This is a genomic window from Polaromonas sp. P4_F9, from assembly GCF_056401235.1.
Genome location: NZ_JBFUJT010000011.1, coordinates 112,801 through 168,912, shown reverse-complemented (window position 1 = coordinate 168,912; position 56,112 = coordinate 112,801). Strand labels below are relative to the sequence as shown.

Here is a 56,112-nt window from a genome sequence, read left to right as displayed (position 1 = left end):
CCCGGCGGCGGGCGTCTGCCGCATCAGGGTGGACTTGCCGAACAGGCTCTCGATCAGGTCCACCGCCAGTTCGGCGGTCTGGTTCCTCACGTCGAGCGCCGGGTTCAACTCGACCAGATCGACTGAGCCGAGGTAGCCGGTGTCGGCAATCATTTCCATGCACAGCTGGGTCTCGCGGTAGGTGGGCCCGCCGCGCACGGCGGTGCCGACGCCGGGCGCAATCTCCGGATCCATGCAGTCCATGTCAAAGCTGACGTGCAGGTGGGTGTTGCTGTCCACGCCCTCGAGCGCCCGCTCCATCGTGGCGCGCATGCCAAATTCGTCGATGTAGCGCATGTCAAAAACTTCAAACCCCAGTTCGGTGACAAAGGCGCGCTCTTCGGCATCGACGCTGCGCACGCCGATCTGGCGCAGGTCGCGGGCCTGCAGGGCGACCTCGCCGCCCAGGTGGGTGAGCGCTTCGGGCCCGTGGCCCAGCAGGCAGGCCACAGGCATGCCGTGGATGTTGCCGCTGGGCGTGATGTGGGCGGTGTTGGTGTCTGCGTGGGCGTCAAACCACAGCACGCGCAGCTGCTTGCCGGTGGCCTTGCAGTGGCGTGCCACGGCGCTGATGGAGCCGATGGCCAGGCAGTGGTCGCCGCCCAGCAGCACCGGCAGCTGGCCGGCCGTCAGCGTGTCGTTCACGGCGGTGTAGATGGACTGGTTCCAGGCAATCACTTCAGGCAGGTGGCGAAAGCCGTCGCGTGGTGGCTCCCAGGGGTTGGCGGGGCCGGCCAGGTTGCCGCTGTCAATGACGTGCAACTGGCGATCGCGCAGCGCCTGCGGCAGGCCGGCGACCCGCAGGGCGTCGGGCCCCAGGCCCGCGCCGCGCACACTGGCGCCAATATCGGTGGGTGCACCGATCAGGTGGATGGTTTTCACAATGGGTTTCTGCGATTCGATCAGCAGGCCGCCGCAGTGCTGCGGTTCGGGGTGCCTGCGGTAACGGGGGTCGGTGCGGGCGCGGTGGTACGGGCCATGCCCATGCCATAGAGGTCTTTCGGGTCCATCAGTTCGGGGATCAGGTCGAGCACCCGTGAGGTGTCTTTCAGCACATGTTTTTCCAGGTAACGCATGGCGGAGAAGTCTTCGAGCGCAAAGCCCACCGAGTCAAAGACCGTGACCTGGGCGGCATCGGTGCGCACGGTCGCCTGCCCGTTCAGCACCTGCCACAGCTCGGTCACCGCAAAGTCCGGCGGCATTTGCTGCAACTCGCCTTCGATGCGTGACTGGGGTTCGTACTCCACCACCACTTTCGCGGCGTAAAGAATGTCGGCGTGCAACTCGGTCTTGCCCGGGCAGTCGCCTCCCACGGCATTGATATGCATGCCGGGCTCTATCATCCCGGGCGTCAGGATCAGGGCGTTGGTTTTGTCGGCCGTCACGGTGGTCACGATGTCCGCGCCGCGGACCGCGTCGGCGGTCGAGCTGGCGCGGTAGATGCGCAGCCTGGGGTAGGCGAGCAGGTTGCGGACCAGCTTGTCGGTGGCTTGCGGATCCACGTCATAGACCCTCAGTTCTTCGATGCCCATGAGGCAGTGAAAGCCGATGGCCTGGAACTCGCTTTGCGCGCCGTTGCCGATCAGGGCCATGCAGCGGCTGTCGGGCCGGGCCAGGTGCTGGGCGGCCAGCACCGAGGTGGCGGCCGTGCGCAGCGCCGTGGTCAGCGTCAGTTCAGACAGGATGCGCGGGTAGCCGGTGTCCACATCCGACAGCACGCCAAACGCCGTGACGGTCAGCAGGCCGTCGCGGGTGTTTTGCGGGTGGCCGTTGACGTATTTGAAGGCGTACTGGCGGCCATCGGAAATCGGCATCAGCTCGATCACGCCGATCGGCGAGTGGCTGGCCACGCGGGCCGTCTTGTCGAACTGCGGCCAGCGCTGGAAATCCTCGCCAATCATGCGCACCAATTCGCCGATGGCACCTTCGGGGCGGGTTGTCGCCAGGTGCTCCTGCAAATCATTCGTACCAATAAAAGCAACCATCATTTTCTTTCTTTGTTAGGCAAACCACCCGGCTGCGGAACCTTTTGCACAGGGCCCGCCTGGCGGGTGGCGATACACAATCTTAGGTCGGATGGCTGGAAATTTGATTTCCTATTGATGCGTGTTTATGATCATTTAAGAAATAAAATTTCATAAAAATCAAAATTACCATTCCGGAGTGATTGATGGATGCCTACGATAGAAATATTCTGAAATGGCTGCAGGACGACGGCCGGATGAGCAATGTGGAGCTGGCCGAGCGCATTCACCTGTCGGCACCGCAAACCCTGCGGCGCGTGCGTACGCTGGAAGAGAAAGGCGTGATCCGCCGCTATGCCGCCCTGGTGTCGCCTGCGGCCCTCGGGCTGGAGGTCACGGCCTTTGTGAGCCTGTCGCTGGACCGCGAGCAGTTTCGCAATGTGCGCGAGGTCGAGCGCAATGTGATGGCTTTTTCAGAAATCGTCGAATGCCACACCATCTCCGGCGACTTTGACTACTTGCTCAAGGTGGTGGCGGCGGACCTGAAAAGCCTGTCCCTGTTCCTGACGGACCGCCTGATGCAGGTGCCAGGTGTTTCCGGGGTGCGATCGATGATTTGCATGGAAGAAATCAAGTCGCAAAGCAGCCTGCCGACCTGACGCCGGGACATCTTGGCGCCAACGGTGCATGCTTCACCTGCTTGGGCTTCGGGGGTTTGATTTATTCATCATATCGTTAAAAATACAGTGAAAAATTAATCAAAAAACGATTCAACATTGAGTATCTAGCAAATATTTCGAGGTTTCCATGCGTTTACCCTTTCCCTATCGGCCCGAGGCCGACATCGTCTCCCATCGTCTGGACGCCTTGAGCGGGGTGCTGGACTGGCCCGCCGCGGCACAAGCCGCCCGCCCCTGGGTGCAGGCCGTGCGCGAGAACCCGCCGCCGTTCTGGGCCATGGAGAGTTTGCTCAAGGAATACCCGATCTCCAGCGCCGAAGGGCTGGCTCTGATGCGCCTGGCCGAGGCGCTGCTGCGCGTGCCCGATGCCGAGACCGCGATCGCCCTCACGGCCGACCAGCTGGGCCGCGCCGACTTTGAAGGGGCGGGCGACTCGACGCTGGCACGCCTGTCGTCCACCGCGATTGCCTTGTCCAAGAAGTTTTTGCCGCATTCGCAGGCAGGCGCAGGGCGCGGGGATGCGGAGCCCGGCCTCATGGGCAAGCTCGGTGCGCGCACGGTCGTGGCCGCCACCTTGCGGGCGGTGCAGCTGCTGGGCCGCCAGTTTGTGCTGGGGCAGACCATTGGCGATGCCATGGCCGAGGCCGATGGCGCCCGCAAGAAAATTGCCAACCTGCGCTTCAGCTATGACATGCTGGGCGAGGGCGCGCGCACCGACGCCGACGCGCTGCGCTACCTCGACAGCTACACGCAAGCCATCAAATCAATCGCTGCCAACGCTCGTAAATCGGGCGCCTGTGAGAAAAACGACGGGATTTCCATCAAGCTCAGCGCGCTGCACCCGCGCTACGAAGACGCCCAGCGCGAGCGCGTGCTGGCGGAACTGGTGCCGCGTGTCTGGGGCCTGTGCGAGTTGTCGGCCCAGGCCAACATCAACCTCACGATCGACGCCGAAGAAGTCGACCGGCTGGAGCTGTCGCTCGCCGTGTTCGAAGCGCTCGCCGCGCGGGTGGCGCATCATCATCCGCAGTGGCAGGGCTTTGGCCTGGCCATGCAGGCCTACCAGACGCGCGCGCTGGAGCTGATTGAACACATTGCCGCCATTGGCCGCAAATACAAATTGCGCCTGATGTGCCGCCTGGTCAAGGGCGCCTACTGGGATTCGGAAATCAAGCGAGCCCAGGAGCAGGGCCTGCCGCACTACCCGGTGTTCACTCACAAGCACCACACCGATGTCAGCTACCTGGCCTGCGCCCGCGCGCTGCTGGACGCGCCCGACGCGATCTACCCGCAGTTCGCCACCCACAATGCCGCCACGATTGCCGCGATTTTGCAAATGGCGGCTCGAACCCAAAATTCGGCGAACGCGAAGGCCGGGCAATTTTCCGCCGGGCCGCCCCAAGGAAAATTAGCCCCCTCGGGGGGCAGCGCAGCACACGCAGTGACAAGCGTGGGGGCGCAATTCGAGCTGCAGCGCCTGCACGGCATGGGCGAGGGTGTGTACCGCGAAGTGCTGAAGAACCCGCTGATCAGCTGCCGCGTCTACGCGCCCGTCGGTGCGCACCGCGACCTGCTGGCCTACCTGGTGCGCCGCCTGCTGGAAAACGGCGCCAATTCCTCCTTTGTGCACCAGCTGGCTGACGAGTCGGTGGGCATGGGCGAGTTGCTGATCTCGCCGCTGCGGCTGGAGCCGGAGCCTTCCTTGCCGATGCCTCTCGCCCTGTATGGCCCGAGCCGGAAAAACAGCGCGGGGCTGGACTTGACGGTGGAGAGCATGCGCGCGCCGTTGTTCGCCGCCTTTGAAGCTGTGCAGGTTCCCAAAGTGCCGGAATTCGATGCCAGGCTGGCTGCCAGTGCAGTCGCTACGGGAGTAAGCAGCTATCAAAAATGGAGCAAGATGGAGGTGGCCGAACGCGCCGCCATCCTGCGCCACGCCGCCGATGCGCTGCAGCAGCAGATGCCGAAGTTCTGCGCGCTGCTGGTAAAGGAAGCGTTCAAAACCTGGGGCGACGCCGTGTCCGAGGTGCGCGAGGCGGTGGATTTCCTGCGTTACTACGCCAATGAAGCCGAGCGCATCATGGCGCCCGTTGCCCTGCCGGGGCCGACCGGCGAGACCAATGAACTGCGGCTGACGGCGCGCGGCGCCTGGGTCTGCATCAGCCCCTGGAATTTCCCGCTGGCGATTTTTGCCGGCCAGGTCGCTGCCGCGCTGGCCACCGGCAACGCCGTGCTGGCCAAGCCCGCCGAGCAAACGCCGGGCGTGGCCTGGGAGGCGGTGAAACTGCTGCATGCGGCTGGTGTTCCCGAAGGCGCGTTGCAGCTGCTGCACGGCCCAGGCGAAACCGTGGGCGCCGCGCTGGTGGCCGCACCGCAGGTGGCGGGCGTGGTGTTCACCGGCTCCACCCAGGTCGCCAAAATCATCAACCGGGCACTGGCCGCCAAAGATGGTCCCATCGTGCCGCTGATCGCCGAGACCGGCGGCATCAACGCCATGCTGGTCGACAGCACCGCGTTGCCCGAGCAGGTGGCCGATGCGGTGGTGCAAAGCGCGTTTCGCTCGGCTGGCCAGCGCTGCTCGGCGCTGCGCCTGCTGTGCGTGCACGAAGGCATTGCCGACGGCGTGATTGAAATGATCGAGGGCGCGGCGCAGGAACTGGTGGTGGGCAACCCGGCCGAGCTGGCCACCGACGTCGGCCCGGTGATTGACCGTGAAGCCTTCGACAACATCCAGCGGCACCTGACGCGCCTGGGTTCCAGCTCAAAAGTGCTGGTGGCGCGCAAGGACAATGGAGGGGACACTCCCGATTTGATGGCGAACAGCATCACGCCTGCGGCGTTTGAGGTCAACAGCCTGGCCGAGGTCAAGGACGAAATCTTCGGCCCGGTGCTGCAGATCGTGCGCTGGGGCAGCGGCGAACTGAAAAGCCCGGAAGCCGTGATCGAACAGATCAACGCCCTCGGCTACGGCCTCACGCTGGGCCTCCAGACCCGCATCGACTCGCGCGCGCAGGCCCTGGCCGCTGGCGCGCATGTGGGCAACATCTATGTCAACCGCAACATGATTGGCGCGGTGGTGGGTGTGCAGCCCTTTGGCGGCGAAGGCCTCAGCGGCACCGGCCCGAAAGCCGGCGGACCGCACTACCTGTACCGTTTTTGCGCGGAGCAGACCGTGACTGTCAACACCACGGCGGCAGGTGGAAATGCAGCTTTGCTGGCGGGGTGAGCGAGCCATCAACGGGTGAGGTGAAGAGTGGCTAAGACTTGCTAAGAGTGGCTAAAAGTTCGCCTTGGGATGAAGCTGCTCCGGTCGCGGGCAGATTGCGCCAATCTCAATGACCCCAGAGCCTGAACCCCCGTTCGGGCTGCGGGTCTCGCGCAAACCAGGTTTCGAACACGGGAATCGGCGCTTGCCGGATGGGCCGACGGCCACGATACTTGCACTCAGGTGGCTGAATTTCCTGTGCGTTAGAGATATCGGCAGTTAAGCATGTTGTGCCACCTCACCGCCCGGGCAGGTCAAGCCGGGAAGGAGGCGTTCGATATGCAACTCATCACTGTGAAAATCGACAAGCCGGAAGCGACCAACTTCATTCTGGGGCAGACCCACTTCATCAAGTCCGTCGAGGACCTCCACGAAGCGCTGGTGGGCGCCGTGCCGGGCATCAAGTTTGGCCTGGCCTTTTGCGAAGCCTCCGGCAAATGCCTGGTGCGATGGTCGGGCACCGACCCCGCCATGGTCGAACTTGCCCGGAACAATGCGAAGACCCTTGCTGCGGGCCATTGCTTCATCATTTTCCTGGGGGAAGGCTTCTACCCGCTGAACGTGTTGAACACCGTCAAAATGGTTCCGGAGGTATGCCGCATTTTCTGCGCAACAGCCAATCCAACTGAAGTGATTCTTGCGGAGACGGAGCAGGGACGCGGTGTCCTGGGCGTGGTGGACGGTTTTCCGACCAAAGGGGTCGAGGACGAGGACGACATCAGCTGGCGCAAGAATCTGTTGCGGCAAATCGGCTACAAGCTTTGATTGAAGAGCCGTCGGGGCTGGACGGGAGCCGATAAATCATTGCCGGACTACCGGCTTCGGCGGCGTCGTTCGAACAATGGGAATGGGGTTGATTTGTCAGCCCGCTTGCATTCGGCGGCGCCGGCGACTAACGTAAGAGGGCAACATGACTGGTTGCCCGTTTACTTCAAAGGAGCATGCATATGCCCAACACCACCTGGATCTTGGTCGCCAACGCAAGCACCGCCAAAATCTATGCCAACCACGGCATCAAGAAAGGACTCAAGATTCTGAAGGAGACCGAACACCCGGAGAGCCGGCAAAAAAACGCCGATCTGGTCACCGACCGCCCCGGACACATGCCGGGCATTGGCAACGGCCACGGTGCCTGCCAGCCCCAGACCGACCCCAAGCGCAACGCCGCGCAGCATTTCGCTCAGGAGCTGGCGCGCGAGCTCAACCATGGGCGCAGCACCAACCAGTTCGAGCGCGCCATCCTTATCGCCCCGCCCTCTTTCATGGGCCTGCTCAACGACAAGCTGGACGGCCACACCGCCAACCTGGTCAGCGACCGCTTCGAAAAGGATTACACCAAGGCCAGCGAAAAAGAACTCGCCGGACATCTGGAGTCCTGCATCTATCTTTGACCGGCGGATGATCCCGCCGCACCTCTAACCCCAATACACGTCGGTTAACGTCCATTCTGGGGTATCCAGTCACTTTCCATGACAGGAGAGCCGATGGCGCGTGGCCAGCCTGGACGGCAGCACCATGGATGTGGCCGACGAGCAGGCCAACGATGAAGTCTTCGGCCGCTCCGGCGCAAGGTCACTCAGCTGTGGGCGGGATGGTGCGCTCTCCACTCCTTGAATTTGCCGTAGACAACGCGTTCCAGCGCCCACAGCGACATCGCGGTGACCAGCAAGCCGATGGCCAGCGCGTTGATCACGGCGTTTTGATGATTCGCATAACCCCAGACCCACGGCGAAATCATCAGCCCGATGCCCAGCAGGGCATTGCCCCAGTCATCAATCTGGGTTGTTAGAAAAAGGTCTTCAGAGGCCAGAAGGATGATGCCAATGCCGACCACCACAGCGCACCAGGCCGCCGCCACCGGCAAGCCCAGCGCCCAGGGCGAAATGCACAGCCAGAGACCGGCGGCGATTTCCAGTCTGTCCTGCCAACGGTTGAGGGTATCCATGACAACCTCCACATCAAAGCTTGGGAATCTTCAGTTTAGAACTACTGTAAAAATAAGCAACAAAAGGCGGCCGAGTCCGCGGCTGACGTTGCGTTGCAGTCCGTTCCCCGAGAACGTAGTGAGACGGTGAGCGTAGGGACCGGTATCAGCCCTGCCGTGCGGCGGCATGGCGCATAGGGTCAGGTTGCCGCGCTCCGCATGAAGGCCTCGAACTCGGCAATGGGGAGCGGCGGGCAGAACAGGTAGCCCTGGTAGTAGCCGCAACCCTGCTCGGCCAGAAAGCTGCGCTGCGCCTCGGTCTCGACGCCTTCGGCAATCACATCGAGCCCCAGGCTCTGCGCCAGTGAAATGATGGCGCTGCAGATGGCGGCGTCGTTCGGGTCGCTGAAGACGTCCGCAATGAAGCTCTTGTCGATTTTCAGTTGGTCCAGCGGCAGCCGCTTGAGGTAGGACAGCGAGGAGTAGCCCATGCCGAAGTCGTCCAGCGCCAGGGTCACGCCCAGCGCCTTGAGCGTGCCCATCTTGGCGATGGCGATTTCCATGCGGTCGGCCAGCAGGCTCTCCGTCAGTTCGAGCTTGAGGTTGTGGGGCCGGATGCCGGTCTGTTTGATCGCGGCCATCACCATGTCCACGAAGTCGGGGTGGCGGAACTGCCGCACGCTGACGTTGACGGCAATGCTCAGGCCTGCCGTTTCAGGCCGTTTCTGCCAGGCCGCCAGCTGCAGGCAGGCTTGCTCCAGCACCCATTGACCCAGCGGCAGTATCAGGCCCGTTTCTTCGGCCACCGGAATGAAGTCCGCGGGGCTCACCATGCCGCGTTGCGGATGCCTCCAGCGCAGCAAGGCTTCCACGCCGGTGATGCGCTGCTCGCGGTCGACCTGCGGCTGGTAGTGGACCAGGAACTGGTGCTCTCGCAGGCCCGCGCGCAGGTCGGTGCTCAGGGCGGCGTTGGCGCTGACGGAAGCCTGCATGTCCGGATCGAAAAAGCAGACCGTGTTGCGGCCCATGGTCTTGGCCTGGTACATCGCCAGATCGGCCTGCTTGAGCAGTTCGCTGACGCTGCCCTGCAGCATGTTGAAGGGGGTCACGCCGATGCTGGAGGTGCTGTAATGCTGATAGCCGGCGAGGTCGTACGGTTCTCGCAGGGTGGCCAGCACTTTTTCGGCGACGATCTGGGCTTTGCGGGTCGCAGTTTCGGGGTGCGTGCCCAGGTCCTGCAGCATCACCACGAACTCGTCGCCACCCAGGCGCGCCACGGTGTCGAGCTTGCGCACGCAGCCCTTCAGGCGTACGGCCACCTTCTGCAGCAGCAGGTCGCCCTTGGAGTGACCCAGGGTGTCGTTGAGGATCTTGAAGTTGTCCAGGTCGATGAACATCAGCACGCCTTCCTGCCGGGTAAGGGCGCAGTCTTCCAGCGCCTGTTCAAGCCGGTCCAACAGCAACTGGCGGTTGGGCAACTCCGTCAGGGGGTCGTAGAAGGCGAGATGATGGATCTTCTCGTCGGCCGCCTTGCGCTGGGTGATGTCGCGGCCTACGGCAACCCAGTGGGTCAGCTCGCCGGTTTTGGCCGCCACCGACACGATCTCCAGGTCCACCCAGAACGACCCGCCATCCTTGCGGTAGATCATCAGTTCGCCGCGCGCCTGTTTCCATTGCCGCAGCGCGCCGAAGATGCGGGCAAGCTCGTCCTCCCGCGTCTCGGGCCCCTGCAGCATGCCCGGCATCCGGCTCAGCACCTCCTCGCGCGTATAGCCGGTGTGCCGCTCGAAGGCGTCATTGACAAAGACGATCTGCGGCCCCGACCCATGGCGCGGCGACGCCTCGACGATGACCACAATGTCGTTCAGCCGCGCGATGCCGGTTTCCAGCAGCATCAACTGCTCCTGGGAATTGCGCCGCTCGCTGACATCGCGAAAGTAGACTGCCAGGCCTTCGGCAAACGGATAGGCGCGCACTTCCAGCCATTTGCCGAGCGGCGGGTAGAAATCCTCGAACTCCACCTGGCGATTCCTGGCCAGCGCCTGCTGGATGTGCTGGCGCAGGCGGCCGCTCACCTCCTCGCCGAAATCCTGCCAGATTTCCTGGCCCAGCAATTCGGCGGTCGAGCGCTGTAGCAACCGCTCGCTCTCCTGGTTGAGGTAGGTGAAGCGGCCCTCGCGGTCCAGTGTGACAAAAGCCTCGGTGATGCTGGCCAGCGTCGTAGTCAGGCGCATGGCCAGGCGCAGGGTTTCCTCCTGCGCCTGTTTACGGGCGTTGATGTCCTGCAAGGCGCCCTGGATTCGGGCGACCGTTCCGTTGGCGCGGCGGACTACTTCGCCAATCATCCGCACCCACCGGCGCCCGTCCTGCGCGGTCAGCAACTGGGCTTCCTCGTCGAAGGGCGTCGCATTACGCGCGCATTCCGTGATGACCTGGCGGAGCCTGGCGCGCGATTCTGGGGCGCAGTGGCGCAGCAGCTCCTCGAGCGTGCCTGGCACGGCCGCGCCGTTGCCGAGCATGGCGGCGAACTCGGGGGACAAGGTCAGGCGGCCGTCTGCGAGGTCCATCGACCAGCTGCTCATCTGGGCGGTGCGCATGGCGATGTGCAGGCGCCTCTGGCTTTGCTGTTGCTGCTCGGCGCTATGGTCCGCCAGGAGCCGGTGCTGGCGCCTCAGCTCCAGTTGCGCCACCACCTGCCGACTCAGGATGTCGAGGGCGCTCAGGTCCGCATCCCGGCCCGTGCGGACAGCCGGGTCCATGACGGCCAGCACCCCCAATGGCGTGCCATCGGCTGCAACGAGGGGGATGGCCGCGAAAAAGCGCAGGCCTGGCGGGCCGGCCACCATCGGGTGGCGGGACAGCTCTGGGTCCGCTGCGGCGTCGGGAATCGTCAGGGGCTTCCCGCCAGGCCGCAGAACCCGGGCGTAAAAATTGGTCAGGCCGGCCGCCACCTCTACCTCTGGAAGGCCCACCGACCATGAGGACGGGGGCGTCTCTTCGTTCACCAGTTGCAGGGCGGCCGCACGGGTTTCGCACAATTTCGCGGCCAGCTGCACCAGCCCGTCAAAGTCAGGTTCGGAGAGAGGCGTAACGCTGACGCCAGACGCTCCGGCCTCTGCTGCGCTATGGGGGATGGCGGGCGGGTTGGATGTCACAAGGCGTTCGCTCCAGTCAGTGGGTGCATAAGCGGTGCATGATGGGCCTTGAAAAAACCATTGCCGACATGACCTGACTCAGTGCACTATTAGGTTCCAGCGACGTTGTACGTTCCATAGGGGAGCTGCCTCAGGAATATGTTGGATTCTTGTGTTAAGTGTCACATGGCGTTAGCATTGTGCCGAGTATATTTAAAGCCAGGCTTTTTTGTAGACCCGGGCTGCCGGTAGAAAGTACAGGGAGAGATGCATCATGAATTCCATGCAGGATTTGCAGCAATGCCCTGATGTTGCCACACTGAAACCTGCTCTCCACGCCTTGTGCTCAAGATTTGGGCGTGTCGAAAGGCTGGACATCCTGACGGCCATGCATGAAGGCAAGCAGCAGGCCATCTGCTTTCTGCGCCTCGATTCCCCCGAAAAAGAACAGGCCCTGATGAAGACGCTGGGCGTGGGAAAGTTCGGCGGCGAAGTGGTCTTCGTGGTTGATCTGGTCTCGCCGGACTCGCAGGAAGACTTCGGTCCCTCATCCCAGTGGGCTGACTCCGGCAACTTCTAGTTGAAGAGCCGGCGCGCGCGCGCCTCGAATGCCATAGCGGGTGCGCTACAGCAGCATCCTGCAAAAATTAATTTGGTTACCTCTCTTGCACAAGGGCGGATCTTTTTATTTTCTGCAGACGTACCATGCGTACTTTTTCAAGGAAGACACATGGCAACACCGTTTTTTGGCAAACGAGAAAATGAGACGTCTACCACGTCCCCCAATTTGCGTCATGGTGCACCCGGTTATGGAGCCGCAGGAAGCTCCAGCACATTGCAGTCCGCTTCTGCGGCTGCCAATCAGCAAAGCAATGCCAAACCTGTGAATGATCCTGCCGCCTCCACCAGCAAGGAAGGCGGCAGCAAGCTGACGGTCGGCCCCAATATCAAGCTCAAGGGCGTGGAAATCACCGACTGCGACACCTTGGTAGTGGAAGGCCTGGTCGAAGCGACCATGGATTCGCGCGTGATCCAGATTGCAGAGCAGGGCGCCTTCAAGGGCTCGGCCGAAATTGATGTCGCTGAAATTCGCGGCGAATTCAATGGCAACCTGACGGTGCGCCAGAAGCTGGTGATCTATTCGACCGGCAAGGTTACCGGCACCATTCGCTATGGCAAGCTGGTGGTCGAAGAAGGCGGACAGCTCTCGGGTGAGATCCAGTTCGGTGCCTCGGGCAGCAAGCCGGTGGCCGCGGCCAAGCCAGGTTTGCAGGCGGTATAAGACGAGAAAAGAAGCGCGGAAATTCAGCCTGAACCCTCGGGGCGTCCCGGAGGGGGCGGCTGGACAGCCGCGCCGGCAGCTTGCCCGCGAAGCCTAAAACCAGCGGAACGCCAGCGGTATCAGCAGGGAGGCAAGCACCACTTGCAGGCCCAGCGCCAGGCCGGCGTAGGCGCCGGCATCGGCGTTGACTTGCAGGGCGCGCGCCGCGCCAATGCCATGGGACGCCGTGCCCAGGGCAAAGCCGCGTGCGGCCCATCCCGCCTGGTTCGTCGGTATGCGCAAGGCATCGAACAGGTACTTGCCGGCGAGCGCCCCTACCAGGCCGGTGATGACGGCAAACACGGCAGCGAGCGCCGGAATGCCGCCTATTTTTTCAGCGATACCCATGGCGACGGGTGCCGTCACGGACTTTGGCACCAGCGATAGCGCGACGTCCGCCGGCAGGTTCAAGGCCCACGCCAGCAGCAGCGCCGAGCCACTCGCGGCCATGCCGCCTGCCAGGGCGGCGAGCAGCAAGCGCCACCAGCGTCGACGCAGTTCCTCGCGCCGCTGCCAAAGCGGCCAGGCCAGCGCCACCACGGCCGGACCCAGCAGGAAATGGATGAATTGCGCGCCCGCGAAATAGCTGGGGTAGGGCACGCCAGTGAGCAGCAGGCCACTGGCTATGCACACCACCGTCCACAGCACCGGGTTAGCCCAGGGCGCATGTCCCAGGCGTGCGTACGCTGCCTGGGACAGCACATACACCACCAGTGTTGCGGTCAGCCCGAACAGCGGCGTGGCCGAGAGATAGACCCACAACTCCACGAACTTAGGCATCCGGGTCCTCCTTGCCGAGGGGGTCGGTGCGGCCCTGCAGGAAATGCAGGCTCAAAACAGTCACCACCAGCCCGGCCAGTGTGGACAGCACAACGACTGCCAGCATGCGCACGCCATACTGGCTGACCAGCGAAAGATGCGTCATCACACCCACGCCGACGGGTACAAAGAGTAACGAAAGGTGTGTCAGCAAAAAATCGGCGCATGCGGCAACGGGCTCGCGCACCACGCTCCACCGCAGCGCCAGGAGCAGCAGCATCATGCCAATGACAGGCCCCGGAAAGGGCAGGGACCATCCGCGCGTCATCAGCTCACCCACGGACTGAAGTGCGAGCAGCCAGGCCAGTCCGCGCAGGGCTTGCATGGTCAGTGCGCTTCCTCTTCCTTCTTCCTGGTTGCCTGGTTGTCAGAAACGCGGCAGGTCCGGATGCGCGATCTGGCCGCCCCGTACCAGCATTTTTCCGTATTCGGCGCAGCGGTTCAGGGTGGGGATCACCTTGCCGGGATTGAGCAGGCCCCTGGCGTCGAAGGCGCGCTTGACGCCAAACATCTGCTCGTTCTCTTCCGCGGAAAACTGCACGCACATGGAGTTGAGTTTCTCCACGCCAACGCCATGCTCACCGGTGACGGTGCCGCCCATGGCGACGCTGGTTTCCAGGATGTCGGCGCCAAACAACTCGCAGCGGTGCAGCTGGTCCGGGTCGTTGGCGTCAAACAGGATCAGCGGATGCAGGTTGCCGTCGCCCGCATGAAAGACGTTGGCGCAGCGCAGTTGGTATTTCTTTTCCATGTCCTGGATCGCCAGCAGGATGTCGGCCAGGCGCTTGCGCGGAATGGTGGAGTCCATGCACATGTAGTCGGGGCTGATGCGGCCCGAGGCGGGGAAGGCATTCTTGCGGCCGCTCCAGAAGCGCAGGCGCTCGGCTTCATTCTGGCTCACGGCAATGGCGGTGGCGCCGCAGCGGCGCAGCACCTCGCTCATGCGGCCGATTTCTTCCTCGACCTCCTCGGGTGTGCCATCGCTTTCGCACAGCAAGATCGCCTCGGCCGTCAGGTCATAGCCGGCGTGCACAAAGTCTTCGACGGCAGCGGTCATGGGTTTGTCCATCATCTCCAGCCCGGCTGGAATGATGCCGGCTGCAATGACCGCCGCCACTGCGTCACCGGCCTTGCGCAGGTCGTCAAAGCTGGCCATGATGCAGCGCGCCAGCTGCGGCTTGGGAACGAGCTTGACGGTGACTTCGGTCGTCACGGCCAGCATGCCTTCGCTGCCGATGATGAGGCTCAGCAGGTCGTAGCCCGATGCATCCGGGGCATCACTGCCAAATTCGACTTCTTCCCCCGAGATGGTGAAGCCCCTGACCTTGAGCACGTTGTGCACGGTGAGCCCGTATTTGAGGCAGTGCACACCGCCGGAATTCTCGGCGACGTTGCCGCCGATGGTGCAGGCAATCTGGCTCGATGGGTCGGGCGCGTAGTAGAGGCCGTAAGGCGCCGCGGCCTCGGAAATCGCCAGGTTGCGCACGCCGCCCTGCACGACGGCGGTGCGGCCGGCCGGGTCAAGCTTCAGGATTTTGTTGAATTTGGCCAGCGACAGCGTGACGCCCAGCCGGTGCGGCATGGCACCGCCGCTCAGGCCCGTGCCGGCGCCGCGCGCCACCACGGGAACATCAAGACTGTGGCAGGCTTTCAGCACGGCCTGCACCTGGGCATAGGTCTCGGGCAGGGCCACCACCAGCGGGCGCTGCCGGTAGGCCGTCAGGCCGTCGCACTCATAAGGCGTTGTGTCCTCGGTGTTCCACAGCAGCGCATGGGCGGGCAGCACCGCCTGCAACGCGCCAACGACCTGTGACTGCCGTTCTGAACGTTCAGACAAGTCTTGCTGCGGGCTGGATGCGTGTGCGTTCATGGGTGGCCTTCGGGGATGAAACCGGTTCTCGCCGGTGATGAAGGCACTTTAATGCAAAGCCGGGGCTGGCGGCGTGAAGAAAATGAGGGTGTTTTGTGAAAACGAATTTGCTATTAATTAGATAGCTGTTCGCGCAAGAAAACAAAGGGCTGGGGGTATAAAAGACTTGTTGCCCAGGGTGAAAACGCTTGCTGGACAACTTTTTCAGCCACTCGGCTAAGGTTTTTCCTTTTCAGCGGCCCATCATGCCAATGTGCCGCACTTCGCCTCTCGGTCACTCCTTGCGGATGTCGAATAGTTCCAGAGCCTCGTCGACAAGAAAGAAACCGGTGCTGCTTCCGCCGCGCGTTTTTGCATCAAATCGCACTACGCGGCCAAGTTCAGGCGCGTACCACGCATTGGCGGTGTATGCCGCGTGAGTCCAAGTCCTGGCGAAACTTCCCCGTTCTGTAAACCCGGTGAACTCGACCCGCATGATGCGAAACTCTCGGTCGCCAATGCGCATTGTCGACTCATCAGTTGCGCGGGCCGTGACGTTCATTCCGATTCGCTGGTTTTGTATCCGGGTTTCGTACTGAAGCTGCCATGTCTGCCCGCGCTCCGGTGTCTTGGTTATCCAGCCGCCCGGCGGCATTGCCAACTCATATTCCCCGGCAATGGCGCTGACGAGTGTGACAACCTCGCCACCGGCCCGCTCCACCCGGCCTCCCTGGTTGAAGATCAGTTGGTCTCCATCAATGCGGTCCAGCCGGTACCTGATGTTCTGCGTCAATCCGGTGGTTCGATCGCGCAGCCGATACTCGAAGACTTGCGCATCTCTTGCCTGGGTGGTCGCGGCGGATTTGCGTTCACTGCGCGCGGCCAGCGCTGCCGCTGCGCGCGCAGGGACTTCGGCAATCCAGGTGGCCGGCAAGGCGAAATTCAGGTTTTGTGAATCGCGCAAGGCAAAGGTGGTGATGCCAATCAGACGGCCTTGCGCGTCGAAAAGGCCGCCGCCGCTGGAACCAGGCGAAATGGGTACTGTGATTTGCAGCGCGACGAACTCATCGTTGTCTGTACGACGGATGCCAGACAGAAGACCATCGCTGATCGTCATTTCCAGCCCGCGCGGATTTCCAATGGCATAGACCCGGGAGCCGATTTTCGGCGTTTCCGCAGGAGCTATGGTGACCGGCGGCGCGTTGAAATTTGCCACCTTGAGCTGGCACAGGTCGCGCGCGGCGTCTGCGTGTTCCAGGGTGGCACCGTAAGCGACGTTATCGCGTGTCACCGAAACCTTGCGTGCCTTGGCCAGCACATGGCAATTTGTTATGAGCGAGCCGGCTCGAATGACAACCGCGCTGCCTGAAGCAATTGGCTTTCCCGCGTCATCAAAGGTCTTGACGACCCAAATACTGGGTGACAGGCGCTCGAAGAGCTGTTCCGCGCCCGGTGTTGCATTTTGCGCAAGGACATTGCAGCCAACAAGAAACAGGCCTATGCCGCGAAGCATGAATTGAAATATCACAGTGCGCCTCATGGAGCGTTCGGTTTATCGTGCGGGAGGCAGCAGGCCGCTCAGGTCGTCGAGCGTCGCAGGGCCGGATGCGCGGGTTCGTTCATTGGTGCTGCGCCCTGCGGTGTTGTTCACAGCACTGGCGCGCGGTGCGCTTGGCAGCAGGCCGCTCAGGTCGTCGAGCGTCACGGGGCCGGATGCGCGGGTTCGTTCATCGGTGCTGCGCCCTGCGGTGTTGTTCACGGCAATGGCGCGCGGCGCGCCTGGCACGAGTGGAATTGCGCCGGTATAAGCCAGGTGAGGTAGTTGTTGTATTGCCGTGCTTTCGCTTTGAAGGGTCAGCCTGGGGTGGCCCACAAAGAGGCCCATCGTGATGCTGGTCTGCACGTAGGTCGTGTTGCCTTCCACCAGTTCGGCGTCCAGAGTCGTTTCGATTTCAGTGCGAGCACTGACTGTGTATCTGCCTGCCGTGCGGTCAACAAAGAAAAAACCTTGGGGTTGCGACTTGCCGATAACTTCTCCATTGAGTTTGATGTCCGGCTGGACTGCCCCCCCGAGACCGCCCGGGCGGTAGACCACCAGGCGTCCATAACCCGAGCGCAGGGTAGGGAAGCTGGCCTCGACTTCGGCATATCGGGGGCCAGTGGCCGCACAACCGGTAAGAAACATCGCTACAGCAATGACAAGTAGTCGAAAAATCTGCATCAATGCTCCCCGGTTTGTTGTTGGAATCGCGCGAGTCTAGCATTCAGTCGGCCTGATGAATGGCCTGGAAGAAGCATGCCCTGGGGTGGGCTTTGCGCAAGGCAAAAACACAGGCGGGGCCGAACCCGCCAAGGCGTTTGCAAGGCCAAGCGGCTCCCTCCTCATCACCCATTCGCATTTGAAAAAATAGCGAAATAGCGTTAACAAGCCCTAGCCCAGGCTTTTGCGCAGCCAGTCGGCAAATGCCGTGCATTCCCAGCGGTCCATGGTGCCGGTGCGCCAGCACAGGTAGTGGGCGTGCGGGCTCGCAATGTTGCTGCCGAAGACGGCGTTATTGCCCAGGCGCACCAGCGAGCCGTTGTCCAGCCAGGGCGCACCCAGCTTGAGGCGGACGAGCGCGATGCCCATGCCCGCCGCGGCCGCATCGCACATGAGGCCGATGTCATTGAACTGGGAACCGTCTTGCGGCTCGGGCCAGTCCAGGTTGTTGGCGGCAAACCAGGTGCGCCAGGGCTCCAGCGGGGAGCGCAGCAGGCTTTCGCCTTCCAGGTCTTCGGCTGTTTCAAAGGGCCCGTGCTCGCGTACAAAGGCCGGCGAGGCCAGCGGGGTGATGTCGTCACTGGCCAGGCACACATGTTCCAGGTCGGCATAGCGCCCGGTGCCGAAGCGCACGATCAGGTCGGCGTCCTCGGCCACCACGTCCAGCAGGGGAATGGATACCTGCAAGGTCAGGTCAATCTCGGGATAGGCCTCGGTAAATTGCCGCAACCGCGGAATCAGAATGGAACGTGCAAACGTGGGCGTGACCGCCAGCCGCAGCTTGCGTTTGCCGGGCGTGCCGTTTTGGCCCGCAGTGCCCGGGAACTTCTGCAGTGTGGCGAGGCCCTCGCGCACATGCGCCAGGTATTCACTGCCTTCGGTGGTCAAGGAGAAATCGGCGCGGCCAAACAGCTTGGTGCCGATGATTTGCTCGAGCTGCTTGACCCGGTGACTCACGGCGCTGGGCGTGACGCAGAGTTCCTCCGCCGCCTGGGTCACGCTGCGCAGCCGCGCCAGCGCTTCAAATGTCAGCAGGCATTGAATGGGTGGAATTCTCGCCGGCGCGGCCATGGTGGTTACTTGAATATGACGGTCTTGTGGCCATTGAGCAGCACGCGGTGCTCGCTGTGCCACTTGACGGCGCGCGCCAGCACCTGGCTTTCGGTGTCGCGGCCCATGGCTGTCAGGTGTTCGACGGTCTTGCTATGGTCCACGCGCGCCACGTCCTGCTCGATGATCGGGCCTTCGTCCAGGTCGCCCGTCACATAGTGGGCGGTCGCGCCTATCAGTTTCACCCCGCGGTCATGCGCCTGGTAATAGGGCTTGGCGCCCTTGAAACTCGGCAAGAAGGAGTGATGGATATTGATCGCGCGGCCGGCCAGTTTGCGGCACAGGTCGTTGGAAAGGATCTGCATGTAGCGCGCCAGCACCACCAGCTCGGCGCCCTCCGATTCGATGATTTCCAGCTGCTTGTCTTCGACCTGGGTCTTGGTCGCGACGGTCACCGGGAAATGGTGGAAAGGGATGTTGTAGCTGGCGGCCAGCTGGTAGAACTCCCGGTGGTTGGACACGATGGCGCGGACGTCCAGCGGCAGCAGGCCCGACTTGCAGCGAAACAGCAGGTCATTCAGGCAATGGCCCTCCTTGCTGACCATGATGACCGTGCGCATGGGCTGCGTGGTTGCGTGCAGCTTCCAGTTCATCTGGAACGGCTCGGCAAAGCCCTTGAGCTGCTGCGACAACTCCTCGTGCGTCAGCTGGTCACAGGCAAATTGCACCCGCATGAAAAACAGGCCCGTGTCATGGTCGTTGTACTGGGCGGCTTCTTCAATGTTGCCGCCGTTCTGCAGCAAAAAACCGGAAACGGCGTGAACAATGCCCCTACGGTCCGGGCAGGACAGGGTCAGGATATATGCGTGGTTCATAGGGGATGAATTGTCGCAGGCTCCGCCACCGCTCGCCTGATCCGCCCGGAATCCCGGGTGCCGGGGAGGCGCAAAAGTGCCGGATGCAAGATTACACCTTTACCCATCCCTTATTCCCCTCTCTCATTCTCCATCCCGACGCAGGAGCGCATGGCTTGTCAGTATGGAGCCCGCGGTTCAGAAGCGCTTGAGCAGCTTCGGACAAACGACAGAGGCGAAGCGTCCCGCGAGCCGCAGCCTGCAGGGCCACGGAAGCTACACGCAGCGAGCGAGCGTGGGAGCTCTCCAACCCAGCAGGGGCCGCGGGACTGGCTTTGCCAGACCGCAGGCGCAGCGGCCCCCTCGGGGGGCAGCGCAGTACACGCAGTGACAAGCGTGGGGGCCTTATTTATGCAAGCCTGCGCAGTAGTCCATATCGGGGAGTGCGGGCGTGCCCCAGACGCTGTCGAAGGCGTCCGCTTTTTCGGGCGTGGCGTTGCCTGCGCGCAGGCGAATGGCACGGACCTTGAATTCCGCGGGCAGGTGCTGCGGCACGCCCACGGTGCGGTCCACATGACCGCTGCCGGCCAGCAACACCACTACCTTGCCGGGCAGCGCTGCCTGGCTCAGGGTTTGGGCCATGGTGATGTCCCTGGCGATCTGGATGCGTGTCATGGGCGTGATCTGGCTCTCGGGCAGCAGATTGCAATGGCCCATGCGAATCAGCTGCTGCTGTGCCTTCAGGGCCGGGCCGGGCAATTGAACGTCGAGCTTGCTGTCGTCCATGCTGCTTTGCATCTGCGCGCGCGGCAGGTTGGCGCCCAGCACCGGCACGCCGGCGCGCACGGCCGTCATCACGGCCGGTCCGTACGCCGTCCAGGGCCAGGCTTTGTCGTTCCATTTCAGCGTATAGCGTGTCTGTTCTTCGGAGGCGCTGGGCAGGAGAGTGGCGGTGCTCACCCCGGCATCGGCCATTTCCAGCGCCAGAGCCCCCAGCAGGCCGCGTTGCGCCAGGTGCGCGATGACTTGCTGCGCTACCTGCTGGTGTTCTGCGGCATCGTGTTGTTCGCCGATCAGCAGTGCGTCAATGGGCAGCAGGGCATCGAGCCGGGCGGCGGTGGCTGCGGCAGTGCTGCCGCTGGCGGGCTGGAGGATGGGCGCTTCCGGAGGGCCGGGGCGGCTGGCACAGCCCATCGTCAGCGCCACGGCGGCAGCACAGACCAGCGCGCCGGTGAAGCCTGACGAAGCTGACACGGCTGGCAAAGCCGGCAAAGGGAAATGAAACATCGGTGGATACTAATGCCTTCGGCCCGGCTCCGCCCGGCATGCTTTTCCCTTGTCATTTTCCGCTTACACGTCCATGCTTCCTGACGCAGCCAAACGCCTATCGTCCTTGCTTCGATCTCCGCCGGTTTGCGTCATCCTGACGCTGCTGATCGCCTGGGCCGCGGCCGCTCTGTGCGTCATGTTGCGCACGCCCCTGCCATGGATGATCGGGCCGTTGCTGGTGACCGCCGCATGTTCCATGCTGGGCGGCGCCACGGCCAGCTGGACGCCGCTGCGCAATGCCGGCCAGTGGATTATTGGCTGCGCGCTGGGGCTTTACTTCACACCGCAGGTGGTGGCGCTGGTGGCCGGCCTGTGGTGGGCGATTGCGCTGAACATTGCCTGGGCGCTGTTGTTGGGCCTGGCCTTTGGTGAGTGGCTGTATTGGGTGCATCGCGGGCCGGGGCCGACCGCCATGGCCGGCCAGCAGCAGCCTGCGCCCCGGCCATCATGGGGTGCCCGATTTCATGTGGCGGGCTTGTCGCGCATCACGACCTACTTCGCCGCCCCCATAGGCGCGGCCTCCGAAATGACCCTGATGGGCGAGCGCCATGGCGCGCAGACGGACCTGGTGGCGTCGGCACACAGCCTGCGCGTGCTGCTGGTGACGCTGATCATTCCCTTTGGCTTTCAGTGGGCCGGCCTGCATGGGCTGGATACCACGCTCCCGGGTGCCCGGGACGTTCACTTGCCGGGGCTGGCGCTGCTGGCTGGACTGACCGGCATCGGCTGCTGGGCCATGCTCAAACTGGACCGCGCCAACCCCTGGTTCATCGGTGCGCTGGTGGTGTCTTTGCTGCTGACCGCGTGTGACGTGACGCTGTCGGCCATCCCGCAGCCCCTGACCAATGCCGCGCAGCTCGTGATCGGCATCAGCCTGGGCGTGCGCTTTACCCGCAGTTTTGTGCATCTGGCGCCGCGCTGGCTCGGCTCCGTGGCGCTGGCGACTGTCGGGATGATGGTGTTGTGTGCCGGCTTTGCCTGGATGCTGGCACGGTTCAGCAGCCTTCATTGGGCCACGCTGCTGCTGGGCACCTCGCCGGGCGGCATTGCCGAGATGGCCATCACGGCCAAGGTGTTGCAGCTGGGCGTTCCTGTCGTGACGGCCTTTCACGTCACGCGGCTGGCGGCGGTGCTGTTGCTCGCCGAGCCGATGTACCGCTGGATGTACCAGGAGCGCCCCGCAGCGCAGTCTGAAAGCCCACCCGCTGAATGACAAGAAAAGGGGACAGCGAGCGAGCGTGGCGCTCACGTGGCGCTCACCCCACCAGCAGGGGCCGCGGAACCGGCTTAGCCGGGCCGCAGGCGCAGCGGCCCCCTCGGGGGGCAGGGAGCTACACGCAGTGAGCGACCGTGGGGGCCTTAGTGCAACGAGATGGGCGTGTTAGCCAGCCCGCTATAGCCTTCGAGCGTGTCTTCGATTTCTTCCTGGGTCGGTGTGTTTTTCGCCCAGGCACTGAGGCGCTCCTGGAACATTTCTGCCCACGAGCCGTCAAGGTACACCTCTTTGCCTGATCGTTTGTCCACGATTTCAAAGCCGTGGCGCGCCAGCTGGGGAACGGCGGGCGCTGGCGCAGATTCTTCGGGCGCGTTCGCGTGAATCTGGACCACTACAAAAGAGTCGGAGTCGTAGAGCATGTGCATGGTGATGTCCTTCGCCTTTACATAGCAACGTTGGTGCCAGGTTTCAAGAGGACAGGGTAGGCCTCAATACGCCGCATAAGAAGGCAAAAAGTCACGCCGCGGCGTTTATGGCCATTTGCGCGGCGGTTTTCAGAATTTATTCACGGTATTGAGCTGCTGGTCGACAAAATCGCCGTTGTACTGGGTTATTTTGCTGCGCACCGGCAGGTAGCCCAGCGAGGGCGCGTACCAGATTTCGACTTTCTGATCGTATTCACGGCGCGGCAGGCGCGTGAGCCTGAGGGCGACGATGTCCCCGAAAGGCAGGCTGACGCTTTCCTCGGCCTCCACCCGAAAGGTCCAGGTGTCCGCATCGCGCGGTCCCACGGTGTACAGCGAAATGCTGGAGCCGACCGGAAAGCTGGCCGGCTTGCCTGCCAGCATGCCGCCCAGCTGTAAAAACACGCTCACCCGGTCCTGGGCGCCCTTGACCCAGGGGGCGGCGGGCGTGTTGGCGCTGAAGGTGATGCGGGCTTTGTCGGCCTCGAAATGGGCAGCCACCTCGCTTCTCGATTTATCCGAAAAGCGCGTGGGCGCCAGCCCCTCGGCGCCCACCTGGCCACTGCTGGCCATGCTGCGCGAGCCCAGAAACAGCGCGCTCACGGTCATGCGGGCGTCATAGCTGCCGCCCGCCTGATGCCAGCCGAGTTCGGCGTTCGCGTGGTAGGTCATGCCCTTGGCCTGGCCGGTCATCTTGTAGGCCAGCCTGACGCTGGGCGGCAGGGCTATGGCGGTCACCGGTGTCAAGCTGGCGCCGGCGGGTGGCGGTGGCGCCGCGGGCTCCGGCGGTTTATTGGCCGTTGAATCCGTTGCGGCGGTTGCATCGGTCGTTGGGAGCGGCACGCTGTCTGCGCTGGACGAGGCAGGAGATTCGCTGCCCGCGAGTGAGTCGGGGGCTTGAGGCGCTGCAGAATCAATAGCAGGCTGCGCAGGTACATCAGCGGCTACAACCTCATTTTCTTTAACAGGAACAGAAGGTCTTTTGGGCTTGACTGGCGCCTTGACCGCGGGCTTGACCGCAGGAGGCGCGGCTGGCGGGGGAAGCACTTTGGCCGGTGGCGGGACCTCAATGCTGCGCGTGACAAATGCCGGCGCGGTGCGGCTGCGGGTGGATGCCGGGTCCGTTTCCGGGCCAAACCGGTCGGGCGTCGTTCGCAGCAGCAGCGTGTGTACGGCGAGCACCAGCACGGCCAGCATGCCCAGCGTTCGCCAGGGGGGTGCAGTGCGCGAAACCCCCGAAGCCACCCCTGGTGCTGCCAGCACGCTGTTCATGCCCCTGTGAACCCCAGATCGCTGGAAAGTTGCCGGGCGGCTGCCGCCAGTGGCCGGGCCACCGCGCCGTCCCAGGCCGGATCAAACGTGGCCAGCGAGCCCAGCGCCACCATGCCCAGCGCCAGGTGGCCATCGGCATCAAACACCGGCGCACAGAAACCGGCCACGCCGGGCAGCAGGGTGTCCACGACGCGCGCCACGCCACGCCGGCGCACTTCTTCCAGCAGCGCGGTCGCCTCGGCCATGCTGGTGGGCAGGTCCTTGCGTCCCAGCTTTTGGGTGCGTGCCAGCTCCTCCTTGAGCAATGCGGCCAGCCGGTTCTGCGGCGCATGCTGGTTCAGCATGAAGGCCGCAAAGCACAGGCCGGTGGCCGATGACAGCAGCGGCATCACGTCGCCTAGGCGCAAGTTGACGGTGATGGCCTGGGGCGACTCCTCCCAGTGAACAATGGTCGGGCCCTGGTTGCCCCAGACCGCCAATGCCAGGGTCTGGCCGATCTGCTCCGTCAGCGGCTGCAGGCGCTGACGCGCCAGCTTCACGCTGTCAAGCCTGGAAAGAGAAGCGAGCCCTAACTTGAGTGCAGTTGGCCCCAGGTCGTAGCGCGTCGAGCCGGCATCCTGCGTGACCAGCCCGAGGCGCTGGAAGCTCACCAGATAGCGGTGCGCCTTGGCTGCGCTCATGCCCGCCGCCGCCGCCAGGTCGCGCAGCATCAGCGGACCGGATGCTGCGGCCAGCACCCCCAGCAGGCTGAACCCAACTTCCACCGACTGAATGCCCGCGCGCTGGGGCGGCAGATCGGTGAGTGGCGCAGCAGGCGGCGCAGCAAGCGGGGTGTCGAGGGAGCCAGGAGGAGCGTTCATGAAAGTGAGAGAATTTAGAATTACATTTAGGTAAATTAATTTCACTTATCGTAACGCGAAACAATGATTTTCAGGTTTTGAGGCGTTCCCCGGGCTGTGGCAGGTGCCGCGAAGCGCCGGAGCCTCTCGGGGACGGCACAATCCAGTGTGCTTTTTGCGATGCAACACTGAAGAAAACCCGCCAGCCACCCAATCAGGACATTGATGAAACTCGCCACTTACAAAGACGGTTCCCGCGACGGCCAGCTCGTTGTGGTGTCGCGCGATCTAGCCACCGCCCATTATGCGACGGGCATCGCCACCAGGCTGCAGCAGGTGCTGGACGACTGGAACTTCATGTCGCCCCAACTGCAGGATCTGTACGAGACGCTCAACAACGGCAAGGCGCGCCACGCCTTTCCGTTTGAGCCGGCGCTATGCATGGCGCCGCTGCCGCGTGCCTACCAGTGGGCCGACGGCTCGGCCTTCATCAACCATGTGGAGCTGGTGCGCAAGGCCCGCAATGCGGAAGTGCCGGCTTCTTTTTACATCGACCCGCTGATGTACCAGGGCGGCAGCGACGACTTCGCCGGCCCCTGCGACAGCGTGGTGGTTGCCAGCGAAGAATTCGGCATCGACTTTGAAGCCGAAGTCGCCGTGATCACGGCCGATGTGCCCATGGGCGCCACGCCCGAGCAGGCGCTCGAAGGCATACGCCTCGTGATGCTGGCCAACGACGTGTCGCTGCGCAACCTCATACCCGACGAGTTGGCCAAAGGCTTCGGCTTTTTCCAGAGCAAGCCGGCCACGGCCTTCAGCCCGGTGGCGGTGACGCTGGATGAACTGGTGTTCAACGGAGAAAATGCCTGGGACAAGGGCCGTCTGCACATGACGCTGCAAAGCACCTGGAACGGCCGCAAGGTTGGCATGTGCGAGGCCGGGCCCGAGATGACCTTTCACTTCGGGCAGCTGATTGCCCACATCTGCAAAACCCGCAATGTGCGCGCCGGCAGCATTGTGGGGTCGGGCACCGTGAGCAACAAGGACTGGAGCCACGGCTACAGCTGCATTGCCGAAAAGCGTGCGATTGAAACCATCGAGGACGGCAAGCCCAAAACGCCGTTCATGAAGTTTGGCGACACCATCCGCATCGAGGTCAAGGGCAAGGATGGGCTGTCGGTGTTTGGTGCGATTGAGCAGAAGGTTGCGCCGCTGCGTTAAGCCGATTCAACCTGAAATCCCCGCCGGGGGAGGGGCGGTTTACGGGTGGCCGAGCTGCGCCACAAAGAGCTTCAGGCCGCGCAGCAGCATTTCCACCGAGATGGCCACCAGGATCAGCCCCATCAGCCGTTCAAAGGCCATCATGACGCGGTCGCCTGCGATGCGCTGAATCCGTTCGGACAGCACTAGCACCACCGCGCACACCACCATGGTCACGCTCAGCGCGGCAATCCATTCCAGCCGCCGCGCCGGAGCCTGCGAGACCAGCAGCATCACCGTGGCCAGGGCCGAGGGGCCTGCCAGCCCCGGAATGGCCAGCGGCACGATCAGCGGCTCACCCTGCAGGGGCGCGGCCTCCGGCTGGTCCGAGGGGAAAATCATGCGCAGCGCAATCAGGAACATCACCACGGCGCCGGCGATTTGCAGCGACAGGTCGCTCAGGTTCATCAGGCGCAGAAAGCCGTCGCCGACAAACATGAAGGCCAGCAACAGCAGGAAGGCAATCAGCACCTCCCGCAGGACGACGCGCATGCGGCGCTCGGGGGCTACGCCGCGCAGGGCGTTGACAAAGATGGGAATGTTGCCCAGCGGATCCGTGATCAGCAGCAGCAACACGGTGGCTGAAGCGAAGGTGTAGGCCATGGCGGCTGCGTGACAGGTGGTTGGAGATCAGGGAGATCAGAGGGCGAACGAACCGGGGGGCGCAACGCTCAGCTGGCGTAGAGCGCGTCCAGCGAGCGCAAGCCCTTGATTTCGATGGGATTGCCAAACGGATCGCAAAAAAACATCGTCCATTGCTCGCCGGGCTGGCCTTCAAAGCGCACCTGCGGCGCCAGCACGAATTCGGTGTGGGCCGCCTGGAGGCGCTGGGCCAGGGCCTGCCAGTCGGGCAGGGCCAGGACCAGCCCGAAGTGGGGCATGGGCACCAGCTTGTCGCCCACATGGCCGGTGCGCTCCGTCCTGAACGGCTCACCCAGGTGCAGTGAAATCTGGTGGCCAAAAAAGTCGAAGTCGACCCAGGTGTCGGTAGATCGGCCCTCGGTGCATCCCAGGACGCCACCATAAAAGCCGCGTGCGAGGTCCAGGTCCCTGACATTGAAGGCAAAGTGAAACAGGCTTTTCATGGCGCCAGTTTAGCGGGCGGTTGCCCGCCGTTCCCTGAAGATGCCCAGTGCGCTGGGTGTGCTATCAAATAAATAAAAACCGGAATGAGGCGGGCTGCAACCCTCTCCGATCGATGGATTCGCAAAATGCCCTTCTTGTGCCAACCCCCTGTCCCATGGGGTCCGGCGTGGCGCCGGCGTATCTCTGGCGTATAAAAAACCGGTTGACGTCCCGCCATGGCGTTGCACAATGAAGGCGCATCCTGGCCTCATCCCGTGAGGCTCATGGCATGGCAACCTATCCGGACCACACAATATTGCCAACTCGGCAGGAGACAACCATGAGTGACGCAGACAACAATTCCTTTGCCGGTTTCGGCAAGCTTGTGCCCGGTTTTGACTTCCTGCAAAACCTGGCCAGGCAGGCGGCCGACAGTGCGACGCAAAGCATTCCGCAGTTGCCCAAGCTGGGGAGCTGGGTCGCGCCCACGCTCAATGTGGAAGAACTGGACAAGCGCATCGACGAACTCAAGGCGGTGCAGTTCTGGCTGGACCAGAATGCCACCGCGCTCAAGGCCACCATTCAGGCGTTGGAGGTGCAGAAGATGACCCTGGCGACGCTCAGGGGCATGAACTTCAACATGGGCGATGTGGCCAACGCCTTCAAGCTCAAGGTTGCCGACAGCGTGGCCGATAAGGGCAAGACGTTTTCCGGGCTGGAGATCCCGCCTTCGGCTTTTAACGGCCATCAGGCAAGTGCACAAGCCAGCGAAGACACGGCGGCAAAAGCCGGGGCCAAGGCCAAGGCAAAAGCCAAAGTAGCGGCAGCCAAGTCTCCCGATGCGGCCGCTGCCGCGGGCGGCGTGGTCGACCCGATGCAATGGTGGGGTGCCCTGACCCAGCAGTTCCAGACCATTGCAGCGGATGCCATGAAAGATGTCGCCCGAAAGACCGCCGTGGACACCACCAAAAGCATGGCCGCCGGGCTGGCCAAGGATGCCGTGAAAACGGCCACCGACATGGCCACGGGCCTGGCCAAAGGCATGGCTGAAAGCGCCGGAAAAACGGTGGCGGGTGGGGCGCGCGCCGCGATGAACACCGCGCTGCGCAGCGCCCAGGACTGGCCTACACCGGCTTCCATGGCGTCGTCGGCTGCAAAATCCCCGTCAAGCCCCAAGGCCAAAACGCCGGCGCGCAAGACCGCGCGCAGTACGGTCCGAAAAACCACGCGCTGAATTCGTCTGCCGGGATCCCATGAAGCTTTTTCCCTATGGCCATGCCACCCATCCGCAATGGCAGATGGCGGCCGGCCTTGCGCTGGCTCAGTTGCGTGCCCACATGGCCTTGCCCGCGTATGCCCATGCGCCCACCCTGGCCCTGCTCTACATCACCGACCATTACGCCGTCCATGCGCAGGACATCCTCGATCACCTGAGCGCCGAGTTGCCCGACATCACCGACTGGAGCGGCACGGTGGGCGTGGGCATCGCGTCGAACAATGTCGAGTACTTTGACGAGCCCGCGCTGGCGGTGATGTTGTGCGAACTGCCGCACGACCAGTACCGCGTGTTCTCCGGCGTGTCGCCGCTGCCGCCTGCGGCCAGCGGCCGTTTCAAGGCGCATACCGCCCTGGTGCATGCCGATGCCGGCACGCCCGACGTTGCCGAACTGATTGCCGAGATGGCCCAGCGTACCGAGAGCGGTTACGTCTTTGGCGGCCTGGCGTCGAGCCGCTCCAGCACTGTGCAGTTTGCCTTCAGCGGCCATGGCAACGTCAAGGGGCATGGCGCGGCCGGCGGCGTGTTCAACGGGGGCCTGAGTGGCGTAGCGTTTGCACGCGATCTGTCAGGCGGGATGGCGCTGATGTCACGCGTCACGCAAGGCTGCCAGCCCGTCTCGGCGAATCACGACATCACCGCCTGCGAGAGCAATGTGGTCACCGGGCTGGATGGCCAGCCGGCGCTGGATGTGCTGTTGGAGGACCTGGGCGTATCGCTGGACCAGCCACGCGAGGCGCTGGCCAAGGTGCGCACGACCCTGGTGGGCCTGAGCCGCCCCGAGGACAGCCTGCATGACGCCCGCAGCCGGCGGGCGGGCCAGTTTGGCGCGGAAGTCGTGGTGCGCCACCTGATCGGGCTGGATCCTGCGCGCAAAGGCGTCGCGATAGCCGACATCCCCCACGTGGGCATGAAGCTGGCTTTTTGCGAACGCAACGCGCAGGCCGCGCGTGCCGACCTGATCCGGGTCTGCGCCGAAATCCGCGAAGAGTTGGAGCCTGAAGAAGTCACGCTGGATGTCGCCAGCGCCCTCAGTGGAGTGCCAGCCGACGCAGCGCCGCATCCGGCCCGGCGAATCGCCGGCGCCATTTATGTCAGCTGCTCGGGCCGTGGCGGCCCGCATTTTGGCGCGCCCAGTGCCGAGCTGCAGATTGTGCGGCGAGCGCTGGGCGACGTGCCGCTGGTGGGCTTCTTCGCGGGCGGCGAAATTGCGCGCCACCACCTGTACGGCTACACCGGCGTGCTGACGGTGTTTGCGGCCACGGACTGACACGCGTTCTTCGATGGGAACGCGTTACATGTCGCAGGCGAGATGGGACGCCGCTACCCACCAGCAGGGGCCGCAGAGCTGGCTTCGCCAGTCTGCAGGCGCCGTCCCCTGCAAGGGGAGAGGCCGCTACGCGAAGTGAGCGGCAACAGGGGTGTGCCCTATTCAACGCCTCAGCGCCGCAAACGCCTCAAACTCCCAGCTCCGCATGGCCAGCAGCAGGGTATAGCCCTCGCGGTCCCTGGCGGCCAGTTTCTGGTCGGCCTGGTGTTGCTGCGCGAAGTCTTGCGCCACACGCTGCATGCGCTCCAGAAACGAGGGCGCCAGGCTGCGGCTGATGGAGCCATGCACCAGCAGCAGGCCTTCACCGCCGCCATCGAAGCCGCCTGAAAAGTAGTCCAGCAAGGCGTTGTCGCGAAAGTAGTCCATCACCGGGCCGTGTGGGCGCCAGCGGAAGGTCTTGGCAAGTTTGAGCCGGTAGCGGTTCAGCGGTTTGAGTTCGATGATGCCGATGCGGTCCAGCTGCGCCAGGTATTTGATGCACTCGGCCTCCGACAGGCGGTAGCACTCCGTCATCTGCTCCAGCGTCCATTGGGAGAGCACGCAAATCGCGGCCAGCAAAAGCTTCTTGTCGGCCACCACTGCCTTTTCCTGCGCTTCGGTGAGCTCCGCCAGCAGCGGCTGGGTGTCGGCGACGCGCCTGGCGAGTTCGGCAAAGTCCAGTTTCAAGGCACGGCAAATGGCGTCGATGCGCGACAGCGGCATGTCGCCTTTGGCCAGCATGCGCTTGACGCTGGACTCGGCCATGCCGAGGGCCCGGGCCAGGTCGGCATAGGTCATCTGCGCAGATTTGAGTTCCTTCTTCAGGACCATGACCAGGTCAGCGCTTGTGCTCATTGGAAAAACTCCTTGGAAAACTCTCTGGTATTGATTATCGATACTTCAAGTCGTAAAAATTCAGTTTGTATCGATATCTGGAGGGATTTTCAGCTTGTGCGCCCAGACTGCACCCACTTATATTGAAAGGACTTCCACCATGTTCCAACTTGAAAAACCCGAGCGCCTGCTGTTGGGCGCTGTGCTGGTGTTGCTGGTCGTGGCCATCGTCGGCCCGCCTGTGGCGCAGCCGGCGCACCTGCATGACCTTGCCGATCAGCGAGCGTGGGGGCGCATTCCCTTCGCCCTCGATGTGCTGAGCAACCTGCCGTTTGCGCTGTGGGGTGCGGCAGGCCTGAGCTGTCTCGCGTGGCGGCGTCGGGTTGCAGGGCCGGCCGGCGGCATGGCGCAACACGGCCTGGCGGCCCTGTTCTTTATCGGCCTGCTGGCCACGGCGGCAGCATCCGCCTGGTATCACTGGCAGCCGGATGACCGGGGCCTGGCGATTGACCGCCTGGGCATGGTCGTTGCATTTGCGGGCTTGTTGGGGCTGGCGGCTGCCGGGCGCGCCAGTGCCCGCGCGGGCGTCGCCCTCGCCGCGGCGGTGCTGGTGCTGGGGCCCTTGAGCGTCGGGGTCTGGCTGGCCTCAGGCAATGCGCTGCCGTGGGGCCTCCTGCAATTCGGCGGCCTGGGTTTGATGGTCTGGCTGGCCCGTCTGCCGCCGCTGCCCGGCGAGCCCGCCCATCCTTCAGGGGGCTTGCCCATTCGCTGGGCGCTTGTGATCGCCCTGTATGCGCTGGCAAAGCTGTTTGAATTCGGGGACCAGCTGGTCTTTGACTGGACCGGGCAACTCGTATCGGGCCACAGCCTGAAACATGTGGTGGCGAGCTGTGCCGCCTGGCCGGTGGTTTCTGCGCTGATACCCGCGCAGAAAACCAAGGCAGAATCCCTGCACATCACCGCCTGAGCAAAGAGGCTGCACGGCGAGCGGCCATGTCTCTTGCGTGGCCACAGCAAGAGTTCACAAGCCACAAGCGACAAGTAGCGAGCGAATAAAAGCGAATAGAGGAGTCCAGCATGAGTGTTGATACAAGCGCCCTGGCGCCCCCACCGGCAGCACACGAGCATCCGAACCAGTTCGCGCTGCTGCAGCAGCGCCGCTTTGCGCCTTTTTTCTGGACGCAGTTTTCCGGCGCGGCCAATGACAACCTGTTCAAATTCGCCTTCACCGTGATGGTGACCTACCAGCTCAGCGTGAGCTGGCTGCCGCCGGCGCTGGCGGGGCTGGTGATCGGGGCGCTGTTCATCCTGCCCTTTCTGCTGTTTTCGGCCACCAGCGGGCAGCTCACCGACAAGTTCGAAAAAACCCGCGTGATCCGCTTCGTCAAGAACCTGGAAGTGGTGATCATGCTGATCGCTGCCGCGGGCTTTACCAGCCGCAACGTCAACCTGCAGGCTACGGTGTTGTTGGGCTGCACTTTTTTGATGGGGCTGCACTCCACGCTGTTTGGTCCGGTCAAGTTTGCCTACCTGCCGCAGGCGCTGAGCGAGCGTGAGCTGACCGGCGGCAACGGCATGGTCGAGATGGGCACCTTTGTGGCCATTTTGCTCGGCAACATCGTGGGTGGCCTGATCGTGGCGATACCTGGCGTGGGCCCGCATTATGTGGCGTTGTCCTGCGTGCTGCTGGCATTGGCGGGCCGTGCCGCGGCGCAGTTCATTCCGCTGGCGCCGGCCACCGACCCGGGCCTCCAGATCAACTGGAACCCGGTCACCGAGACCTGGCGCAACCTCAAGCTTGCCAATCAGAACCTGGTGGTGTTCCGCTCCATGCTGGGCATCAGCTGGATGTGGTTTTTTGGCGCGGTCTTCCTGAGCCAGTTCCCGAGTTTCGCCAAGGAGGTGATGCACGGCAACGAGCAGGTCGCATCCCTGCTGCTGGTGGTTTTTTCGATCGGCATCGCGACCGGATCGCTGCTGTGCGAAGTGCTGAGCCGGCGCCACGTCGAGATCGGCCTGGTGCCGCTGGGCGCGATCGGCATGAGCGTCTTTGCGGTAGATCTTTACTTTGCGTCGAGGGGCTTGCCGATGTCGCTCGTTATGGGCCTCGCCAGCTTCATGGCCCAGCCCGCCCATTGGCGCGTGATGGCCGACCTGGCGCTGCTCAGCCTGTTTGCCGGCCTGTACAGCGTGCCCATGTACGCGCTGATCCAGTTGCGCAGCCAGCCCACGCACCGGGCCCGCATCATCGCCGCCAACAACATTCTCAATGCGCTGTTCATGATCGTCAGCGCCATCCTGGCCGGCGTGCTGCTCAAGTCCGGCTTCAGCATTCCGCAGATTTTCCTGTTCGTCGGCCTGGCCAATGCGGTGGTGGCGTTCTACATCTTCCTGCTGGTGCCGGAGTACCTGCTGCGTTTCATCGCGCTGGTCGCCTCGCGCCTGGTTTACCGCTTCAAGATCACGGGCGATGACAACATTCCTGCGCAGGGCGCCGCGGTGCTCACCTGCAACCATGTCAGCTTTGTGGACCCGGTGCTGCTGATGGCCGCCAGCCCGCGGCCGATTTATTTCGTGATGGACCACCGCATTTTCAAAATGCCGGTGCTGGGCTGGCTGTTCAGGCTGGCCAAGGCCATTCCGATTGCGCCGCGCGCGGAAGACCCGGTGGCCTATGAAGCGGCGTTCGAAGCGGCAGCCAAGGTGCTGCGCAATGGTGATTTGCTGGCCATCTTCCCCGAGGGTGGCATCACCAAGGACGGGGAGCTTCAGGTGTTCAAGGCCGGCATCATGAAAATCCTCGAAAACGCCGAGCGTGACGGCCTCCGCGTGCCGGTCATTCCGATGGCCCTGACCAACCTGTGGGGCTCATTCTTCAGCCGGGTGGAGCAGGGTACGGCGATGGTGCGGCCCTTCCGGCGCGGCTTTTTCAGCCGGGTCGGCCTGAATGCCGGGCCAGCAATCGCGCCCGCCGACGTGCAGCCCGAGGCTTTGCGAACACGCGTGGCCGCGCTGATGGATGCCTGAAAGTATCGAAAACCGATACTAAAAGATCATTCAATAATCACTGTATCGGTATCTGTGTCAGTTTTTGGGACGCCGCGGCACATTGGACGCACCGCAACAACCTCAAAGGTCTTTATGCAGACACTGATACACCGTGATTCCCGGCCCCGCCTGACGGCCGCCAATGTGGCCTTCGACGACCATCCCAATGACAAGCGCTTTTCGGTCCGCATCGAAACCGTCACCGTCGACTCGGTGTTTGCCTGGCTGCCGCGGGCGCAACTGGCGGCGCCGGGCCAAACCCCGACAATCGTCAAACTTTAAACCCTGTCATCTTGCCCGACTGCTTCAAACAAAAAGACAAAAAGGAATTCATCATGAGCAAAGGTTTGCGACTCTCCGAAAAATGGTTTCACCGCGGCCTGTGGCTGGTGGCGCTGGTGTTTGCCGGTTTCCTGATCGGGCTGGGCGGCACCGTGGTGGGCGATCTGCCCAAGGTGGAAAAGCGGCTCTCGCTCGACGACTTCATGGACCCGGCCACCACGACTGCCCTGCGCACGGCGATCAAAACCGCCACGCGTGCCGAGCAGGACGCCCAAAGTGCTTTGGAGCAGGCGCAGCTCAAGCGCCGCGCCGCGCAGGCCGACTCGGCGGCGGCCCGTGACACCTTCAACAACTGGCTGGCCACGCGTCATGCCACGCACCTGGCCGACCAGGACCCCGAATTGATCGAACGGACCCGGGCGCTGGACGTGCTGAAATCCCGCGAGCGCGCCACTGGCGTGGCCGTGGAGGCGCAGCAGCAGGCCGCGCTCGATGCCCGGCAGGCGGCCGCACGCGAACGCGGCAAACTCGTCGAACTGCAGGAAGTGGCCCAAAAGCTGCTCAATGCCGAATACCGTCGCGTCGAGTTGCGCGTCTTTTTGTACCGCCTGGCGCTGACTTTGCCGCTGCTGGTGGCCGCCGGCTGGCTGTTTGCAAAAAAACGCAAGAGCACGTACTGGCCCTTTGTCTGGGGCTTCATCATCTTTGCGCTGTTTGCCTTTTTCGTTGAGCTGGTCCCCTACCTGCCCAGTTACGGTGGCTATGTGCGCTACATCGTCGGCATTGTGGTGACGGCGCTGGTGGGGCGGCAGGCGATTATTTCGCTCAATCGCTACCTCGAAAAACAGAAGCTCGCGGAGCAATTACCCGACGCGCAACGCCGTGAAGAGTTGAGTTACGACACGGCGCTGACGCGGTTGTCCAAGGCTGTTTGCCCGGGATGCGAGCGGGCGGTAGACCTCAAGAACCCGGAGATCGATTTTTGCCCGCATTGCGGTATTGGCCTGTTTGACCACTGCTTCAAATGCACCACCCGCAAGAGCGCTTTTGCCAGGTTCTGCCACGCCTGTGGCGCCAGCGGCGAGCAGGCCAGGCCCGCGCCACCGGCGACCTCAGCGGCCCCGGCGGCCTGAACTCAGACCGGGCGGCCGAAGAAAGGGTAGGCCGGGTCGTTGTAGCCCGGGCTGGAGGCATGGCCGGGCACCACCAGGCCGTTGATGAAGGCCTCGTCGTCCGGCGTGAGCTTCAGCTCCGTGGCGGCATACACGTCTTCCAGGTGCGCCAGCGTGCGCGGGCCGACGATGACGGAGCTGATCAGGGGGTTGGCCAGCACCCAGGCGGCGGCAAACTGCCCGGGAACCAGGCCCCTGGCTTCGCAGCGGGCCTTGATTTTCTGGGCGATCACCAGCGATTCCTCACGGAATTCGGTTTCCAGGATGCGCCGGTCGCCGCTGCCGGCGCGCGTGCCCTCGGCCGGCGGCTGGCCGGGCGGGTACTTGCCCGTCAATACGCCGCGCGCCAGCGGGCTGTAGGGCACGACGCCCAGGCCGTAATGGCCGCAGGCCGGCAGGATTTCCAATTCCGGCCCGCGGTTGAGCAGGTTGTAATAAGGCTGGCACACGGCCGGTGACGGCACGCCCAGTTCCCGGCACAGGCGGACGATCTCGGCAATGCGCCAGCCGCGGAAGTTGGACAGGCCGAAGCTGCGGATCTTGCCCAGGCGGATCAGGTCGCCCAGCGCACGCACTGCTTCCTCGAGGTTTTCCCCGTGGTAGTCGCGGTGCAGGTACAGGATGTCGAGGTAGTCGGTTTGCAGCCGGGCCAGGATCGCGTCGGTCTGCAGGATCAGCCAGCGGCGCGAGTAATGGCTCTCGTTGACGGCCTCGCTGACCGGGTTGCCGAGCTTGCTGGCCAGCACCCAGTGGTGGCGCTGGCCGGCGAGCAGCTTGCCGACGTCCTTTTCCGACTGGCCCTTGTTGTAGACGTCGGCCGTGTCGATGAAGTTGAGCCCCTGCTCGCGGGCCGAGGCCACGATGCGCGCCGCCTCGTCAGGCGGCGTCTGCTGGCCGAACATCATGGTGCCCAGGCAGAGGGTCGAGACTTTGAGGTTGCTGGTTCCGAGGCGGCGGTATTGCATGGTCAGTTCCTTGCTGAAAAAAGACGGGGGCCAGACGGTGCTCAGGGTGTGAGCCGTTCGACGAGGTACTCCTTGGCATACAGGTAGGTATCGGGCGTTTTGAAGACGGCCAGTTGGCCTTCATTCTCGTCCTGCCGCGAGCGCAGGTCCCAGCGTTCATCGATGATGCGGCACGCATCGCAGGGTTTCTGCCCGACCCGGCGCTGCACCAGGGCATAGCGGGTGTTGTTGAACAGGGCGTTGACGTCCTGGTAGTCGACCGGTTGCGCCGCGAAGTAGGGAACAATTTTTGCGCCCGGAATGATGAATTCGTAACGCTCAAAATGACCGTTGAAGTTGCTCGGGACGGACACGGTCTGGCCTTTGAGCAGCGCGTTGGTCTTTGCGCTGAAGTGGCCCTTGTCGCCGTTGAACGGCGCGGTGGCCCAGGCCAGCGCAAACAGCACGGCGAAACCGGCCACGGCGGCGATCGGGCGGGCCAGCTCTTTTTTGGCCATGCCGATGACGCAGGCTGCGGCAAGGGCTGCCAAGAACAGCCAGAACAGCGGCGAATAAAGCCAGCCGGTTTGCGTGGCGCGCACCGCACCGAATCCGATCAGGCCCATGGCGAGGGCGCCCAGCAGGCAGAGCGCCAGGGCGATGCTGAACCAGAGGCGCGCAATGCGGCTCCAGTACAGCGCCATCAGGATCGCGAGGGCCGGCATGGCAGGTATCAGGTAACGGGCAGACCGCTGGTTGGGCAGGAGGAACACCAGCGCCAGCGCCAGCAGCCAGAGCCACAGGACTTTTTCGGCATCACCGACGGGCACCCCCCGACGGTAACTGCGCCAGGCGGTCCAGACACAGCCGACCGCGACGGGCAGCAGAAACCCGGCGTTTGAAAAGTAGCCCGTGATAATCGTCAGAAGCCCGCCGCTGCTACGGAAAGCAACCTTGAAGTAGCCGGGTGATGACTTGAATTTTCCGGCGTTTTCGCCAACCACAAACTCGCGCCACACCTCGCCCGGTTGCGGATCAATGGCGAACCACAAGCCAAACACCGCCAGGGCCATTGCACAGATGGTGGCGACCTTGATGGCGTCGATGACGATGCCGCGCCGGAAAATCTGCCAGGGGGCTTGCCGGGCGCCAAGCACCTGGTAGCACAGCGCCAGGCCGAAGCCGACCGGCACCACCATGGCGAAGGATTTGTAGAGGCAGCCGATGCCGATGGCGACTCCTGCGAGCAGAGGAAACTTCCAGCGTGAGGCCAGTAGTTTCGCCGGGGACCAGGCGAGGGCAAAAAACACAGCGAACAGCCAGAAGGTCTCGGGCGAGCTGGTCAGGTAGGGCCGGCCATAACGGTAGCTGCTCAAAAAAGAGAAGTAGGTCAGCGCCGCAATTGCCCCCAGGGTGATCGCCCGGCTGCTGCGGTCCGCGGCCGTCGCGGCGCCGGGGCTTGCCTCCGGGGCGGGCGTGGCCTCACTGCGAACTACCTTCCAGGTCAGCAGGCCCACCATGAGCGCAATCGCCCAGGAATAGACCACGCTGGGCAGGCGCAGGCGGAGCAGCGTCCAGTGCTCGCCCCAGCCGCCCGCCGCCATCGCCTGCCAAAACAGCAGCGGTGGCTTGGTGTTGCGCATGAAGTCGTAAGAGCTGACCAGCGGCAGCCACCGGCCGGTTTCCGCCGTCAGGCGCGCGATGTGGGCGTACACCAGCTCATCGCCGAGGCGGGGAATATGGTCGCCGTCCAGGCCGAACAGGTAGCCCAGCGCAACCGCGACGGCAAGGGCCAGCCAGAGGAAGTGGGCGGGAAGGCGGGGCTTCAGTGGCTCAGGGCTGGTCATGGACATCGGCAGGGGGCGTTGTGGCAGCATTGGGCGGCTGAATTTTCGCGCGGCGGCGGAACGTCATGCGGTCATTGGCGACAAAATTGCACACGCTGGCCAGCACAATGGCCACCAGGTTGGCCAGGATGTAGTGCAGGTAGATGGCCAGCCATTTGGTCAGCACGGACTGAACGGCAATCGACAGGGCCGCCGCCATCACATATTTGGAAAACAGGAACAGCGCGGAATGATGGACCTCGTGCTTGCGGTCCCGCCAGGTCAGGCGCCGGTTCCAGTAAAAGTTGCTGATGGTCGCGCAGGTGATGGCCAGGGCAATCGAGTAATTGAGCCGCGAGTGGAAGTCTGCGATGAAGCTGAGCAAAAACTCCTGCGCGACATAGAGCACGGCGATGTTGATCACCGTGCCGCTGGCGCCCACCACGCCAAACTTGATGAAGCGCCAGCGCGCCATAGGCTGCAGGCGGGGTGGCAGGCGGCTGATCAGCGCCTCCGCGATGGACCGGAGTGTTCCCATCAGGCCATCGCCGGAGTTTCGGCCAGGCATTCCCGCGCCTTGGCCAGCACCGCGGCGGGCGCAATGACCTTGAGGCACTGGTTGTCGCCGTCGCAGTAGGAGGAGCGGTGGTTGTAGGCAGTCAGGCAGGGCGAGCAGGGCCACTGGCTGTAAAACGAATGGCACTTTGGCGTCTGCGGCGCATAGAGGCCGGGCGTTTCGGGCCCGAACAGCATCAGGGTCCAGATGGGCGTTAATGCGGCGAACTGCCCGGGTCCGCCATCGTTGGTCACCAGCAGGCGCGCCACATGGAACAGCGCCAGCAGCTCGGCGACCGAGCGTGTGTAGCCCGTCAGGTCGATCACCGGCCCCGCCGGGTAGGCCTGGTTGACGTTGGCGACCAGTTGCTGCGCCAGCGCCTGGTCGTCTTTCAGGCCAATCACCGCCACCGCGCAACCGTCGGCCACCAGGCCTTCGCACAGCGTGGTGTACGAGGCCAGCGGCCACGCGCGGATGGGCAGAATGCCGCCGCCCGGGTAGACCAGCGCCAGCGGCTTGCCGGCAATGGCGGGAAAGTCCTGCGCCAGCCGCAGCGCAATGCCCTGCACCAGGTCGCCGTCCAGCTGCACAGGCGGCGGGGGCTTGGTGGTGCCCGCCATCGGCAGCTTTGACTTCGGTACTGCGGTGGAGTCGATGGCACGCGCCAGCGCCAGAAATTGCGCGCTGATGTGGTGATACGGGTTGTAGGGCACGGGCCGGTTGATGTGCGAGCCGCGGTACAGGCCTTCCTGCGTGTGGCGGTGAAAACCCACGCGAACCGGCGCACCGCTGGCAAACGACAGCAGGCTGCTGATGCGCGAAAACAGTTCGCAGTCGATCGCCACATCGACCTTCGCGCGGCGCAGTTCGGCCACCGCCTTCCAGAGGCTGGACAGCAGGCCTGGCAGCGACTTGTCATCCACGGTGTGCACATGGGCCGGGTCGACCACCTTCATGAGGTCGAGGATTTCACGGTTCTTCCTGAACAGCAGGGCGTGCAGCTCGGCGCCGGGGTAGCGCTGTTTGAGCCGCGCAAACATCTCGTGTGCCAGCACCAGGCTGCCCATTTCGGACAGCAGGATCACCACGATCGCACGGGGCGCGGTGGTGGCGGCCGCCTCGCGGGACGGCCCCCGCAAAGACCTGGTCACCGCATCCAGGCCAGAGACTGCGGCACACAACGGGATGCCGACCCAGCGGTCAATCCATCGTTGCAGCTGGATGTTCATCGCTCAGACGCCTCTGAGCCGGTCGGTCCGGAACCGCGCGGCGAACTCGCCGAACTGCCCCACATCGAGCGCATCGCGTATTTCCTGCATCAGGTTCAAGTAGTAATGCAGGTTGTGGATGCTGGCCAGCATGGGGCCCAGCATTTCACCGCAGCGGTCCAGGTGGTGCAGGTAGGCCCGCGAAAAACCGCCCGACATGCTGCCGTCAGGCAGCGTGCGGCCTTTGCACGTGTAGCAGGTGCAGGTGTGATCCAGGGGCTGATCGTCGGCCTTGTGGCGCGCGTTGCGGATTTTCAGGTCGCCAAAGCGCGTGAACATGTGGCCGTTGCGCGCATTGCGCGTCGGCATCACGCAGTCAAACATGTCAATGCCGGCACCCACGCCCTCCACCAGGTCCTCGGGCGTGCCCACGCCCATCAGGTAGCGCGGCTTGTCGGCCGGCAGGCGATGGGGCGTGTGCGCCATGATGCGCTGCATTTCTTCCTTGGGCTCGCCCACACTCACGCCGCCCACCGCGTAACCGGGCAAGTCCAGTTCCACCAGCGCATCCAGCGATTCGTGGCGCAGGTTCTGGTACATGCCGCCTTGCACGATGCCAAACAGCGCGTTGGGGTTTTCCAGTTTGTCAAATTCGGCGATGCAGCGTTTGGCCCAGCGCAGGCTGAGCTCCATCGAGCTGCGCGCTTCGCTTTCGGTGGTGATGTGGCCCTTGGTGTCGTAGGGCGTGCACTCGTCAAACTGCATCACGATGTCGCTGTTGAGCACCGTCTGGATCTGCATGGAGATTTCCGGCGTCAGGAACAGCTTGTCGCCGTTCACGGGCGAGGCGAACTTCACGCCTTCTTCCGAAATCTTGCGCATCTCGCCCAGCGACCAGACCTGAAAGCCGCCGCTGTCGGTGAGTATGGGTTTGTCCCAGCTTTCAAACCGGTGCAGGCCGCCGAACTGTTTCATCACGTCCAGCCCGGGGCGCATCCACAGGTGAAAGGTGTTGCCCAGGATGATCTGGGCGCCCATGTCGTGCAGCGACTGCGGCATCACGCCCTTGACGGTGCCATAGGTGCCGACCGGCATGAAGATGGGCGTTTGCACGACGCCATGGGTGAGCGTCAACCGGCCGCGCCGGGCATGCGAGCCGGGGTGGGCGTGGGCCCCTTCGCCGGTCCTGGCGTCGGTCTTCAGAACTTCAAATTCGAGCATCTTGTGATTGTCGCAGGTGTGTTTAACCTAGAAACGGCGGTTGAATGCGCCCGATGGCGCCGTGATCGGCGTGCCAGGCAAGGCGTGACAACGCAGTGGGCTGTTGCCCACAAGGCGGAACAACGCAGCATGGCGCGTCGAGCGGGGTGGCATCGGGTGCATAGCGCTGTCACCTCGACGGTGAACATGATCGAAGAGGGAGAAGTCAATGGGCATGCGGCTTTCCTGAAGTTTGCGAGCGGTCAACTGTTGTTTCTAGGTTTAAACGCCCGCGCGTGGGGTTTTGCGCGCCAGCAGCATGGCATCGCCATAGCTGAAGAAGCGGTAGCGCCCGGCAATCGCATGCTGGTACAGCGCCATGATGTGTTCATAGCCCGCAAAGGCGCTGACCAGCATCATCAGCGTGCTTTTGGGCAGGTGAAAGTTGGTGAGCAACAGGTCCACCACGGCAAATTCAAAGCCCGGCGTGATGAAGATGTTGGTGTCGTCGCAGGCCGGACCGAATTTGGCATGGGACTCCAGCGCCCGCACGGTGGTGGTGCCCACGGCCACCACACGGCCGCCGCGCGCCCTGCAGTCGGCAATCGCCTGCTGTGTGGCGGCCGGCACCTCAAAGCGCTCGAAATGCATGGTGTGGTCGGCTATTGTTTCGGTCTTGACGGGCTGGAAGGTGCCCGCGCCCACATGCAGGGTGACGCTGGCGCGCGCGATGCCGCGCGCCTCCAGCTGCGCCAGCACGGCTTCGTCAAAGTGCAGGGCGGCGGTGGGCGCGGCCACGGCCCCGGGGTTTTTTGCAAACACCGTCTGGTAGCGCAGCTCGTCTTCTGCAGAGTCGCTGTGGGTGATGTAAGGCGGCAGCGGCACATGGCCATGCTGCGCCATCAGTGCATAGGGGTCGCTGCTGAAGCGAAAGCGGTACAGCGGCCCGTCCTCCTGCGGCCAGCGGCCCAGCAGGGTGGCGGTGAAGCCGCCGTCCATCTGCAGCACGGCGCCGGGTTGGGGCTTTTTGCTGACCTTCATGTGCGCCGCGACTTCATGATCGGCATCGGCGAGGGCGGGCAACACCCGCTCGATCAGCAGTTCCAGCCGCCCGCCGCTGGATTTCTGGCCAAACAGCCGTGCCTTGACCACCTGGGTGTCGTTGAACACCAGCAGATCGCCCGGGTTCAGCAGCCCGGGCAGGTCGGCGAAGCGGCGGTCTACGGCGGCAGAGTCCCGGCCATCGAGCAGGCGCGAACCACTGCGCTGGGCGGCGGGGTGCTGGGCAATGAGTTCGTCGGGCAGCGTGAAATCAAAATCGCTGAGGCTGAAATGCGTCTTCATAAACCTAGAAACCGCAGTTGGATGCGCCCGAGTGTGCTGCCCGCGCGGCGCCAGGCAAGGCGTGACAACGCAGTGGGCTGTTGCCCACAAGGCGGAGCAATGCCGCATGGTGCTGTGCGGGTGGCGCAATCGGGTGCATAGCGCTGTCATCTACAAGGTGAGTGCCAGCGAAAAGGAGAATGACGGTATTCAAGCGGATTTTTAGATGTTTGCAAGCGGTCAACTGCGGTTTCCAGGTTGACGGCACAATTGTCCCATGTCGCCACCCGGTGCTCCTGCCCGAAAAGCCGCCACCTCCGAGGAGATGGCCGGGGACCGGGCCGCGCCCAAAGCCCAGGCTGAAAAACCCCAGGCCAAATCCCCCGCACAAAAGGCCCTCGAAAAACTGGGCCTGCGCCGCGACATTGACCTCGCCCTGCATCTACCGCTGCGCTATGAGGATGAAACCCGCATCGTGCAGCTGCGCGATGCGCGGGACGGCGATATGGTGCAGATCGAGGGGCAGGTCACCCACAGCGAAATCGCGTTCCGGCCGCGCCGCCAGTTGCGGGTGACGGTGGACGACGGCAGCGACACCTGCGTGCTGCGCTTCCTCAATTTCTACCCCTCGCACCAGAAGACCCTGAGCGTCGGTGCCCGGGTGCGGGTGCGCGGCGAGATCCGGGGCGGCTCCTTCGCGGGAGGTTTTGGCCGCGAGATGGTGCACCCCAGCTTCAAGCTGGCGGGCGGCGAGCTGCCGGGTGCGCTGACGCCGGTGTACCCGACGGTGGCCAGTTTGCCGCAGGCCTATCTGCGCAAGGCAGTGCTCAGTGGCCTGGCCCGCGCCGACCTGAGCGAGACCATTCCCGCCCCGTTTTTAAGTAAAAACCTGCCGCATCCCTTGCATACGCTGCGCGAGGCGCTGCAATTTTTGCACCATCCCACGCCCGACGCGGCGCTGGCCACGCTGGAAGACCACAGCCATCCGGCGTGGCAGCGGCTGAAGGCCGAGGAACTGCTGGCCCAGCAGCTGTCGCAGCTGCAGGCGCGCCGCGGGCGTGCCGCCATGCGTGCCCCGGCTCTGGGCGGCCCGTCGATGCGCAACCCCGCCATGGACGGGGCCAGTCTGCAGGGGCCGCACTGCACCCTGCACGAGCAGCTGCTGGAGCGCCTGCCCTTCCGGCTGACGCCGGCCCAGCAGCGTGTCTGCGCAGAAATAGACGCCGACCTGCAAAAAAGCATTCCCATGCACCGCCTGCTGCAGGGCGACGTGGGTTCCGGCAAGACCGTGGTGGCGGCGCTGGCAGCGGCCCGCTGCATGGATGCCGGCCGGCAATGCGCCCTGATGGCGCCCACCGAAATCCTGGCCGAGCAGCACTTTCGCAAACTGATCGGCTGGCTGGAGCCGCTGGGCATCAGGACCGCCTGGCTGACCGGCAGCCAGAAGGCCAAAGAGCGGCGCGAAACGCTGGCCATGATTGAAAGCGGCGAGGCGAACCTGGTCATCGGCACCCACGCCGTGATCCAGGACAAGGTGAAGTTCAAAAATCTGGCGCTGGCCATCATTGACGAGCAGCACCGCTTTGGCGTGGCGCAGCGGCTGGCCCTGCGCAGCAAGATGACCCTGGATGGTCAGGACAACGGGCAGGAACCCCATTTGCTGATGATGACCGCCACGCCGATTCCGCGCACGCTGGCCATGAGCTACTACGCCGACCTGGACGTCTCGACGATTGACGAGCTGCCGCCCGGGCGCACCCCCATCGTCACCAAGGTGGTGAACGATGCCCGGCGCGATGAGGTGATCGAGCGCATACGCGGCCAGCTTCTAGAGGGCCGGCAGGTGTACTGGGTCTGCCCGCTGATTGAAGAGAGCGAGTCAATCGACCTGATCAACGCCACCCAGACGCATGAAGCCTTGAGCGCGGCCCTGCCGGGTGTAGGGGTGGGCCTGTTGCATTCGCGTATGCCCGTGGCCGAGAAAAAAGCCGTGATGGCCCTGTTCACCGAGGGGGTGATGGGCGTGCTGGTCAGCACCACCGTGATCGAGGTGGGGGTGGATGTACCCAATGCCTCGCTGATGGTGATCGAGCATGCCGAGCGTTTTGGCCTCTCCCAGCTGCACCAGTTGCGCGGCCGGGTCGGCCGGGGCGCAGCGGCGTCAGCCTGCGTGCTGCTGTATTCAACCGGCGACGCGCCGCGGCTCGGCGAGACGGCGCGGGAGCGCCTCAAGGCCATGGTCCAGACCCACGACGGGTTTGAAATCGCCCGGCGTGATCTGGAGATTCGTGGGCCGGGCGAGTTTTTGGGAGCGCGCCAGTCGGGCGCGCCTTTGCTGCGCTTTGCTGATCTGGCCACCGATACTCAGTTGCTGGCCTGGGCGCGTGGGGTGGCGCCAGTGATGCTGGACCAGTATGGCGGGCTGGCGCAGCGGCATATTTTGCGGTGGTTGGGGGGGAAGGCTGAGTTTTTGAGGGCTTGAATTGTGACGGTTAGTGTTTGACTAAGGCCGCAGTTTCACACAGTGCACTTTGGTGCCAGGATGACGAGTGGAGCGAACATGCTGGTGCTAAACACCCTGGCCCCCAGTCCTCCGCAGCACTGGTGATTGGTTGTAGCCAACTCTCGGATCGTTTGACCGAAAGCGAAGGATGTACTCGATTTCTACTTGAGTGACTTCGGCGCGGGATGCAGTTTCGGACTGCCAAAGAATATCTCGCGTGACTGCGAAGCTCAGTCGTTGCTCGGGCGTGAAGTCTCTCGCAATCAGCTCGTCGGAGGCACTACCAAAATAGTTGATGCTGTTCGTTCGGTCTTGCCCGATGTAGATCTTCCCGTTCGGATAGGTAATGCGGTACACGACGTTCATAGGGGCCAACTAAGGGGAGAGATGGGGTGTTCCGTTTCTGCGGTGCCTAACGAATCGCGTTTATCTGTCGCGCGGCCAAGCTGATAGAAACCAAGAGCACCTCCTGCGGCAGATAAATCTTGTTGGACTGAACCGCCGGCCGGGATGGCCGATGGTGATGGCGCAGGAGTTTGTCATCTCCCCAGTCTGCGTGGGCAAATTATGACCGGGCTTTGTCTGACCGGGTGGCCTTTCACGACCAAGCCGGGGGTAGTCCGGCGGCAGATAAATCTTGTTGGACTGAACCGCCGGCCGGGATGGCCGATGGTGGTGGTATAGGGGGTTGTCATCTTCGCCCTGTCTGCCTGAGCAAATTATGACCGGGCTTTTAGCATCTGTTGCTCCGACCCTTCGCTGCGCTGCGGGCACCCTGCGGTGCTCAGTCCAGCCGGGGTCTCGCTCAACTTGCTTGCGGCTCAGACAATCGCGAGCCCTGATCCGTCTGGCCCTGTGCTCCTCGGCGCATACAGAAAGGGGTGGGGGCAGGTACGGGTGCGGGTTCGGGGTCAGCCCCCACCCCAACCCTCCCCCAGCGGGGGAGGGAGTGAGGCATCGGTGTGGTTTTTGTCTTTTGACTTTTCCCTAACCCCGTCCTGGCTGGGCTGAGCAGTGTTGCACTTCAGGCTTGAGACCGCCGTTACTTTATTTTGGCGAAGCAAAATAAAGCGACGAGCCGCCGGGCTCCCCACGGCCTGGTAGTGAAGGGCAACCCAGTCAGACCAAAAACGACCTCAACAAACGCAATCCGCTTCCCTGAAGCGAAAAGCAGGACAATAAGCCCATGACGCTGACCGAACTCAAATACATCGTCGCCGTGGCCCGGGAAAAGCATTTTGGCAAGGGCGCCGAGGCCTGCCATGTGTCGCAGCCGACACTCAGCGTCGCCATCAAGAAGCTCGAGGAAGAGCTGCAGGTCAAGCTGTTTGAGCGCAACGCCAATGAAATTACCGTCACGCCGCTGGGCGAAGAGATTGTGCGCCAGGCGCAAAGCGTGCTGGAGCAGGCCGAGAACATCCGCGAAATTGCCAAGCGCGGCAAAGACCCGCTGGCTGGCGCCTTGCGGTTGGGGGTGATCTACACCATAGGCCCCTACCTGCTGCCCGATCTGGTGCGCCAGGCCATCGCCCATACACCGCAAATGCCCCTGATGCTGCAGGAAAACTTCACCGTCAAGCTGCTGGAGGAGTTGCGAACCGGCGAGATTGACTGCGCGATCCTGGCCGAGCCGTTTCCCGACACCAACCTGGCGATTGCGCCGCTCTACGACGAGCCCTTCATGGCGGCCGTTCCCAGCGCCCACTCGCTGGCTGCGCGCGTCAGCGTGTCTGCCGAAGAGCTGAAGAAGGAAACCATGCTGCTGCTGGGCAACGGGCACTGCTTTCGCGACCACGTGCTGGAGGTTTGTCCGGAGTTCGCGCGCTTTTCCAGCAGCGCCGACGGCATCCGCAAGAGCTTTGAAGGCTCGTCGCTGGAAACCATCAAGCACATGGTGGCTGCGGGCATGGGCATCACGCTGGTGCCGCGTCTGGGCGTGCCCAAGGAGGCGCTGGTCGAGGCGCCGGTCGCCAAAAAGCCCGCCAAAGGCAAGGCAGCGATGGCGGCCGCGGCCGCTGCGGCTGCCGCGCAGCCCAACTTCATCAAATACCTGCCGTTCGAAGGGCACGTGCCGAGCCGGCGCGTGGTGCTGGCCTGGCGCCGCAGTTTCACGCGCTACGAAGCAATTGCCGCGCTGCGCAATGCCATTTACGCCTGCGAGCTGCCGGGTGTCACACGACTGTCCTGATGCAAAGATGAGCCTTTCCCAACCTGGAATTTCGCAAGCGGTGCCTACCGTCGGGCGCTACGCTTTTTTCTCCATCACAGCCTCTGCGGTCGCGCAGCCGGCGGCGCTGCGCCAAAGCCTGCAGCGGCTAACCCCGCTGGCGGATGGCCAGGCTGTGGTGGCGGCATTCGGCGCCAGACTTGTCACGGTCCTGGGCGCGGCGGTCCCGGGCCTGCGCGACTTCCCGGCGCTCTCGGGCGGTGGCATTGAGCTTCCGGCCACGCCGGTCGCGCTGTGCCTGTGGCTGCGCGGTAGCGACCGGGGCGATCTGGTGTTGCTGACGCGGCGACTGGAAAAAGCGCTGGCCCCGGCCTTTCATCTGGATCGTGTGATCGAGTCCTTTCGTCACGGCAGGGGGCCAACGGGCCACGGCCGGGACCTCACGGGCTACGAAGACGGCACCGAAAACCCCGAAGGCGAGGCGGCCGAGGCCGCAGCCTTCGTGCGGGGGCAGGGGGCGGGCCTTGACGGATCGAGTTTCGTCGCGGTGCAGCAATGGCTGCATGACCTTGATGCGTTTGAAGCCATGAGCCTGCCCGAGCAGGACAACACCATAGGCAGGCGGCGCAGCGACAACGAGGAGCTGGAGGATGCGCCCGAATCGGCCCATGTCAAACGCACCGCACAGGAAAGCTTTCAACCCGAGGCTTTTGTGCTGCGACGCTCCATGCCGTGGGCCTTGCATGCGCCGGGCGGCAGCAAGGCCGGTTTGGTGTTTGTGGCGTTTGGGCGCTCGTTGGATGCGTTTGAAGCACAAATGCGCCGCATGGTGGGGCTGGACGATGGCATTGTCGATGCGATGTTTCGTATCTCCAGGCCGGTCAGCGGCGCCTACCTGTGGTGTCCGCCCATGCATGCAGGCCGGCTTGATTTGCGGCAGCTCGGCTTGTGATGCTGCGCCGCAAACTGGATCTCTACCTTGCGCTGATCCGATGGAACCGTCCGGCGGGCTGGCTGCTGCTGCTCTGGCCCACCTTGTCCGCGCTGTGGGTGGCCGCGCACGGCTTTCCGGGCTGGCACTTGCTGACGGTGCTCACGCTGGGCACCATCCTGATGCGCAGCGCGGGCTGCTGCGTCAATGATGTGGCGGACCGGGACTTTGACCGGCACGTCAAGCGCACGGCCCAGCGGCCGGTCACCAGCGGCGCGGTCTCGGTCAAGGAGGCGTTGTGGTTGGGCGCCGTGCTGGCCCTGCTGGCGTTTGGCCTGGTGCTGACCACCAATGCCGTCACCATCGCCTGGTCGTTTGCCGCGCTGGCCGTCACGCTGGTGTATCCATTTGCCAAGCGTTATGTGTCCATGCCGCAGGCGGTGCTGGGCGTGGCTTTCAGCTTTGGCATTCCGATGGCGTTTGCCGCCGTGCAGTCCCGCGTGCCGCTGCTGGCCTGGGTGCTGCTGCTGGGCAACCTGTTCTGGGTGATCGCCTACGACACCGAGTACGCCATGGTGGACCGCGACGATGATCTGAAGATAGGCATGAAAACCTCGGCCATCACGCTGGGACGATTCGATGTGGCGGGGGTCATGCTCAGTTACCTGCTGTACCTGTCAGTTTGGGCTCTGGCCCTTGCCGATATTCCGCAAGCAGCCATTTATTGGATGGCCATTGGGCTGGCAGGGCTGCAGGCGCTGTGGCATGGCTGGTTGATCCGCAAACGCGAGCGCGACGACTGCTTCAAGGCGTTTCGCCTGAACCACTGGCTGGGATGCACGGTGTTTGCCGGCATTGCCTTGTCTTATCTGGTGGCTTGAGTCCGGGCTGACCGGCCTGCATTAAACCTAGAAACAGCAGTTGACCGCTCGCAAACTTCAGGAAAGCCGCATGCACATTGACTTTCCCCTCGTCGATTGGGTTCACCTTCTGGGTAACAGCGCTATGCGTCCGATTGCACCGTGCTCGACGCGCCATGCGGCGTTGCTCCGCCTTGTGGGCACAAGCCCACTGCGTTGTCACGCCTTGCCTGCCACGCCGATCACGACGCACTCGGACGCATCCAACTGCCGTTTCTAGGTTAAAAAAAGCCCGCGCGCGGCGGGCTGTTCAGGACCTTCAACTGACTTGTCCGGGTGCCCCGGACGGCCAGCTGCCGTGCCGCTGGGTCAAATCGCTTTTTTGGTCGTGGCTTTGGCCTTGCGCTTGGCTTTGGCTTTGCTTTTTTTCTTGACGGAGGTCTTCGCCTTGGGCGGGGTCGCCTGGTCAGCGGGTGCTGCGGCCGGCGCCGTAGCGGGAGCGGCTACGGGCGCGCCGGTTTGTGCGGAGGCCTGCGTGGACACGGCAGCCAGCGGCAGGGCCAGTACGGTGGCGCTGGCGAGGATGGACAGTAATTTTTTCATGGTGAATTCCGGATGTTAGAAAGTTTTTGTGAGCGCATCTTGCCCGGATCATGGCCCCGGCGGGGCTGAGCGGCGGTACATGCGCCGTGTTTCAACGCTTGCGGGTGTTGCAGGGTTGACGCCACCTGCGCTTGAGCCGAAATTTCGCTTGGGTAGTTCGCCGGGTTAGATGAAGACGAAGCGAAGGTTTTGCCCCGGAACATCTTGTTGCCAAAAAAATAGAACTGGCTGCAGGCCCGACCTCGACAGGACCACCTCGGTATCAGGCGGGTTTTTGTGAAAAGCGATCAGGCGGCACCGAACTCGTCACCCAATTCGCCAGCGCGTTGCCGGGCGGCCTGGATGGCCTGCATGAACTGCTGCTTGATGCCTGCCTGCTCCATTGAGGTGAGGGCGGCATAGGTGGTGCCACCCTTGGAGGTGACACGGGCGCGCAGGACTTCGGGCGGCTCGTCCGATGCGTGGGCCAGCGCCGAAGCGCCGACGAAGGTTCCCACGGCCAGCTTGCGGGCCTGCTCGGGTTCCAGGCCCATGTCCGTGCCGGCCTGGATCATGGCCTCAAGGAAGTAAAACACATAGGCTGGCCCGGAGCCGGAGAGCGCGGTCACGGCGTCCAGCTGCGTTTCATCGTTCAGCCACAAATACTCGCCCGTGGTCTGGATCACGCGTTCGACTGCCGTCCGGTCCGCGGCCGTGGCGGCCGGGCGGGCAAACAGCGCCGTCATGCCCTTGCCCACCAGTGCCGGCGTGTTGGGCATGGAGCGCACCACGCGCTCGGTGCCCAGCCACTGCGCAATGCTGTCCGAGCGGATGCCGGCGGCCACGCTCAGGTGCAGGGCGGCTTGGGTGTGAGCGCGGGTCTGCGCTGCCGCTTCCTTGAAGGTCTGGGGCTTGACGGCCCAGACGACCAGGCCGGCGCTGCTTAGCGAGGCGCCCGGGGCGTCGCTGACCGCCACGCCAAACTGCTGCACAAGCTTGGCCCGCTGCTCGGCAAAAGGTTCCACCACCTGGATCTGCCCGGCCGGAAGGCCCTGCTTGAGCAGGCCGCCAATGACGGCGCTGGCCATGTTGCCGCCGCCTATGAAGGCGATGTGTTCGTTGCTGCCTGGGTTTTGGGTGCTCATGGATCGCTCGCTGGTTGTTGAAGCCGCGCGGCCTTGAGGCAGCCGCGCTAAATCTGAATGGATTGTCGCCGAACAGCGCGGTAGCCAAGGGTGATCAAGGCTATTGAAGCACCGTCTGCCTGACGGCATGCTCCCACCGGTTCATCAGTGCCGCCGCGCTGTCGGCGCCCAGGGTGGGCAAAAACGTCCGCTCTGCGCGCCACATGCCGGACAGCTCGTCCGTGCCGCGGTACACCCCGCTGGAAAGGCCGGCCAGGTAAGCCGCGCCCAGGGCGGTGGTTTCAATCACCGCCGGTCGCAGCACCGGAATGCCCAGCAGGTCGGCCTGGAACTGCATCAGCAAATCATTGGCGCAGGCCCCACCGTCAACGCGCAGCTCGGCCAAGGGCGCTGCACCGCTGCTCACCGCATCCCGGCTCATGGCCTGCAGCAGGGCGGCACTCTGGTAGGCAATGCTTTCCAGCGCGGCACGCGCAATATGGGCCACCGTCGTGCCGCGGGTCAGCCCGGTGATGGTGCCGCGGGCATCGGGTTTCCAGTAGGGCGCGCCCAGGCCGGTGAAGGCCGGCACCATCATGACGCCGCCGGAGTCGGGAACGCTTTGCGCGAGCGCCTGCACCTCGCCGCTGCCCTGGATGGCGTGCAGGCCATCGCGCAGCCACTGCACCACCGCACCGCCGACAAACACGCTGCCTTCCATGGCAAATTCGGGGTGCGCCGTGGTTTGCGCGGCACTGGTTGTGAGCAGGCCGTTGCGGGAGGTCTGGAATTGCGTGCCAGTGTGCATCAGCATGAAGCAGCCGGTGCCATAGGTGTTTTTGGCCATGCCTGCCTTGAAGCAGGCCTGGCCGAATAGCGCACTTTGCTGGTCGCCGGCGACGCCGCCAATCGCTATCGCGTGGCCCAGCAGCTCGGGCCGGGTTTCGCCGTAGTGCGCGCTGGACGGCAGCACCTGGGGCATGAGCGAGGGCGGGATGCCCAGCAGGTCCAGCAGCTCGGCATCCCACTGGTTGCTGTGCACATTGAACAGCATGGTGCGCGAGGCATTGCTCACGTCGGTGGCATGCAGCGCGCCGCCCGTCAGTTGCCACATCAGCCAGCTGTCGATGGTGCCAAAGGCCAGCTCGCCGCGCTCGGCCTGCGCGCGCGCGCCGGGTACGTTGTCGAGCAGCCACTTGAGCTTGGTGCCGGAAAAATACGCATCGATGAGCAGCCCGGTTTTGGCCTGGATCAGCGCCTCCTTGCCCTGCTCGCGCAGTTGTGCGCACGTCGCTTCGGCGCGTCGGTCCTGCCAGACGATGGCGTTATGGATGGGTTGGCCGGTCGCGCGGTGCCACACCACCGTGGTTTCGCGCTGGTTGGTGATGCCCAGGGCGCGAATGTCGCTCGCTTTCAGCCCCGCTTTGCCGAGCGCTTCGCGCGCCGTGGCCAGCTGGGTGCGCCAGATTTCCATCGGGTCATGTTCGACCCAGCCTGGTTTGGGATAGATCTGGGGCAGCTCCTGCTGGGCCTGGGCCACGATGTGGCCCAGCTCGTCAAACACAATGCTGCGGGAGCTGGAGGTGCCCTGGTCAAGGGCGAGCAGGTAAGTCATGGCGTTTCCGTGTGGAGGGGGTTGGGTGGCCGTGCCGGCTCAGGGGTGGGCTATTTCACAGCTGACGTCGGCCTCTTCCAGTAAGGCGGGAAAAGGCTCGGGCGGCGGCATATCGGTGAACAGACGGTCAATTTGCGACAGTCGGGCCAGCTCGACCATGGCCGGGCGGTTGAACTTGCTGCTGTCGGCGGCCAGCCAGATCTCGCGGGCGTGCTCAATGATGGTCTGCGCCACCTTGACCTCCCGGTAGTCAAAGTCGCGCAGGGAACCGTCGGGCTCGATGCCGGAAATGCCGATGATGGCGATGTCCACCCGGAACTGGCGCATGAAATCGACGGCTGCCTCACCCACAATGCCGCGGTCGCGCGCGCGCACCACGCCGCCCGCCACGATGACCTCGCAGTCGGGGTTGTCACACAAAATCTCCGCCACATTCAGGTTGTTGGTGATGACCCGCAGTCCCTTGTGATGCAGCAGCGCCTTGGCAACGGCCTCGGTTGTGGTGCCGATGTTGAGGATCAGCGAGCAGTCGTTGGGTACGCGCTGGGCCACGGCACGGGCAATGCGCGCCTTTCCTTCTGCGCTGAGATTTTTGCGTTGCTGGTGCGCAATGTTTTCTATGGTGGAACTGGGCACCCGCACGCCGCCATGAAAGCGCGCCAGCAAACCGGCATCTGCCAGGCGCTGCACATCGCGCCGCACGGTCTGCAGGGTGACGCCCAGCTTGTCGGCGAGTTGTTCAACGGAAGCCGCGCCATGGGCGCGCACGAAGTCAAGAAGCTTGATTTGCCGGGGATTGGAGTTCACGAGGGTATGCAGACAAGAGTTTTTCACACTCTATATCGAAACAAAAGGAAAATACTAAGGGAAAACTATTAGATAAAACAATCAAAAAAGAACAACAATAGAACACATTCGAACTTTGACAAAGCCATGCAGGGAGTATCTGTGTTGTTCGCCATTTCATTTTTTCAGGGTGCGGCGCTCATTGCCGCCGTGCCGCGCTGCCCCGTTTTGTCCAGGGTGGCGTGATGCAGCTGGCCCTGGATCACGTCAGCCAGAAAGTCGGCGCGAAGCGGGTCTGGCGGTGCCCGGCAATGCCCGTGTTCGGGTCGATGGGCAAGGCGTGACCGGGATGCCCGGTGTACCAGTCCGAAGTTCCACTGCTTTGAAGGATTTCACCATGAACGTTATGAAGGATTTCACTATGAAAGTTCGTGTTTCCAGGAATGGTTTGGCCGCTATGGTGGCGGCCGTAGTTGCGTTGCCGGTGTCGGTATGCGCTGCAGACATCCGTGTGATGTGTTACCAGGATGGCAACGAGTGCGACGTAACGGCCGCACTGGCAAAACGTTTTGAGGCCCAAAACGCCGGCACCAAGGTGATTCTTGACGTCGTCCCGTTCAAGACGATTCTGGAGCAGCTACCGGTGCAACTGGCCGCGGGACAGGGCCCGGACATCGCACGCCTCACCGACCTGGGCGGGCTGTCGAAGTACTACCTGGACATCAGCCCCTACGTGAAGGACCGCAAATACTGGGAAGCGAACTTCGGTGCCACCTTGCCCTGGCTGCGGCCCAGCGCCAGCGACAAGGGCATCTACGGCTTCATGTCGCAGTTGACGATGACCGGCCCGTTTGTCAACAAGACGCTGTTTGAACAAGCCAAGATTGCCATGCCCGGGCCGAAAGCGACCTGGGAAGAGTGGGTCGACGCGGCACGCAAGGTGGCCAAGGCCACGCAGACGCCGGCCGCCATGGCCTGGGACCGCTCCGGCCACCGCTTCGCAGGCCCTGCCATCAGCTATGGCGCCAAGATCTTCGACGCCAAGGGCAACCTGGCGTTGGACGACGGCTACAAGACCACCGTGCGCAAGTTCGTCGACTGGCACAAGGACGGCACCATGCTGAAGGACGCGTGGGGCGGTTCGGGCGGCTCCAGCTATGCCGATACCGTGGGTGAGTTCAAGAACGGCCGCCTGGTGATGATCCTGTCGGGTTCCTGGCAGATCAACCGCATGCAGAAGGAAATCGGCAACGCGTTCGACTGGGTCGCCGTGCCGAATCCGTGCGGCCCGGCTGCCTGCACCGGCATGCCCGGCGGTGCCGCCTGGGCGGCGCTGAAGACGACCAAGTCGCCGAAGGAAGTGGGCCAGTTCCTCGACTTCATGGCGCAGGAAGCCAACGTCGCCGAATTCGCCTCCAAGACCAACAATATCCCGGCCCATGCTGGCGTGGCCAAGAAGGGCGTGAGCTACCCGAGCGCCGGTCCCGCGGCTCAGGCCGCACTCGGCGTGTTCACCAGCGGCACCGCGACCTTGGCGCCGGCTGCCTACGCGCTGCAGGGCTACAAGTACAACCGCGCGCTGATGCTGCCGACCGTGACCCGCGTCACGCAGGCCATCGTTGGCGAGATCAGCGTGGACGAAGCCGTCACCAAGATCAGCGCCGACATGGCAGAAGCGGTCAAGCAGGCGGGGAAGTAGGTTCACCCCCAAGTCGCGCACTGCGTGTCGCTCCTCCCCCCTTGCAGGGGGCGACACCTGCGGCCTGGCGGAGCCAGTTCCGCGGTGTCTCTGGAATAAGGCAGCGGCGCTGGCGGCGTCACGGGACAGTAGATCGGAGTCGGTATGTCAGTCTTCTCAGCCTTCTTAGGCTTTTGCTTCAACCTGTTCGAGCCGGTGTTCCGGCTCGGCCAGAAATGGCTCGGTGCCTCGCGCATCGGCTGGCTCTTCGTTGGGCCGAATCTGCTGGTGATCGGTATATTCACGCTCCTGCCCATCGTGATCAATCTGGCGTATGCGATGAGCGGCGGTGTGAACCTTCTGCCCACGCAGCGGCCCTTCACCGGGATGGAGAACTTCGTCACCCTGCTGGAATGCCGCGATTACACGGACCTGCAGAGCTGCCGCACGGACATCTTCTTGCGCTCGATCTTCAACACGGTCAAGTTCAGCCTGATCCAGGTCGTGCTGATGCTGTTCTTCTCATTGGTCACGGCCCTGGTGCTGAACCGCAAGATCATCGGGCGCGGCTTCTGGCGCGGCGTGTTCTTCTACCCCGTGCTGCTGTCGCCGGTGGTGGTGGCGCTGATCTGGAAATGGCTGCTGCAAAGCCAGGGCGTGTTCAACGCCGGCCTGGCGGCCGTGGGCGCCGAGCCCATCAACTGGCTGCTGGACAGGCACTGGGCCTTCTTCTGGGTGGTGGTGGTGTCTATCTGGGCCCACATGGGTTTCTACACCCTGATCCTGCTGGCGGGCTTGCAGGCCATCCCGAAAGACGTGTACGAGGCCGCCGAGATGGACGCCGCACCGCCGTGGCGCGTGTTGTCGCGCATCACGCTGCCGCTGCTCATGCCCAACCTGATCGTGGTGCTGGTGCTGCAGATGATCCGCGCGGTGCAGACCTTCGACGAGGTGTTCGTGCTCACCGGCGGCGGCCCGGGATCGGCCACCACCTTCATCGTGCAGTACATCTACCTGACCGGTTTTGCCGAGCAGATCCATTTGTACGGTCTGGCCGCTGCCGCCTCGCTGATCCTCGCCGTCGGCCTCATGGCGCTGACGCTGGCGCAGTTGCGGCTGTCCAAGGCCGGTGACGCCGGAAAAGCAAAGAAATAAGGACCGAGCGATGGCCAATTTCCTCACCCGTACCCGCGGCCGCAGCCGTTTGCACTGGACCGACTGGGTTTCCTACGGCTATCTTCTGCTCGGGCTGGTGGTCATGTTCGGGCCAGTGCTCTGGCTCGTCATGTCGTCCTTCAAGACCGAAAGCGCGCTGAGCCAGTTCCCACCCAGCTTCCTGCCCTACAGCCAGAAGACGGCGGTGGTGCCGGGCCACGACCAACCCTTGCCGCTGTACCAGGTCAAGGACGAGCAGGGCAGCACGCGCGAGCTGGCGCAGGTACGCCGCATCGGCATCGTCGCCACCATGGTGGATCCACAGCAGCCGCAAACCGAGGTCCGCGTCGACATCAACAACCGCAAGCCGGTGAACGAACTCAGGTTCGCGGGCGGCAACTACACCGAGCTGTTCGGCAAGTTCGCCTTTGGCACCTACTTGTGGAACAGCGTGTTCATCACCGTGGTCGCCACCCTCATCACGCTGCTGATCAACTCCATGGCGGCGTTCGCCTTATCCAAGTACCGGTTCACCGGCCAGAAGACCGTTTTCCTGCTCATCATCGCGACCTTGATGGTCCCGCCCACCATCATCCTGGTGCCGGCGTTCCTGGTGATCTCCAGCGTGGGCTTGCTGAACAACCTGTGGGGCGTGATCCTGCCCGCGGTCGCTACGCCCACCGGCGTGTTCCTGCTGCGCCAGTACATGTTGACGATTCCCGACGAACTGCTCGAGGCCGCGCGCATGGACAACGCCAGCGAATGGCGCATCTACTGGAAGATCATCCTGCCGCTGGCTGCGCCCGCCATGGCGGTGCTGGCCATCTTCTCGTTCATGTGGCGCTGGAACGACTTCCTGTGGCCACTGATCGTGCTGTCCAGGTCGGAAAACTTCACGCTGCAACTGGCGCTCAACGCCTTCCAGGGCGAACTCAATACCCAATGGCACTACCTGCTGGCCATGACGGTCATCACCCTGATTCCGATCACCCTGGTTTTCACCTTCCTGCAGAAGTACATCGCCACCGGTATCGCCAGCGCCGGCGTCAAGTAAAGCCTGACATCAACACGGGAACACTTTCGTGGCAACTCTCCAACTCTCCAACATCGTCAAGACCTTTGACAAGATCAC

Annotated in this window: 49 protein-coding genes and 1 pseudogene (2 of these 50 cut by a window edge); 22 read left to right on the top strand and 28 right to left on the bottom strand. The window is 63.5% G+C overall.

All coding sequences use genetic code 11. The annotated features are described in order from the left end of the window. Both rocF and AC1DUB_RS12140 read right to left on the bottom strand, forming a co-directional pair. Positions 1 to 921, bottom strand: the 5' portion of a protein-coding gene (gene rocF, locus AC1DUB_RS12145; protein WP_477729689.1) for an arginase. It extends 6 nt beyond the left edge of the window; the window shows 921 of its 927 coding nt (coding positions 1–921); its start codon is at positions 919 to 921; its stop codon lies beyond the left edge, outside the window. 20 nt (positions 922 to 941) lie between these two features. Beyond that, complete coding sequence (locus AC1DUB_RS12140; protein WP_477729694.1) at positions 942 to 2,024, bottom strand: ornithine cyclodeaminase; 1,083 nt, start codon at positions 2,022 to 2,024, stop codon at positions 942 to 944. A gap of 185 nt (positions 2,025 to 2,209) precedes the next feature. Here AC1DUB_RS12140 and AC1DUB_RS12135 point away from each other — a divergent pair, with 185 nt between their 5' ends. The 4 genes from AC1DUB_RS12135 to AC1DUB_RS12120 all read left to right on the top strand — a co-directional run bounded on the left by AC1DUB_RS12135 (position 2,210) and on the right by AC1DUB_RS12120 (position 7,336). After that, positions 2,210 to 2,662: an Lrp/AsnC family transcriptional regulator gene (locus AC1DUB_RS12135; protein WP_477729688.1), complete on the top strand. Its 453-nt coding sequence runs from the start codon at positions 2,210 to 2,212 to the stop codon at positions 2,660 to 2,662. A 148-nt stretch (positions 2,663 to 2,810) separates the two neighbouring features. Then, complete coding sequence (locus AC1DUB_RS12130; RefSeq protein ID WP_477729687.1) at positions 2,811 to 5,906, top strand: L-glutamate gamma-semialdehyde dehydrogenase; 3,096 nt, start codon at positions 2,811 to 2,813, stop codon at positions 5,904 to 5,906. Between the two features lie 318 nt (positions 5,907 to 6,224). Next, positions 6,225 to 6,710, top strand: a complete 486-nt coding sequence (locus AC1DUB_RS12125) for an adenosine-specific kinase (RefSeq protein ID WP_011481379.1) — start codon at positions 6,225 to 6,227, stop codon at positions 6,708 to 6,710. A gap of 182 nt (positions 6,711 to 6,892) precedes the next feature. Continuing rightward, positions 6,893 to 7,336 (top strand): host attachment protein, encoded by a 444-nt coding sequence (locus AC1DUB_RS12120; RefSeq protein WP_477729686.1) that lies wholly within the window; start codon positions 6,893 to 6,895, stop codon positions 7,334 to 7,336. A gap of 185 nt (positions 7,337 to 7,521) precedes the next feature. Here AC1DUB_RS12120 and AC1DUB_RS12115 read toward each other — a convergent pair whose 3' ends face one another. Both AC1DUB_RS12115 and AC1DUB_RS12110 read right to left on the bottom strand, forming a co-directional pair. Then, complete coding sequence (locus tag AC1DUB_RS12115; protein WP_477729685.1) at positions 7,522 to 7,890, bottom strand: SPW repeat protein; 369 nt, start codon at positions 7,888 to 7,890, stop codon at positions 7,522 to 7,524. Between the two features lie 179 nt (positions 7,891 to 8,069). After that, complete coding sequence (locus AC1DUB_RS12110) at positions 8,070 to 11,024, bottom strand: bifunctional diguanylate cyclase/phosphodiesterase (protein WP_477729684.1); 2,955 nt, start codon at positions 11,022 to 11,024, stop codon at positions 8,070 to 8,072. A gap of 253 nt (positions 11,025 to 11,277) precedes the next feature. On the opposite strand from AC1DUB_RS12110, the gene AC1DUB_RS12105 reads away from it, so the two are divergent. Together AC1DUB_RS12105 and AC1DUB_RS12100 are read left to right on the top strand one after the other, a co-directional pair. Next, entirely contained in the window at positions 11,278 to 11,583 is a 306-nt protein-coding gene (locus AC1DUB_RS12105) for an RNA recognition motif domain-containing protein (protein WP_477729683.1), read from the top strand. A gap of 150 nt (positions 11,584 to 11,733) precedes the next feature. Next, the gene (locus AC1DUB_RS12100) at positions 11,734 to 12,285 is read left to right on the top strand and encodes a bactofilin family protein (RefSeq protein WP_477718894.1); all 552 of its coding nucleotides are present in this window, start codon (positions 11,734 to 11,736) and stop codon (positions 12,283 to 12,285) included. A gap of 93 nt (positions 12,286 to 12,378) precedes the next feature. Here the strand turns inward: AC1DUB_RS12100 and AC1DUB_RS12095 are convergent, their stop codons facing one another. The 8 genes from AC1DUB_RS12095 to AC1DUB_RS12060 form a co-directional block, all read right to left on the bottom strand. After that, positions 12,379 to 13,104, bottom strand: a complete 726-nt coding sequence (locus AC1DUB_RS12095) for an LrgB family protein (RefSeq protein ID WP_477729682.1) — start codon at positions 13,102 to 13,104, stop codon at positions 12,379 to 12,381. Further along, positions 13,097 to 13,468 (bottom strand): CidA/LrgA family protein, encoded by a 372-nt coding sequence (locus tag AC1DUB_RS12090; RefSeq protein ID WP_477729681.1) that lies wholly within the window; start codon positions 13,466 to 13,468, stop codon positions 13,097 to 13,099. The genes AC1DUB_RS12095 and AC1DUB_RS12090 overlap by 8 nt, the downstream gene beginning before the upstream one ends. Positions 13,469 to 13,510: 42 nt before the next feature. Continuing rightward, on the bottom strand, positions 13,511 to 15,013 hold the full coding sequence (locus AC1DUB_RS12085) for an FAD-linked oxidase C-terminal domain-containing protein (protein WP_477729680.1): 1,503 nt from the start codon (positions 15,011 to 15,013) through the stop codon (positions 13,511 to 13,513). Between the two features lie 274 nt (positions 15,014 to 15,287). Beyond that, positions 15,288 to 16,505: a S1C family serine protease gene (locus tag AC1DUB_RS12080; RefSeq protein WP_477729679.1), complete on the bottom strand. Its 1,218-nt coding sequence runs from the start codon at positions 16,503 to 16,505 to the stop codon at positions 15,288 to 15,290. Between the two features lie 39 nt (positions 16,506 to 16,544). Then, entirely contained in the window at positions 16,545 to 17,213 is a 669-nt protein-coding gene (locus AC1DUB_RS12075) for a DUF2846 domain-containing protein (protein ID WP_477729678.1), read from the bottom strand. A gap of 210 nt (positions 17,214 to 17,423) precedes the next feature. Continuing rightward, positions 17,424 to 18,323: a LysR substrate-binding domain-containing protein gene (locus tag AC1DUB_RS12070; RefSeq protein ID WP_477729677.1), complete on the bottom strand. Its 900-nt coding sequence runs from the start codon at positions 18,321 to 18,323 to the stop codon at positions 17,424 to 17,426. Positions 18,324 to 18,328: 5 nt separating this feature from the next. Next, on the bottom strand, positions 18,329 to 19,177 hold the full coding sequence (gene purU / locus AC1DUB_RS12065) for a formyltetrahydrofolate deformylase (protein ID WP_477729676.1): 849 nt from the start codon (positions 19,175 to 19,177) through the stop codon (positions 18,329 to 18,331). 384 nt (positions 19,178 to 19,561) lie between these two features. Next, positions 19,562 to 20,410 (bottom strand): ChaN family lipoprotein, encoded by an 849-nt coding sequence (locus AC1DUB_RS12060; protein ID WP_477729675.1) that lies wholly within the window; start codon positions 20,408 to 20,410, stop codon positions 19,562 to 19,564. Between the two features lie 106 nt (positions 20,411 to 20,516). Between AC1DUB_RS12060 and AC1DUB_RS12055 the strand changes: the two genes are divergently transcribed. Continuing rightward, positions 20,517 to 21,698 (top strand): AbrB family transcriptional regulator, encoded by a 1,182-nt coding sequence (locus AC1DUB_RS12055; protein WP_477729674.1) that lies wholly within the window; start codon positions 20,517 to 20,519, stop codon positions 21,696 to 21,698. 146 nt (positions 21,699 to 21,844) lie between these two features. On the opposite strand, the gene AC1DUB_RS12050 is transcribed toward AC1DUB_RS12055, so the two are convergent. The 3 genes from AC1DUB_RS12050 to AC1DUB_RS12040 all read right to left on the bottom strand — a co-directional run bounded on the left by AC1DUB_RS12050 (position 21,845) and on the right by AC1DUB_RS12040 (position 24,231). Beyond that, complete coding sequence (locus tag AC1DUB_RS12050; protein WP_477718902.1) at positions 21,845 to 22,126, bottom strand: BTH_I0359 family protein; 282 nt, start codon at positions 22,124 to 22,126, stop codon at positions 21,845 to 21,847. A gap of 129 nt (positions 22,127 to 22,255) precedes the next feature. Continuing rightward, positions 22,256 to 23,437, bottom strand: coding sequence for a DUF3108 domain-containing protein (locus tag AC1DUB_RS12045; RefSeq protein WP_477729673.1), 1,182 nt, complete (start codon positions 23,435 to 23,437; stop codon positions 22,256 to 22,258). Further along, a complete protein-coding gene (locus AC1DUB_RS12040) occupies positions 23,434 to 24,231 on the bottom strand; it encodes an IclR family transcriptional regulator (protein WP_477729693.1) in 798 nt (265 codons plus the stop codon). Before AC1DUB_RS12040 ends, AC1DUB_RS12045 begins: the two co-directional genes overlap by 4 nt. Before the next feature lie 270 nt (positions 24,232 to 24,501). On the opposite strand from AC1DUB_RS12040, the gene AC1DUB_RS12035 reads away from it, so the two are divergent. Then, on the top strand, positions 24,502 to 25,497 hold the full coding sequence (locus AC1DUB_RS12035) for a fumarylacetoacetate hydrolase family protein (protein ID WP_477729672.1): 996 nt from the start codon (positions 24,502 to 24,504) through the stop codon (positions 25,495 to 25,497). A gap of 39 nt (positions 25,498 to 25,536) precedes the next feature. On the opposite strand, the gene AC1DUB_RS12030 is transcribed toward AC1DUB_RS12035, so the two are convergent. Continuing rightward, complete coding sequence (locus AC1DUB_RS12030; protein WP_477718905.1) at positions 25,537 to 26,139, bottom strand: MarC family protein; 603 nt, start codon at positions 26,137 to 26,139, stop codon at positions 25,537 to 25,539. 68 nt (positions 26,140 to 26,207) lie between these two features. Then, positions 26,208 to 26,621 (bottom strand): VOC family protein, encoded by a 414-nt coding sequence (locus AC1DUB_RS12025; RefSeq protein WP_477729671.1) that lies wholly within the window; start codon positions 26,619 to 26,621, stop codon positions 26,208 to 26,210. A 320-nt stretch (positions 26,622 to 26,941) separates the two neighbouring features. On the opposite strand from AC1DUB_RS12025, the gene AC1DUB_RS12020 reads away from it, so the two are divergent. Next, complete coding sequence (locus tag AC1DUB_RS12020; protein ID WP_477729670.1) at positions 26,942 to 27,835, top strand: PhaM family polyhydroxyalkanoate granule multifunctional regulatory protein; 894 nt, start codon at positions 26,942 to 26,944, stop codon at positions 27,833 to 27,835. 19 nt (positions 27,836 to 27,854) lie between these two features. Further along, positions 27,855 to 29,147 carry an FIST signal transduction protein gene (locus tag AC1DUB_RS12015; protein ID WP_477729669.1) on the top strand — a complete coding sequence of 431 codons (1,293 nt, stop codon included), beginning with the start codon at positions 27,855 to 27,857 and terminating at the stop codon, positions 29,145 to 29,147. A 162-nt stretch (positions 29,148 to 29,309) separates the two neighbouring features. Here AC1DUB_RS12015 and AC1DUB_RS12010 read toward each other — a convergent pair whose 3' ends face one another. After that, a complete protein-coding gene (locus AC1DUB_RS12010) occupies positions 29,310 to 30,041 on the bottom strand; it encodes a helix-turn-helix domain-containing protein (protein ID WP_477729668.1) in 732 nt (243 codons plus the stop codon). A 139-nt stretch (positions 30,042 to 30,180) separates the two neighbouring features. On the opposite strand from AC1DUB_RS12010, the gene AC1DUB_RS12005 reads away from it, so the two are divergent. The 4 genes and pseudogenes from AC1DUB_RS12005 to AC1DUB_RS11990 all read left to right on the top strand — a co-directional run bounded on the left by AC1DUB_RS12005 (position 30,181) and on the right by AC1DUB_RS11990 (position 34,483). Further along, complete coding sequence (locus AC1DUB_RS12005) at positions 30,181 to 30,987, top strand: hypothetical protein (RefSeq protein ID WP_477729667.1); 807 nt, start codon at positions 30,181 to 30,183, stop codon at positions 30,985 to 30,987. 110 nt (positions 30,988 to 31,097) lie between these two features. After that, positions 31,098 to 33,047: an MFS transporter gene (locus AC1DUB_RS12000; protein WP_477729666.1), complete on the top strand. Its 1,950-nt coding sequence runs from the start codon at positions 31,098 to 31,100 to the stop codon at positions 33,045 to 33,047. A gap of 147 nt (positions 33,048 to 33,194) precedes the next feature. After that, positions 33,195 to 33,350: pseudogene (locus AC1DUB_RS11995) on the top strand (DUF2145 domain-containing protein); the annotation flags it as partial. A gap of 53 nt (positions 33,351 to 33,403) precedes the next feature. Beyond that, positions 33,404 to 34,483 carry a serine endopeptidase gene (locus AC1DUB_RS11990; protein ID WP_477729665.1) on the top strand — a complete coding sequence of 360 codons (1,080 nt, stop codon included), beginning with the start codon at positions 33,404 to 33,406 and terminating at the stop codon, positions 34,481 to 34,483. A gap of 2 nt (positions 34,484 to 34,485) precedes the next feature. Here AC1DUB_RS11990 and AC1DUB_RS11985 read toward each other — a convergent pair whose 3' ends face one another. The 6 genes from AC1DUB_RS11985 to queA form a co-directional block, all read right to left on the bottom strand. After that, positions 34,486 to 35,487 (bottom strand): aldo/keto reductase, encoded by a 1,002-nt coding sequence (locus AC1DUB_RS11985; protein ID WP_477729664.1) that lies wholly within the window; start codon positions 35,485 to 35,487, stop codon positions 34,486 to 34,488. A 41-nt stretch (positions 35,488 to 35,528) separates the two neighbouring features. Further along, positions 35,529 to 37,313, bottom strand: a complete 1,785-nt coding sequence (locus tag AC1DUB_RS11980) for an ArnT family glycosyltransferase (RefSeq protein ID WP_477729663.1) — start codon at positions 37,311 to 37,313, stop codon at positions 35,529 to 35,531. Then, entirely contained in the window at positions 37,300 to 37,860 is a 561-nt protein-coding gene (locus AC1DUB_RS11975; RefSeq protein WP_477718915.1) for a GtrA family protein, read from the bottom strand. The genes AC1DUB_RS11980 and AC1DUB_RS11975 overlap by 14 nt, the downstream gene beginning before the upstream one ends. Further along, positions 37,830 to 39,077: a glycosyltransferase family 9 protein gene (locus AC1DUB_RS11970; RefSeq protein ID WP_477729662.1), complete on the bottom strand. Its 1,248-nt coding sequence runs from the start codon at positions 39,075 to 39,077 to the stop codon at positions 37,830 to 37,832. Before AC1DUB_RS11970 ends, AC1DUB_RS11975 begins: the two co-directional genes overlap by 31 nt. 3 nt (positions 39,078 to 39,080) lie before the next feature. Beyond that, positions 39,081 to 40,277 carry a tRNA guanosine(34) transglycosylase Tgt gene (gene tgt, locus AC1DUB_RS11965; RefSeq protein WP_477729661.1) on the bottom strand — a complete coding sequence of 399 codons (1,197 nt, stop codon included), beginning with the start codon at positions 40,275 to 40,277 and terminating at the stop codon, positions 39,081 to 39,083. A gap of 261 nt (positions 40,278 to 40,538) precedes the next feature. Beyond that, positions 40,539 to 41,600 (bottom strand): tRNA preQ1(34) S-adenosylmethionine ribosyltransferase-isomerase QueA, encoded by a 1,062-nt coding sequence (queA, locus tag AC1DUB_RS11960; RefSeq protein ID WP_477729660.1) that lies wholly within the window; start codon positions 41,598 to 41,600, stop codon positions 40,539 to 40,541. 256 nt (positions 41,601 to 41,856) lie between these two features. Here queA and recG point away from each other — a divergent pair, with 256 nt between their 5' ends. The 4 genes from recG to ubiA all read left to right on the top strand — a co-directional run bounded on the left by recG (position 41,857) and on the right by ubiA (position 48,061). After that, positions 41,857 to 44,061: an ATP-dependent DNA helicase RecG gene (recG, locus tag AC1DUB_RS11955; protein WP_477729659.1), complete on the top strand. Its 2,205-nt coding sequence runs from the start codon at positions 41,857 to 41,859 to the stop codon at positions 44,059 to 44,061. A gap of 1,207 nt (positions 44,062 to 45,268) precedes the next feature. After that, positions 45,269 to 46,270, top strand: coding sequence for a LysR substrate-binding domain-containing protein (locus AC1DUB_RS11950; RefSeq protein ID WP_477729658.1), 1,002 nt, complete (start codon positions 45,269 to 45,271; stop codon positions 46,268 to 46,270). A gap of 7 nt (positions 46,271 to 46,277) precedes the next feature. After that, complete coding sequence (locus tag AC1DUB_RS11945; protein WP_477729657.1) at positions 46,278 to 47,201, top strand: Dyp-type peroxidase; 924 nt, start codon at positions 46,278 to 46,280, stop codon at positions 47,199 to 47,201. Further along, entirely contained in the window at positions 47,201 to 48,061 is an 861-nt protein-coding gene (gene ubiA, locus AC1DUB_RS11940; protein ID WP_477729656.1) for a 4-hydroxybenzoate octaprenyltransferase, read from the top strand. Before AC1DUB_RS11945 ends, ubiA begins: the two co-directional genes overlap by 1 nt. Positions 48,062 to 48,409: 348 nt before the next feature. Here ubiA and AC1DUB_RS11935 read toward each other — a convergent pair whose 3' ends face one another. The 4 genes from AC1DUB_RS11935 to AC1DUB_RS11920 all read right to left on the bottom strand — a co-directional run bounded on the left by AC1DUB_RS11935 (position 48,410) and on the right by AC1DUB_RS11920 (position 52,168). Beyond that, positions 48,410 to 48,643, bottom strand: coding sequence for a hypothetical protein (locus tag AC1DUB_RS11935; RefSeq protein WP_477729655.1), 234 nt, complete (start codon positions 48,641 to 48,643; stop codon positions 48,410 to 48,412). Between the two features lie 287 nt (positions 48,644 to 48,930). After that, positions 48,931 to 49,767 carry a pyrroline-5-carboxylate reductase gene (gene proC / locus AC1DUB_RS11930; protein ID WP_477729654.1) on the bottom strand — a complete coding sequence of 279 codons (837 nt, stop codon included), beginning with the start codon at positions 49,765 to 49,767 and terminating at the stop codon, positions 48,931 to 48,933. 100 nt (positions 49,768 to 49,867) lie between these two features. Then, the gene (gene glpK, locus AC1DUB_RS11925; protein WP_477729653.1) at positions 49,868 to 51,361 is read right to left on the bottom strand and encodes a glycerol kinase GlpK; all 1,494 of its coding nucleotides are present in this window, start codon (positions 51,359 to 51,361) and stop codon (positions 49,868 to 49,870) included. Positions 51,362 to 51,400: 39 nt separating this feature from the next. Beyond that, positions 51,401 to 52,168, bottom strand: coding sequence for a DeoR/GlpR family DNA-binding transcription regulator (locus AC1DUB_RS11920; protein ID WP_477719049.1), 768 nt, complete (start codon positions 52,166 to 52,168; stop codon positions 51,401 to 51,403). Positions 52,169 to 52,568: 400 nt separating this feature from the next. Here AC1DUB_RS11920 and AC1DUB_RS11915 point away from each other — a divergent pair, with 400 nt between their 5' ends. The 4 genes from AC1DUB_RS11915 to AC1DUB_RS11900 form a co-directional block, all read left to right on the top strand. Then, the gene (locus tag AC1DUB_RS11915; RefSeq protein ID WP_477729652.1) at positions 52,569 to 53,846 is read left to right on the top strand and encodes an ABC transporter substrate-binding protein; all 1,278 of its coding nucleotides are present in this window, start codon (positions 52,569 to 52,571) and stop codon (positions 53,844 to 53,846) included. 144 nt (positions 53,847 to 53,990) lie between these two features. Further along, entirely contained in the window at positions 53,991 to 54,980 is a 990-nt protein-coding gene (locus AC1DUB_RS11910; RefSeq protein WP_477729651.1) for a carbohydrate ABC transporter permease, read from the top strand. 10 nt (positions 54,981 to 54,990) lie between these two features. Further along, positions 54,991 to 56,034 carry a carbohydrate ABC transporter permease gene (locus AC1DUB_RS11905; protein ID WP_477729650.1) on the top strand — a complete coding sequence of 348 codons (1,044 nt, stop codon included), beginning with the start codon at positions 54,991 to 54,993 and terminating at the stop codon, positions 56,032 to 56,034. Between the two features lie 28 nt (positions 56,035 to 56,062). After that, positions 56,063 to 56,112, top strand: the beginning of a protein-coding gene (locus AC1DUB_RS11900) for an ABC transporter ATP-binding protein (RefSeq protein ID WP_477729649.1). It continues 952 nt past the right edge of the window; only the first 50 of its 1,002 coding nucleotides appear in the window; its start codon is at positions 56,063 to 56,065; its stop codon lies off the right edge, out of view.

Excerpts from the sequence above, each read along its gene's own strand:
- AC1DUB_RS12140 (WP_477729694.1), bottom strand. The coding sequence starts at position 2,024 with ATGGTTGCTTTTATTGGTACGAATGATTTGCAGGAGCACCTGGCGACA.
- AC1DUB_RS12135 (WP_477729688.1), top strand. The coding sequence starts at position 2,210 with ATGGATGCCTACGATAGAAATATTCTGAAATGGCTGCAGGACGACGGC.
- AC1DUB_RS12130 (WP_477729687.1), top strand. The coding sequence starts at position 2,811 with ATGCGTTTACCCTTTCCCTATCGGCCCGAGGCCGACATCGTCTCCCAT.
- AC1DUB_RS12125 (WP_011481379.1), top strand. The coding sequence starts at position 6,225 with ATGCAACTCATCACTGTGAAAATCGACAAGCCGGAAGCGACCAACTTC.
- AC1DUB_RS12120 (WP_477729686.1), top strand. The coding sequence starts at position 6,893 with ATGCCCAACACCACCTGGATCTTGGTCGCCAACGCAAGCACCGCCAAA.
- AC1DUB_RS12115 (WP_477729685.1), bottom strand. The coding sequence starts at position 7,890 with ATGGATACCCTCAACCGTTGGCAGGACAGACTGGAAATCGCCGCCGGT.
- AC1DUB_RS12105 (WP_477729683.1), top strand. The coding sequence starts at position 11,278 with ATGAATTCCATGCAGGATTTGCAGCAATGCCCTGATGTTGCCACACTG.
- AC1DUB_RS12100 (WP_477718894.1), top strand. The coding sequence starts at position 11,734 with ATGGCAACACCGTTTTTTGGCAAACGAGAAAATGAGACGTCTACCACG.
- AC1DUB_RS12095 (WP_477729682.1), bottom strand. The coding sequence starts at position 13,104 with ATGCCTAAGTTCGTGGAGTTGTGGGTCTATCTCTCGGCCACGCCGCTG.
- AC1DUB_RS12090 (WP_477729681.1), bottom strand. The coding sequence starts at position 13,468 with ATGCAAGCCCTGCGCGGACTGGCCTGGCTGCTCGCACTTCAGTCCGTG.
- AC1DUB_RS12085 (WP_477729680.1), bottom strand. The coding sequence starts at position 15,013 with ATGAACGCACACGCATCCAGCCCGCAGCAAGACTTGTCTGAACGTTCA.
- AC1DUB_RS12080 (WP_477729679.1), bottom strand. The coding sequence starts at position 16,505 with ATGCTTCGCGGCATAGGCCTGTTTCTTGTTGGCTGCAATGTCCTTGCG.
- AC1DUB_RS12075 (WP_477729678.1), bottom strand. The coding sequence starts at position 17,213 with ATGCAGATTTTTCGACTACTTGTCATTGCTGTAGCGATGTTTCTTACC.
- AC1DUB_RS12070 (WP_477729677.1), bottom strand. The coding sequence starts at position 18,323 with ATGGCCGCGCCGGCGAGAATTCCACCCATTCAATGCCTGCTGACATTT.
- purU (WP_477729676.1), bottom strand. The coding sequence starts at position 19,177 with ATGAACCACGCATATATCCTGACCCTGTCCTGCCCGGACCGTAGGGGC.
- AC1DUB_RS12055 (WP_477729674.1), top strand. The coding sequence starts at position 20,517 with ATGCTTCCTGACGCAGCCAAACGCCTATCGTCCTTGCTTCGATCTCCG.
- AC1DUB_RS12050 (WP_477718902.1), bottom strand. The coding sequence starts at position 22,126 with ATGCACATGCTCTACGACTCCGACTCTTTTGTAGTGGTCCAGATTCAC.
- AC1DUB_RS12045 (WP_477729673.1), bottom strand. The coding sequence starts at position 23,437 with ATGAACAGCGTGCTGGCAGCACCAGGGGTGGCTTCGGGGGTTTCGCGC.
- AC1DUB_RS12035 (WP_477729672.1), top strand. The coding sequence starts at position 24,502 with ATGAAACTCGCCACTTACAAAGACGGTTCCCGCGACGGCCAGCTCGTT.
- AC1DUB_RS12030 (WP_477718905.1), bottom strand. The coding sequence starts at position 26,139 with ATGGCCTACACCTTCGCTTCAGCCACCGTGTTGCTGCTGCTGATCACG.
- AC1DUB_RS12025 (WP_477729671.1), bottom strand. The coding sequence starts at position 26,621 with ATGAAAAGCCTGTTTCACTTTGCCTTCAATGTCAGGGACCTGGACCTC.
- AC1DUB_RS12020 (WP_477729670.1), top strand. The coding sequence starts at position 26,942 with ATGAGTGACGCAGACAACAATTCCTTTGCCGGTTTCGGCAAGCTTGTG.
- AC1DUB_RS12015 (WP_477729669.1), top strand. The coding sequence starts at position 27,855 with ATGAAGCTTTTTCCCTATGGCCATGCCACCCATCCGCAATGGCAGATG.
- AC1DUB_RS12010 (WP_477729668.1), bottom strand. The coding sequence starts at position 30,041 with ATGAGCACAAGCGCTGACCTGGTCATGGTCCTGAAGAAGGAACTCAAA.
- AC1DUB_RS12005 (WP_477729667.1), top strand. The coding sequence starts at position 30,181 with ATGTTCCAACTTGAAAAACCCGAGCGCCTGCTGTTGGGCGCTGTGCTG.
- AC1DUB_RS12000 (WP_477729666.1), top strand. The coding sequence starts at position 31,098 with ATGAGTGTTGATACAAGCGCCCTGGCGCCCCCACCGGCAGCACACGAG.
- AC1DUB_RS11990 (WP_477729665.1), top strand. The coding sequence starts at position 33,404 with ATGAGCAAAGGTTTGCGACTCTCCGAAAAATGGTTTCACCGCGGCCTG.
- AC1DUB_RS11985 (WP_477729664.1), bottom strand. The coding sequence starts at position 35,487 with ATGCAATACCGCCGCCTCGGAACCAGCAACCTCAAAGTCTCGACCCTC.
- AC1DUB_RS11980 (WP_477729663.1), bottom strand. The coding sequence starts at position 37,313 with ATGACCAGCCCTGAGCCACTGAAGCCCCGCCTTCCCGCCCACTTCCTC.
- AC1DUB_RS11975 (WP_477718915.1), bottom strand. The coding sequence starts at position 37,860 with ATGCCTGGCCGAAACTCCGGCGATGGCCTGATGGGAACACTCCGGTCC.
- AC1DUB_RS11970 (WP_477729662.1), bottom strand. The coding sequence starts at position 39,077 with ATGAACATCCAGCTGCAACGATGGATTGACCGCTGGGTCGGCATCCCG.
- tgt (WP_477729661.1), bottom strand. The coding sequence starts at position 40,277 with ATGCTCGAATTTGAAGTTCTGAAGACCGACGCCAGGACCGGCGAAGGG.
- queA (WP_477729660.1), bottom strand. The coding sequence starts at position 41,600 with ATGAAGACGCATTTCAGCCTCAGCGATTTTGATTTCACGCTGCCCGAC.
- recG (WP_477729659.1), top strand. The coding sequence starts at position 41,857 with ATGTCGCCACCCGGTGCTCCTGCCCGAAAAGCCGCCACCTCCGAGGAG.
- AC1DUB_RS11950 (WP_477729658.1), top strand. The coding sequence starts at position 45,269 with ATGACGCTGACCGAACTCAAATACATCGTCGCCGTGGCCCGGGAAAAG.
- AC1DUB_RS11945 (WP_477729657.1), top strand. The coding sequence starts at position 46,278 with ATGAGCCTTTCCCAACCTGGAATTTCGCAAGCGGTGCCTACCGTCGGG.
- ubiA (WP_477729656.1), top strand. The coding sequence starts at position 47,201 with ATGCTGCGCCGCAAACTGGATCTCTACCTTGCGCTGATCCGATGGAAC.
- AC1DUB_RS11935 (WP_477729655.1), bottom strand. The coding sequence starts at position 48,643 with ATGAAAAAATTACTGTCCATCCTCGCCAGCGCCACCGTACTGGCCCTG.
- proC (WP_477729654.1), bottom strand. The coding sequence starts at position 49,767 with ATGAGCACCCAAAACCCAGGCAGCAACGAACACATCGCCTTCATAGGC.
- glpK (WP_477729653.1), bottom strand. The coding sequence starts at position 51,361 with ATGACTTACCTGCTCGCCCTTGACCAGGGCACCTCCAGCTCCCGCAGC.
- AC1DUB_RS11915 (WP_477729652.1), top strand. The coding sequence starts at position 52,569 with ATGAAAGTTCGTGTTTCCAGGAATGGTTTGGCCGCTATGGTGGCGGCC.
- AC1DUB_RS11910 (WP_477729651.1), top strand. The coding sequence starts at position 53,991 with ATGTCAGTCTTCTCAGCCTTCTTAGGCTTTTGCTTCAACCTGTTCGAG.
- AC1DUB_RS11905 (WP_477729650.1), top strand. The coding sequence starts at position 54,991 with ATGGCCAATTTCCTCACCCGTACCCGCGGCCGCAGCCGTTTGCACTGG.